Here is a 57,671-nt window from a genome sequence, read left to right as displayed (position 1 = left end):
ATCGCATACTTTTTGATGTAAGAGAGGATTTTTAATAATTCCTCCCTGCTCTACTTCATGCTTTTCGACCTCAAACTGCGGTTTTATTAAAGCAATAAGCATGCAATCTTCTTTAGCTAAATTTAGTGAAGTCGGTAATATAGTAGTTAAACTAATAAAGCTAGCATCACAAACAATTAAATCAGGCTTCGTTGTTATTTGCTTATCGGTTAAATATCGTGCATTAGTCTTCTCAAGCACTTTAATTTGTGGATTGTCACGTAATTTAGGATGAAGTTCACCATAACCGACATCTACGGCAAAAATTAATTTTGCTTTACGTTCAAGTAATACTTCGGTAAAACCGCCGGTGCTACTACCTATATCAATACAAACTAAATTTTCGGGATCAATTTTAAAATAATCCAAAGCAGCAATTAACTTTAATGCTCCTCTTGAAATATAATTATGCTGCGGTAGCTTTACCTTAATGTCGGTGTCATTTATATTAACCTGTATCCCAGTCTTAATTAACTGCTCATGCTTATTATGTACTTTACCTTGGATAATCAAGCTTCGTGCTATTGTAATATCCGTTACAAGACCTTTGTGCAGCAAATATTCATCAAGCCTTATTTTAGTCATTTTAATATCTGAGCGATTTGTCCTAATGGGGTTAAATTAGTATTTAAAAAACTACCATCTTGCTTTCCATTATAAACTAAATAATTTTCAATATTAGGATCAAATTTAGAAAAATAAGTTAGATTCTTAATAAAATCTTTCTGCAAAGTGGAGTTAAATTTAATCTCTATCGCTTTTATCTTACCGCCCCACTCACCGACACAATCTATTTCATGACCTGTTTTATCGTGCCAAAAATAAAAATTCGCCGGTAACCCTAAATTTAATCTACCTTTTAAAAGCTCTAAAATTACTAAATTTTCATATAATGCCCATTTAAGGTAATGAGTTTCTAATTGTTTATCTTGTTCAAGTCCTAACAAATTACAAGCAATACCAGTATCATAAAAATATAATTTTGGCATCTTTATAAGTCGCTTGTTAAAATTTTTATAAAACGGATGGAGAAAGAAAATAATATAGCTTGCTTCTAATATGTTAAGCCACTGCCTAGCCGTAGTATGTGAAATACCGCAATCTTGTGCCAAAGAAGAAAAATTCACAATCTGCCCTATTCTACCCGCACATAACCCCAAAAAACTACGAAACTGATTTAGGTCACCAATATTTTGTAATTGCCGTACATCTCGTTCAATATAAGTTTGAGTATAGTACGGATAAAAATCAAGCGAGGATATATTTAAATTATGCAAAGAAGGGTATCCCCCTTTAAATATAGAAGTTAAAGGGTTTTCCGTTTTTTGAATTTCAGATAAACTCAAAGGTAATAAAGTAACCATACCAACACGCCCTGCAAGAGATTGGGTTATATTATGATTAAGAGCAAAATTTTGAGAACCGGTAATTACATATCTTCCCTTTTGAGGCAAGGCATCTACTACACCTTGTAAATAAGATAATAGCTCCGGTACATGCTGCACTTCATCAAAAATAGCCCCATTATGATATTTAGATAAAAAGGTACGCATGTCTTCTTTTGCTTGCAATCGAATGTCTAAATCTTCTAACGATACATAAGGTAAATGAGGAAATAGCATTTTAGCTAAAGTAGTTTTTCCTGATTGCCTAGGACCGGTAATACCAATTACAGGAAAAAACTGAGAAAGCCGCTCTATAACTTCTTTAATACTACGCTGAAACATAGTCAGGCCTATCCACTTGAATTTTATAGTTTCAATTTAGCACGATTTAATTTTATATTCAAGAATTACCGCTTAAATCCTCACTAATATATGTCTTTTTTTACCGGCAGAGAGCTTTATAACATTTTTATCAAGTAGGAAAGTAGTATTAATTATCATATTCTCATCTGCAACCACCTCATCATTTATTTTAGCACCTTTCCCTCTTATAAGTTTGCGTGCTTCTGACTTAGAGCTAGCAAGACCTGCTTCATGAAATAACTCATACGCACTAATACCTGCTTGTAATACCTCCTGCTCTAAAACAACGGTAGGTAAATTCTCATCGATTTCTCCTTGTTCAAATATCTTTACCGCAGTTTTTAAAGCTGATTTTGCTGCCTGCTCCGAATGACAAAGCTTAGTTAGCTCATAAGCAAGCTGTTTTTTAGCTGCATTAATATCTTCAACCGCTAAGCTCTCAAATTTATTAAGCTCTTCCTCCGTCTCACTATATAATTTAGCAAATCTAACTATGTCAGCATCTTCGCAATTACGCCAATATTGGTAATAATCATATGGGCTTAGTAGGTCTTCATTAAGCCATACTGCCCCAGCAGCAGTTTTACCCATTTTAGCACCGGAAGCGGTCGTAAGTAGCGGCGTCGTCATACCGAATACTTCCTTGCCGCTTATTTTACGGATTAAATCCGCTCCCATTACAATGTTACCCCACTGATCGCTACCGCCAAGCTGCAGGCTGCAATTATAATGCTTGCTTAAATAGTAAAAATCATATGCTTGCAACAACATATAGTTAAACTCTAAAAAGCTTAAATGCTGCTCACGCTCAAGCCTTAGCCTTACTGAATCCATAGTTAGCATGCGGTTTACCGAGAAATAACTACCGAAATCCCGTAGGAAATCTAAATAATTAAGAGAATCAAGCCACTCTGCGTTATCCAGCATTATAGCATCACTTCCACTTTCGCCGAACTTGATAAATTTCGATAAAGATTTTTTAATCCCTTCAGCATTCTTAGCGATATCTTCTTTGCTTAAAATTTTACGAGCTTCGTCTTTCCAAGTAGGATCACCGATTTTACTCGTACCGCCGCCGATAATTACAATAGGCTTATGCCCATGCTGCTGAAGCAACCGTAATATCATTATCTGCATTAAACTACCTATATGTAGCGATGTAGCAGTACAGTCAAAGCCTATATAAGCCGCTATTTTTGTTTCTTTCGTTATAGTAGTTAATCGATCCAAATCGGTACATTGATGGAAATATCCTTTATTTATAAATTCTTCTATAAAACTCATATATTACTTCTTATTATTGTTTGCTGCTTTTCAAAATTATCTTTAGTATCTTGTTCATAAGGATCTAACTTATCACTCATATGCATCTTCTATTTCTACATTTGGTTTATTATAAAGTATGTAAAGACTTTGTCTACAATATAGAGTATCTCCAAAGTAACAGTTTAATATTTCTAACTAATATTTTAACTTAACTTAATTTTAATTAACTTGTTTGACTTGATAAATAATGGTTTAATAAAATAACAGCTATTAAATATAGGGGATTTATGTCAACAGAAAATACGGAAAAGTCAATAAAAGAAAGAACAAAATTTAATAAAGTTGGTAAACAAATAAGCGAAAGCGAACATCAGGCAACGCACAATGTTTTGAATACACCAAAAAGAAAACAAGCTGAAGTAAATAAACCATACCAAGATTTTACACCTTTTTCAGAATCTAACCCAAAACAAGAGCTAAAAAGGAGTCATCAAGGTTATGCAAGCTCTATCGAAACACCGGCTCCTAAAACAAAGCCTATTTCAACCAAACCTCCACAAGTCGTTGCAAAAAACTTAAATGTTGCTAGCAAGAATCCCGTTACGGCTATAGCACAAAAATTAATAAACAAATTTACGACCGGGAACAAGCCAATGCATAAAACTAAACAATCTCCTACTCCGTCGGCTAGCCCTACTAATAAATCAACCGGCAAAGGTCAGGGTAATAGTAGATAAAATTTTTTTATATCATTCCCGCAAGGCTGCTTTGTTGCGTAGACGGGAATCTACTGTGTCACCCCCGTGGCTTTATAGTACCGGACAATTTTTATTATATGTCATTCCCGCGAAAGCGGGAATCTAGTACTTTAAAGCTTTTTTAAAGTTTTATCCTAAAAAAACGATATAATAAAAAATCTTTAAAATTAAGATTTTTTAGCCTGGATCCCCGCTTTCGCGGGAATGACATCGAGGACTTTTTAAAAATTGTCCGGTACTATAGGCTTGTTGCATGGCTCGGTAAACCCCACTATGTCACCTAGTTCGCTTGACCACGTGGTCCATAAAAACAATAAAAAATATTAATAATTTAGTATTTTAAGCTGGATCCCGCAATCAAGTCGCGGGATGACAAGAGTGAAGTTGAGTCATGCAGCAAGCCCGGTCAAGCCACGGGACGACAGAGATAAAATTGATCCACACAACAACACTTTCCCGCTTTTAGCTAGGAATGACATAGATCCGTATAACACCAGGACCTTTTCACAGAAAAATCATCAATGTATTTTTAACTAAATAAGGAATTATTAATTTTTTTAGTAATTTATTAATAATTCCTCTTGACATGTGCCAGGCTATTAGTGTATAATGCACCTAAGACAAAAAAGAAACTATCAATAACGCATTATAATATTTAGTCGGAATATATTAATTAATTATTACTTTCTTAACTAAGTATTAGATTTAATCAAAATTTTTAAAGGAGATAAATTATGTTTAAATTTTTTTCAAAAAATACAGATTCTAATAATATACCATCAGAAGTAGTAAACAAAGTAGTAAATAATTCGACTACATATGCAGGAATAAAAGTTTCTGACGCAACATTTAACTACTTTGCAAGTGCTACAAAACATTTTGCAGACGCAACAACGGCTGCTGCAAGCTGTGGAGCTTATGCTACTTTAACTGCTACTTACGCTGCTAAAACAGCTATTCAAGGTGTTCTCGAACTTTGTGCTTACAAAGAATTTGCCGCTGAAGTAATGACCGGACATGCCTTTGGTATAGTTATGCCTGAAGTTGTAAAAACTGTAGTAGGTACAGCTGCAAGTGCTATTTATCACTATCCTACAGCTGTTATGGCAACCTTTGTCACAGCAGCAGTTGTAGCTTCACCGGAAAATGCAGCAGAAACTGTGAAGAATGCAGCTTGCACAGTGATGAAAGCAGCAGAGTGTGCATATCACGATGTAGCTGGTATAGTAAATGTAACAGCAGGTGTTGGACATTTTGTTTATGATAACTTACCAAGCTACGGCGAAATGGATCTAGTCGGTAGCGATAGCATGGAAACAGTAATTCCATGGATAGGAGCTGTCGCATAAATCTCTAAAATAGCTAATAACTAAAAAAGCTACTCTGTCATACCGTGGGCCCGCCACGGGATCCAGTAAAATAACTAAAAATACTAACAACATTAGTATTTTTAACTAGACCCCGTGGTCAAGCCCATAGTACCGGACAATTTCTATTCCATGTCATTCCCGCAAAAGCGGGCATCCAAAAAAAATATTTATACTTGTCATTGCAAAGAGGCATTATTGCGTGGATATCTAATCGTCATTGCAAGGAGTGTAGCGACGTGGCAATCTCTCTTGAGATTACTTCGTCGGCATAAATGCCTCCTCGCAATGACGGGGATAGGCAGTACTAGATCCCCGCTTTCGCGGGGATGACATGGAGGTCTTTTCAAAAACTGTCCGGTTACTATAGGTCAAGCGAACTAGGTAACACAGTGGATTTTACCGATCCACACAATAATATCTACTCCCTCCCAAACACCTCTCTCTAAAATATTCTCACGTGCTTTTTAAGTAGTAACTTAATAATATTTAACTTAGTTTAATTTAAATTAACTTGTTAACAGCGTTAAATAGTTGAATAATAATTTAATAGAATTAGTAAATAAGTTAGGGGCATTATTATGTCGAAAGACAACCAACCAACTAAATCACCTATTACTGAGAAGCAGATTAAAGAAATTATTAATGGTGCAAGAAACGATATACGTGATATAGAAGGTTATGTTCTAGGGCAATTAAAAAATCAAATAATAGCAGATAAAAAACCTATAGATATCAATAATGAAGATTTTAAAGGAACATTTGAAGCTGATCCTAATGAAACTTCTACCGTAGAAATAGACGGGAAAAAAGAAGTGGTAAAAAATAACGTTATAAATGTTCCGGCAACAATACTTGCAATAACCGAAAAAATCAATGACGCACAAGATAGAGGAGCTTCATCTAATAATTTTGCAGAACTTAAACAAGAAATGGAAAAGTTTTCTACTGAATTTCGAGAGGCTTTTACTTCTAATGAAAAAATAAATAATCTAATAAAAAATCGTTTTAAACAAGAAGTTATAAATGAAGCTGTACCTTTTAGTGAATTAATAAACGGTCAAGACGCTCAAATGAATATGGGCGAGAAAAAAAAACTTAGTTAACAATATATATAAAAATATAGAGATACCCGACAAGTTATATGAAGATATAGTTATAAATGGAAATAATAGCCTTAAAGATCAGCTAGTAGTAAAGATTATCGGACCGGAAATAAAAAAAGCATTTGGCCATCCCCCAATTACTCTTAAAACTAGCTCGGATATACCTTATGAAGTAACAACTTTAGACAAAAATAAACTAATACCCCAAAATATAGAAAACTTTACCAAAGCAGTAAATAATAAGCTTAAAGAGTTAAATGACAGACTAATACTTAATAAGAAAATATTTGAGGATTTAAAACAACTCAATACTTCCATTAGTGATACTCAAATTAAGCAATTTGAAAATTTTTTATCCAAATTAGATACCCCATCTTTAAAACACCATGAAAACAGAATGGCTATTGTCTTGCATGGTATACATAAGAAAGCTGAACTTTCACCTTTGGAAAAAATTTATACAACAATTACCGGACAAAGCCAGGAAGAATATCAAGCTAAAAAAGTAGAAAAGATCTTAACAATGGAATATCCTAACTATAAAGTTATAGATGATATCAAAAGCTATAAAAGCTCACTTCAAACACCTACTCCGGTACAAATAAAGCAAGAAAAAACAAAACTCGTAAAACAAGCTTTAAATACACCGGTTAAGGCAGCTAGGAGTAATCAAATTCAAGCACCTACTTCAGTACAAACGCAAGAGAAAGCAAAACACGTAAGACAAGCTTTAAATACACCGTCTAAGGCACCACCTAAACCTGCTAGGAATTTCAAAACTCCAAATCAAACACCCAATACCTCTAAAGATAGTTCAAAACAGCATGAAAGATAATTTTTTTCAACTGATAAGATATTGACTCAAACTTTGTAAGGCTCGCCTATGCTATCATATAACCGGACAGTTTTTGAAAAGCCCTAGATGTTATCCCTGCGAAGACACATGAGTGTCAACTTAAGAGAGGTGTCATCTCGTATCTTGACCGACATTGTTGCATGGCTCAAAAAACCGGCTCTATGTCATTCCCGCGTGGCCTTGTTGCGTGGACCTGCTTTTCCGTTATTGCAAGGAAATTACGTAGTAATTGACGAAGCAATCCAGTTAAAAATTCTGATTTACAGAATTTTTTTAATCTTTTTCTGGATTGCCACGTCGCTTCGCTCCTCGCAATGACGGTTTTGGTATCTACGCAACAATACCTTCCCGAGTAGGCGGGAATCCAAGGCTTTGGGATGTCATCCCGTGGCTTGACCACGGGATCCAGTTAAAATCCTAAAATTATTAGGATTTTTTATTGTTTTTTATGGACCTAGTTAGCAAGCCACGGGGTGACACAGTGGGTTTTACCGGTCCACGCAACAATGCCCGCTTGCAATGACGATTCGGTATCAATGCAACAACGCCCAAAAACGGGAATGATATAGAATAAAAACGATCCAGTTACCTTACTGATATCTGTTATATTTTATAATAATAAAATTTTATTTCGTTGTTTTTAAAGGCATCTTTTTTATTCCTAAAACCCTTTTTCAAAGAGCTACAGGAAAAATTAATATTACCGGCTTGAGCCGTGTCCGGTCCTTCATTTTTTATTTTCTCTATATCCTTACTACTTGGTACTACAACGGCAATATGCCCTGCTCTTTTTGGGTTAGCATTTTTATATACGGATACAACAAAATATCCTTGATTAGCAAATTTTTGTGCTTGAATAAAATTATCATCACGATTTCCTGCTTTAACAAAATTCCATCCGTTCTTTATTCCGTCTGTTTCAAGCCACTCAGCTTGCTTATTTGATAAAGTAGGTATAAATTCTTTATCGCTTTCAGGATGAGGAAGTAGAGACTTATTCGGAAGCCCCAAGGCTGCATTAGCAGCATAAGCAAAACAACTACAATGAGTCAAACGCCTTAACTTAGGAGAGTTATATTTTTCCGTTTCTTCTAATAAAGTTTCTCCCGACTTACAATTTATTACATTACTTTTCTGCCATTTTTCCTCAACATTTAAAGAATTAATTACCTCTAAATTTTTTTTAGCGGCTTCCGATATATTGTCTGCTTGTACAGTCATATTAATTTATGAACCTCTATATACAATATATAATATGATAATTCAACTATTAATTGTAATTTTTTATATTTTATTATTCAGAGAAACATCAGAACACTCTATGTTTCTTGACAAATGCTATGCTTTTATATATGCTTCTTCGTATATTAGCAACAAGAAATAAGGCTTAGAAATAAGTACTTCAAGCTTAGCACCCGTAGCTCAATTGGATAGAGTATATGACTACGGATCATAAGGTTAGGGGTTCGACTCCTCTCGGGTGCGCCATTCTTCATTTTTCGGTATTTCTACAAAAATATCAAACGGCGGACGCAGGATAAAGTCAAGCTTTTTGCCGTTTAATGAAAGGTTCGGTAAAACTAATTTTTATTAATTGTCTTTCACCAAATCTCTAAACTAAGCAACTTTTCTCTTTCTTCTAAATAGTAAATTAAAAAGAAATATTAATAATTTAATTAAGCAACAAGCCGCCTTAATTTCATTCATTTTTAACTGTGGAGCTGGTGCATTTCAAGCATCAACCTTGCGGCAAAAACTTAATAGAGGCGAATACCTAAACGCTGCCGGTGAAATGCTTAGATGGGTAAAAGCTAAAGGCGGTGTTAAGCTGCAAGGTTTAGTGAAACGTCGGCAAATAGAGCGGTCTTTGTTCTTAAGCAAAGCAGATACAGCCTCAATTGCTAATGAGGCTACCGTTACTTCAAATGTAGAAACTAATTATTTAAAATAATTAACTAATACATTAAATTACCAATTGTAGTTATTACTATTAATTAATATCTCTTATTATTTCCTTTAGTCTCCTACATATCAATAAAATACTTAAAACCAATCTCAATTTATTTATTCGTACTTTTAGTTAAATTTCTATTGCTTTCTTAAAGCTCTTTATTATGATTCTGTCTATAAGCTCATTTTTAACAAAAAATTAAAATTTATAGAATTTAATAAGGATAAAAATATGAAAGAATTAATAGAATTTCTAGAGAAAAGAAGATTAAATGAACAAGCCGAAAGTTTAAGAAATGGAGGAACTACGCTTGACCTTTCTTGGCACTACATAGAAGATGAAGGAGTGAATTTACTTGCTGAGGCTCTAAAATCTAATAACTCTTTGACGTACCTTAACCTTGGAAACAACGACATAGTAACTGAAGGAGTGAATTTACTTGCTGAGGCTCTAAAATCCAATAACTCTTTGACGCATCTTTACCTTGAAGGCAATAGCATAAGAGATGAAGGAGCGAAGTTATTTGCTGAGACTCTAAAATCTAATAAGTCTCTGACTAACCTTAACCTTTCTTGGAACTACATAGGAGCTGAAGAAGCAAAGTTACTTGCTGAGGCTCTAAAATCCAATAACTCTTTGACGTACCTTGACCTTAGAAGCAACAAAATAGGAGCTGAAGAAGAAAAGCTTATAGAGAGTTATTTACAAAGAAATAGAACTATAGCAGGAAAAAAAGCAGAAAGCTTAAATGTAGAAGGTAATGAGTTATACAATCAAGGAGAGTATAGTGAAGCTATAAAAAAATATAAAGCTGCAATAAAAATTACAAAAGAATCTTTACATAAGGAAAATAAATTATATGAAGAAAATAAAGCAATAGCAGAAAAGAAATATGAAGAACAACAAAGCGGAACAAATCGCGACACTGTAATAAATAAGGTAGAGGAAATAATATACGAGAAATCGCTTTTGAATCATCCGAAATTGCTACAAACTGCCTTAGATAATAAACTAAGCCCTGATTTAATTTATGATGCAATTACTAATAATGATGAGGAGCTTATTTTAGCCGGATTAATAAGTGTAGGGTATGATGTAACACAAATTAATTAAGTTACAATAGTTGAGATTTAATCTCACATTTAATAAAACTATGAAGCAAGAATTATTTGATATGGCTATGCGTAAAAAGATTTATACTGATCTTGATGATCTACAACTTGACCTTGATATTTGGTTAGAACATTATAATAATGAAAGACCTCATTCTGGGAAATATTGTTATGGTAAAAATCCTATGCAGACCTTCAGATATAATTTTTATAGTGCCTGTAAGATTAAATCTTGACCTCTACAACAACAAAAATAGTAATTTATTCTGACTTGATACTTTACTAGGAAGCTAAGCTAGATGAGTATTTATTTTAAAAAAAATAATAAGATATTTATATAAGTTAATACATAAATTAAATATTCTGAAATGTAATCTAAATAAAAAGTAATATAATTTAATAAACTGTAACTTTTTTAGTTACAGCTGGTGGTTCCATTTCCAATGATTAAATGCTTTTAATTGAGTAGCAGCATCACTATGTACAGTACTGGACAATTTTTAAAGTTAAAAAATTATTTTGTTATTGCAATTTTTCAATTTTTACTGTAATTGTAATCAACTATTATTAATAACAATAGACTTATTGCATAACGTAGTTAATAAAGAGGAATTTGAAGAAAACACGAAGCACAGGACCGCAGCATACATTGATAGTACGTGAGGATGAGGGGCTAGGATTGACGTACAAATTACCTTTAGAAACAAGTTATGCAATAAGTCTAATAAAAAGTAACTTTTTATGGAAGATATAAGCTCTTGGAAAGAAAAGTTTGAAGTTTGCGTTTATGCTAAGAAACTACTTGATAAACTTGAATATTTAAACACTAACGTAAAAAAAACTGTAGACCTTAAAGAAATTAAAAAAGGTATCTACTATGCACGTAAATATCACGGTTCGCAAATGCGTCAATCCGGCGATCCTTATTATTCGCATCCGATTGAGGTGGCAATTATGCTTACGGTATTTGTAGCTGAAGAAGCTCCTAAACTTTATACTTCTAACATGATAAATGCTGCTCTACTTCATGATACTATTGAAGATACAGAACTTACCGAAGAAGTCATAACTACAATTTTTGGGCTAGAAGTAGCAAACCACGTAGAGGGTTTAACTAGAATCAAACCTTACGGAAAAATTAGTGCAGAAGAAAGCCTCAATTTATTAATTCAGCAAAAAAGATATGATACAGCTCTCATAAAATTATTTGATAGAATCCATAATATACAAACATTAGGAGCTAAATCACCTGAGAAACAAATAAAAATTCTTGTGGACACTTTAAAAAACTTCATAATTTTAGCTACTTATTTAGAATTATTTGAAGTTGAAGCAAAATTGACACAATATTGTCTTCAAATAAGTTCTCTTAAGTCAAACCTACAGTCTTCTCAAATTCATCAAAGCTCTTATCAGAATTCAGACTTACAGACTTATTCCTCTCTAACTTTTCAAAATGATTCACCCCTAGTGCGAAGCCTATACTGGCTAAAACCATTACAATAATGAGTCCCCAATGCTCGATATCTAAATATATTAAGCCAAATGAAGTAATAACATAAACAAATGCACGTGATAATGCGTGAATCAGACTCACACTAATATAACGTTTGAATATAGGAAAATGCTTAAAAAAGATTGGAACTCCTATCATACGGCTAGTACCGAAAGAAATAATAGCCCTTTGAATCAATAATAAATCAAAAGGAGTAGCTGCTTTATAAATTAAATAGGAACAAACTAAAGCAAAAACAAAAAATATAGTATTTAGTGTTTTAAGTATCTTTAAAGGATGTATTCTATAACTTAAGTAACTTATTATAATTAAACTTCCTACTTCAGCAAAAGATAAATAAAAATTTTGATTGATTACTTCCTCGATACTATAATTGAAAGAATTCTTAAGAATATCACCGCAGTAAATATAAGCTACATAAAAACATAACGGCCACATACAATCTATGAATAGTAAAAATAATGATGTTAATTTATTCACGTTTTCATTATATATAGGGTTCTTTAAAAGAACATTTGGGTCTTCATCTACTTTATTAAATATATTTTCTAAGCGTCGTTTTGCATTTACAAATTCAGGGGTTTCACGCAAAGTAGTTCTTGCTGCCATTCCTATTAAAGCAATACCGGCTCCAATCCAAAAGGCTAATCTCCAATTAAATCCATAAGAAGTAACTAAAGATGCAAGTCCTAAAGCAGCAGTTCCTCCAAGTACTGAAAAGACTCCAATTAAGCCTACTACTTGATAACTTTTTGGAGGTTTTATAGTTTCGGTAAAATAAAGTTCTACTTCTATTACTTCACCGATTGAAGACATACCTTGGAGAATACGACATATTATTACAATTATTGAAGCAGTAATACCAATTTGAGCATAAGTTGGAAGATTAGCAATCATTAGACAAGAAATCGTCATTATTGAAGTAGTAATAATAACCGTTGATTTTCGCCCTATACGATCTCCTAACCAACCAAAAATAAATGCCCCGATTGGACGAACAATAAAGGGAGCAGAAAAAGAAAAAGCTCCTAAAAGAGCGGCAGAATAAGGACTATGAGTTGGAGCAAAAAATATTTCGTTCAAAAATACCCCCATATGAATATATAACATAAAATCTACATATTCTAGAAACGTACCTATTGAAAGAAGACCTACCGCTTGCTTTTGTTCTCTTGTTAAATTTCTTTGTTCTTTTACATGACCGAGCATAAATTCTTTGATAAAAAATTAAATTGTAAAGAAATTTATACTGTTTTATATAAAAGTCAATAGGAATTTTTGCTTTATACGATAAATAAAGAAATGAAGTGCAACTTAACCTACTTCATATACTAATGCGTTGATCTTATGTGAATATGGCATAATCTCAACGATAATGGAAAACTAAGACCTACTAAAAACCAAGTTAAATAAAATTTATAGCCCAAATATTGTTTGAATAAATAATTAATATATTCAATCAAAGCTACTGAAGCGACAATTATAGCTAAATTAATAAAACGATTTAATTTTGATTGAGGAAGATCAAAATATTTATAAAACAGCCACCAAGAAATAGTAAAACCGAGTAATCCCCAAAATACCGTCCATACCCAAGCAAGACAATTCACCTCAATAATTGTAAGATAAGCTACCATCGGTACGGTTAATAGCCATAAAAACGCTCCAAATATATAAGGGTATTTTTGAATAATCTCTTCTTTGGTTAAAATATATAACAGCAATAACCATTATTCCAATTGTTATAGAGGCAATAATATCAACCGGATAATGATAGCCCTTATAAATCAGCGAACCCATACCGGTTAAAATCACTACTACTATTATCCTTAATAAGGAGTGTCTAATATTTGCAAAAAACCAACCGTAAAATACTACGCTGCTGCTCATATGACCGCTAGGAAAAGCAAAACCTTTAATATTTAGAGCAGGATTTAAAGGTATTTCAAATGTATATTTTAATAATATATTTAAAATTGTAGTGAAAAGTAATACACAAATAGCTTGTGCAAATAGTTGCCTTCTAAATATAGTAAATCCGAGTATTATAATAATCTCATAACAATATTCTTGTCCAAATAACAAAAAAAATTTTGTTAAATATTGAAAAAAAATATCCTTATTCATTGCTTTACTTAATTTTATTTATATATAATCGAAGTTATCATAAATAATAAGCTATAGATATGAAAAATATTTTTCGCAAATTTGTATTTGCTATTTTCTTATGTTTAATAAATTTACAACTAATTGCTGCAAGCTTTAGCGAAAAAATACCTTTATATTTTAAGTTAACTAACGAAAATCTGTTAGTAGGGCAAAATTCGTTAAATATTGACCTTTGCGACTCTAGAATTAAAGAATGGTGTACAAAGCCGCAAAGAGAGCTAGGGCTTAACGGAAAAAGAATGAATGATTACATATCTATTTCGCCTGATATTAAAGGAGAATGGCGATTTGGCTGGTGGTATAACATAAATTTTACTCCAGAAAGCAATTTTGCAGCTCATCAAACTTATAAGATTACTATCGAAGATTATATATTTCCTCATTTTATCAGTCTAAAAAGTAATAATATAAGTTTTACAACTTTACCTCTATTTCCTGTTATTAAAGAAATGAATTATCTACAGGATAATATCGATATTTCCAAAAAATTCGTTCAAACTAAAATAGCCTTTAACTACCCTATAGAGCCTAAAACTTTAGAGGAAAGAATAGAGTTTATAAAATCTTCAACCAAAGAAAAATTACCGTTTTCTATCAAATTCAACACTGATAATACGGAAGCTACGATTATTACTAATATTCCGCCGCTTACAGATAAAGAAGATACTGTTTCCGTAATTATAAAAGACGGTGTTAAACCTCTATATGGCGGAGAAATTTTTACATATAAAAATGTAGAAGATCAAAATAATAAGACGCCGAATAATATAAGATATTCTTATAAAGAAAATGTATTAATTCCAAGTCTATCCTCATATTTAAAAATCACTAATAGTACTGCTACAATTGTTAAAGATGATAAGCTAAAACCGGAACAGATAATTATAATTACTACAAATACACCGGTTTCGGGTGAGGAAATAAAAAAACATTTAGAGTTATTTTTATTACCGCAGGATAAGCCGGCTTTCTTAGGAGTTGCAGGCAAAAAAAACTATAAATGGCAAAGCTCGAAAGAAATAACCGATGATATTCTTAAATCGAGTGAAAAAATAAATTTTGAGCTTTTACCTTCCGTCCCAAGCATTACTACTATGCATAGCCTTAAAGTAGATACCCTTGCCTCAAGAACTTTGCTTATTAAAGTCAATAAAGGTGTTAAAACATCAGATAATTTAACACTTGGCTCCGATTACTCTCAAATAGTACAAATACCCGATAATCCTAAAGAAGTTAAGCTAATGTCTGACGGTTCTATTCTTTTATTAGCCGGCGAAAGAAAGCTTCCCGTATATTCACTTGGCATAGATAAATTATATGTAGAAATCGATAAGATTAATCAGCAAGAAGTTAATCATTTAATCAGCCAAACAAATAGATATAATATTTTCCAAAATCCGACTTTCATAAATGAATATAATTTTAATGAGTATAATATTTCCGAGGTATTTCAAGAGGAAGTAATAGTTAATTCCCCCAATTTAAATTTACCTAATTATACCGATTTAGATTTCAGCAAATATTTTAATTTAGAAGAAGCAGGCAGCTATTCTAAGGGATTATTTCTAGCAAAAGTTTATGCTAAAAACAATAATAATAACATTATATCTCAAGATAAAAGATTAATTTTAGTTACCGATCTTGGTTTTATAGTAAAAACCGATAAAAGCGGAACACATCATATATTTGTTTCTTATATCAGTAACGGTAAACCGGCCGGTGGCGTTAAAGCAGATATTATAGGACTTAACGGTGAGGTGTTAGTAAGCAGTAAAACCGATAGTAAAGGACATGCCGTTTTATCAAATATAAATGATTTTACAAAAGAAAAAACTCCAGTGGCTTATATATTAACTACTAAGGATGATTTTTCGTTTATGCTGTATAGTAGAATTGATAGGCAAGTTAATTATTCTCGGTTTGATGTAGCAGGAGCCGTTAGTTCCGATCAAGGGTTAAAAGCTTATTTATTTTCCGATCGTGGCATCTATAGACCAAGCGAGCAAGGCCATATAGGTATTATGCTCAAACAAACCGATTGGCAAGGAAAATTTGACGGCTTACCTTTAGAAATACAAGTAACTAACCCTAGAGGAAAAGTAATAGATAAAAGTAAAATAGCTCTAGATGCAGAAAGATTCGGCGAATATTTATTCTCAACCCTTGATGATTCCTTAACCGGCTTATATAATATAAGCTTATATTTAGTAGGAGATAAAGGCACAAATAACTATCTTAATAGCGTATCTGTCAGGGTTGGTGATTTTCAGCCTGATCGCATGAAAATAAACATAAACTTCAATAACTCACAAGATGAGCTATGGACGAATCCAAAAGATCTTAAAGCAAATGTTAATCTTATAAATCTTTACGGCACTCCTGCAGCAAATAGAAAAGTCAGCGGCTTTATTGATATTAGACCCACCGAGTTTTTCGTACCTAGCTTTAAAGAATATAAATTTTATAGTAGCAAAGGAAATAAAGAGTTTTTTAACGAACGTTTAGGAGATATTACTACCGACTCTACAGGTACGGCAAATTTTGATCTTAACCTTGAAAAATATTATAACGCTACTTTTAATCTAACATTTTCAGCAGAAGGATTTGAGCCTGACTCAGGAAGAAGCGTAAACGCAAGCAAATCGCTTATAGTTTCACCTCTGCCTTATATTATAGGATTTAGAAGCGATAGCGATCTAAAATATATTAAGAAAAAAACTACTTCAGCAATAGAATTCATAGCCATATCAAATAAAGCAGAAAAAGTAGCTACACCTAATTTAACTCTTAACTTAAAAAAGATTAATTATGTAAATAACTTAGTAGCAGATAGTAACGGTAATTATTCTTACAGTTCAGTACCTATTGAAACTAATATATTTCCGCCAAGGTTAATATCACGGCAAATGAAAGTTATATTTATAACGTGCCTACTAAAGAAGCAGGCGATTACGTTATTTACTTAACTGATAAAGAATATACAATCTTTGCTCAAGCTGAATTTTCGGTAATAGGTGAAGGAAATGTTACAGCTAATTTAACAGACAAAGCAAATTTAAAAGTTAAACTTGATAAAGATGATTATAAAGCCGGCGATAACATTCTTTTAAATGTTATAACTCCTTATACAGGTTATGGATTAATTACTATCGAAACAGATAAAGTACATAATTTTGCATGGTTTAAAGCTGACGAAAATAATAGTATTCAAGAAATAAAAATCCCTGACGGTTTTGAGGGTAAAGGATATGTAAATGTACAATTTATAAGAGACATAGAAGCTACAGAAATCTTTATGTCACCGTTTAGCTATGCAGTAGTACCGTTTACTGCTGGCATTTATAAACATAAACAAGATATTGAATTAACGCTTCCTGAAAAAATTAAATCAGGCGAAAAATTAACAATTAATTATCACACTGCAACCCCAGGTAAAATCATAATATTTGCCGTTGATGAAGGGATATTATCATTTGCCGGTTATCAGACTCCCGACCCGCTTAATTACTTTATTAACTATAAAGCCTTGGAAGTCCGAACATCACAAATCATGGATTTAATATTACCTGAGCGTCCTTTATTAATGAAAGCTTATATGGCGGCTCCTGCCGGAGACGGTTTTATAAATGTCGCTCGAAACCTTAATCCATTTAAAAGAAAAAGCCAGCCTCCAGTAGCATTTTGGTCAGGAATTTTAGAAGCAGATCTTGATGAGAGAGAAGTCACATTTGACATACCGAGCTATTTTAACGGCACTTTAAGAGTTATAGGGGTAGCCTCAAGCCTTGACTCTATAGGAACTTCCAAAGCTGATTTATTAGTCCAATCCGATCTTATTATCAATCCAAATTTACCTTTATTTGTAGCTCCGAATGATGAATTTACAGTACCAGTAACAATATTTAATAACCTAAAAGATTCAGGAAATGCTCAGGTTTTTCTAAATATTGAAACAAGTGAAGGACTTAAAATATTAGATTATCCTAAAGAGATACCGATAGACGAAAATAAGGAAGCTACTATTAATGTTAAATTAAAAGCGACTGATAAACTCGGTTCAGCAGATTTAAAGGTTGTGGCTTCTATAAATCACCTAAAGCCGGGTATAATATCTATGGCAGTAGTGCATAGCTCAGAATTAACTAGTACTACGAGCGTTCGCCCTGCTAGTCCGAGCGTTACAACAGTCGATACAGGCTTTATTACAGACAACAAAGCTAATTTAAAAATCTTGCGAGATTTATATCCTGAATTTGCTAAGCTGCAAATTTCCGCTTCTAAATCACCGCTAGCTATTATTTCCGGCTTTAAAGATTTCCTAGATAATTATCCTTATGGTTGCACTGAGCAACTAATAAGCCAAAATTTTGCTAATGTTTTATTATATAATGAACAAGAGCTAGTTCAGATTCTTAAAACTGATCGTAAAAAAATGGATGAATCATTATCGAAAATATTCCAAACTTTATCGGAGCATCAAAATTATGACGGTGGATTTAGATATTGGAACAATTTTAATGACGATTCCGATCCATTTATTTCCGTTTATGCTATGCATTTCTTAAGCGAGGGAGCAACTAGATATTTAGCCGTTCCAAGTGATATTTTTAATCAAGGTATTTACTACTTAGAGAATATGGCGAATAGATCAATCAGCTCTTTAAATGAAGCAAGAGAAAAAGCATATGCGGTTTATATCCTGACAAAAAATAGCGTTATTACTACAAGCTATATTGCAAATATTTTAAAATATTTAGACGAGTACCATAAAAATACATGGCAGGATGATTTAACTAGCGTTTATTTAGCCTCTAGCTATAAAATGCTGCAAATGAATGAAGAAGCGGATAAATTATTAGATAGATTTACTCTAAATAAACCTATATCAAAAACAGACTATCAGTATTATAATCCTCTAATAAAATATAGTCAGTATTTATACTTAATTTCTATACATTTTCCGGAAAGGTTAAAAAACTTTGACCCAAAAATTGTACAGGATATCGCTCTTTTTGCTAAGGATAACTATAATAGTCTATCCGCAAGCTACGCCATTATGGCAAGCCTTGCATATGCTGATAAGATAAGTAATGTAGATGAGGCTAATATTAAGGTAACTTCTACAGGTAAAGAAGTTACTTTAAAAGGCGATAAAGTGATGATTGCTGAGCTGTCGGTAGAAAATAAGGATATAGACTTAACTTCCTAAAGCAACGGCTTTTTCTATCAGCTTCTAACTTCAGGCTATGACAAAGTTTTAAAAGAAAATAAAGAAATAGTTCAAGGTATAGAGATAACCAAAAAATATCTCGATGAAACTAATAAAGAAGTCAGCAAAGTAAAATTAGGTGATAATATTACGGTGGAAATCACCATGCGTTCAGGTAGCAATAAAACCTTAAGCAATATGGTGATACTTGATTTATTACCGTCAGGCTTCGAGCTTTTACCGAATAACAACAATGTAAATATATTAGAACGTAATCCTGAAACGATGATATGGAAACCGATATATATAAATAATCGTGATGATAGAGTGATGATTTTCGGTACTATTTCTGATCAAAAAATGACGTATCAGTATAAAATCAAAGCGGTTAATAAAGGCATATTCGCAACTCCTGCTATTTACAGCGAAGCTATGTATGACCCTCATACCTATTATCGCGGCACTATAGGCAATATTGTTGTGGAGTAGAATGTATGATAAAAATTACAAAAGTCAAAGATGCTTATGTTTTAGGGAGAATTATTATCGCCTATTCTACTACAAATGCTTATTATGGAAGAGAAGAAGCAAATATATTTGATGATAATGTAACTTTTGCTATAGTAAATCCTATAGCAGATATATGGATTTCATATGTAGGCAATAATAGTTGTGACGGTGAAATAGTATTAAAACTTGATATATTTAGAAAAGCAGCTTCCTATTATATATCTACGTTGTTGAGTAATGAAAATTTAAAAAATAGCGATGTCGATTATTTAGATGTAAGATATGCTACTGCCAAAGAAATAAGTACATTAAAAAATTTAGTCCAAACTAATAAGATAAAACTTGGAGATCACAAGCAAGAGCAAGCATTGAAAATTTTAACAACTTATTTAGCAGAGGAAATACCGCCTCATCCACATTTATGGCTTCCCGTTAAAGAGGGATTTGTTCAATATTGGCAAAAAATAGACCTGTATAAAATTCTTGAAGAAGATGCACTAACTACTTTAGGAAACACAGACGATCAAGTGAAATGTAAACTATGAATGCAACAGAACTATATAAAGAAAGTTTAGCATATGAAGGAAGCAGGCTATTATATCGATGCTATGTTAAAATATGTTAATGCCTTAGCTTTCGATAGGAAATTAACTATAGTTTATAATAAAATAGGCAATCTACTATATAATTATAATAGGTATTTTGAAGCCTTGCATTATTTTACAGAATTTATCGGAGCAGAACCATAATTAATTTGCTCTCAACTATATATGGTATTATTTATCAGCTATATAAAATTCATTATTCTTATGAGTTAGGTTACTTTTAGCAATCTCAAGCAGAATCTAAATTCGCCTTTAAAAATTCCGGAGCAAAATCTGCCCCGTTAGACCAACTAATAGTTTGCAATTCTTCATCTATCGTCACTTTATTAAATAAATTTTTATCTTGAAGCGGTTCAAAAATTGAGCCTTTAAGATGTGGATATAGGTTTATAATACCTTTTGTTCCATCATCAAAAACTAATTCTAAATAATAATCATCAATATAACTTACAGATATTACATGCAACATTTTTACTCCAACGGGGCTATAGAATTTAATGGTTCACCATTTTGCGTTTTATTCCAATTATCTATTAGTTCTTCTTTATGGATATTTAACCATTCTGTAACTAATTGCAAAGCTCTTTTAGGAAATTTACCTTCTAATATTTTACCGTTTAGTGAAATTATTACTTCATAATCACCATATTTAGCATGAAAATGAGGAGGATTATGGTCTCTATAGTACATCATAATTATTATCCCAAAAAAACGACTAATTACCGGCATAATAATTTTTTATTTATATTAATATTTCAAATTTTAATCCATTTTTTATATTATTTCAAGATCTCATAACCACAATAAAGAATTCAGAATATCTTAATAATCCTTCACTTCACAATCACTTTCAGCTTCTCGATCGTTTTTGGATCTTTTGCAAGTTCTAAAAATATTTTCCGCTCATAAGAAAGTAGCTCTTCTTCATTTGTTTCAGAATGTTTATCAATAATATTTTGGAATTTGCTAAGTACCTTATCTTGTAGATCGTTATATTTTGATGTATCTATTTCTATTACTAAATTTATTTTAGGCAAAGTAATTTTATGCGGAATCGGTACTATCTTTTTAGATAGGTTTTAATTTTAAAGCTTCATCTAAAATATAATACTTATTCATATTTACGTGCATATTCTCTACATCATAATCTGACTTAAAGTAATCGGCTGAACTTGTTTTGTTCTGCTCTATAATATTTCTGATATTTCTAATTAATTTAGCTTTATCTCCCTTGCTTCGTACAAACATTTCAGTAACACCGCCCCATCCCGGTATTAAACCGACTCCAAGTTCTACAAGTCCGGCGTTAAGTTCCTGATTTGCCACAATATAGCTTGAGTGCAATAGCAGCTCACACCCTACGCCAAGTGCTACTCCTTTAGCACAACTAATAATATGAACCCCAGAATATTTTAAGTGCAGCATAGTTTATTGTCCCAGCTTTAGTAAATTCTCTAGATCATGAAAATTACCGTCTTCAATATAAGAAAGAAGAAGCTTTAAATCCGCACCGGCAGAAAAATTATTTCCTAGCGGATAAATATAAAGATTTTTGCCGTCATTTTCGGCTTTACTTGCTGCTTCTTGCAGTAAATAAAACACATTATGATTTAAACAATTCATTTTTGTAGTAATAACAAAAATGAAATTCTCACGATAATTTATTAGCTTTGCAGAATCGTTTTCTAATACTATCTGACTTTCTTGTAAAATATCTTTGTGAGAATTAAATTTTTGTTTATCGATTTTTTGATATTCTTTATTGCCTAAATATTGCGGAAGTAGGATATGAATTAAATCGGCATTTTTAATTACCGAATTCCAGCCGTCTTTAGCTGCTATGGTCAATAATTCAAATGGACCGTATTTCCAGCTGTAACCAAGCTTCATAGCAGCATCGATATCATAGATATTATCGGTTACAGATGGTACTAAACTTGCTAAATAAACATAAAATTCCGTTATAATTTCAGTAAAAAATTTACCGTAAACCGAATCACTAGCTAGTAACTCATCAAGATTATTAAATGAAATATCTACTTTTTGAACAGGACTATATGATAAATCGTTTATATTGATAACTTCTTTAATCTTTTTGCCGTTTGATACCGATAAACGATAAAACCCACCTTCACCCTTACGTCCAATTAACTTCTTCTCTATCATCTTATCGAGAATAGGAGTATTTACATATATTTTATGATAAGCATCATTTGCAGGAAGGGCGACAAGTAATGAGCTTGATATTAACTTCATTACGTCATACCCGATTAGATCATATAAACCAAAAATTCCGGTACTCGGCAACCCCAAACATGTAGTAAATATTTTATCTAAAGCTACAAAATCAAGCTTTTGACTTATCGCTTTGCGAGCTACTAATTCAAGTAAAAAACACCCTACTCTATTAGCAATAAAGCCAGGCGTATCATTACATTTTACTATAGTCTTACCAAGCGTTTTCGTTAAGAATCCTGATACTCTTTCTATTACTTCAAACTTTACCGTATGGTCTATAATTAACTCAAGCAGTTCCATATATCTTGACGGATTGAAGAAATGCGTAATAACGAATCTAGATTTAATATTATCCGGTAAATTCTCTTTGAGTCTTTTAAGAGGTAATGTAGAGGGTATTAGAAGCAATAATTGCATCTTCTTTAAGATAAGGAATAATTTTATTATATAATTGGTGTTTGATTTCTAGCTTCTCAACAATAACTTCAATTACTAAATCACAATCCCTAATTAATTCTAAATCATGTTCTAAATTGCCGATGGTAATGAAATTTACTTTATCCGGAAAAGACAAAGAAGGAGGTTTTTGTTTATGCAAATTTTCTTTAGCGGTTTTAACTATTTTATTCGGATCATCGGAATCTTTAGCGATAATATCAAGCAGCACTACTTTATGAGAGGAATTAGCAATTAACGCTGCAATCCCTGAACCCATTACTCCCGAACCGATAACACAAACTTTTTTTATTTCATTTTGCATAAGTTACCTATCTAGTGTCACCCCGTGGCTTGACCACGGGGTCCATAAAACAATTAAAAAAGACTGGATACCGTGGTCAAGCCACGGTATGACAACAAAAATTAACATCTTATCGTCTCCCCATCGCATAGCTAGTAATCAAGTTTTTAATAGGCTTAAAATTATTTATCGCCTTAAACCCTATTTGTCTTAAACATCTTAAATTTTTAGAATAATTTGAAAAAATATTATTTAACTCATCAGTCAGCTTATACATAATAAAATTATCCTCTTGCCTTAGCTTTTGATATTCTTGTAATGTACCGTTATTACTAACAATCATACTCAAAACCTCTATATCCTTTATGCCTTGATTAAGCCCCTGTCCTGCTAAAGGATGTACTGTGTGAGCAGTGTCGGCAATAAGCACTATCTTATTATGAAAATATCTATTTGCTATACGAGCTTTTAGCGGAAAACTACTAATCTCACTATCAATAGTAATTTTACCTAAAGAATTACCGGCATTTCTTTGAGTTAAAAATCTAACTTCTTCTACGGGCAAATTAACAATTAAAGCAGCCTGATCAGAAGAAGTTGACCATATTACGGATGAAGCATATTGATTTTTTAAAGGCAGCAAAGCAAAAGGACCAAGCGGCAGGAAATGCTCCATAGCACAATTTTCATGCGGCTTTTCATGCTTAATATTAAATGTAAGAGCAGTTTGATAAGGTTTTTCAATTTCATTAGCAAAGTAATGAGACCTCACTTTTGAATTTGCTCCATCACATATAATTAATAAACTACACTTAATTTGTTTATCATCAAATTTTATAATCGAGTAGTTATTATGGCTTATAACCTCTTGATATTTATTATTATCAATTAATGTTATCAACGGATTATTAGTTATTTTTGACAATAGTATTTTTTTAAAATCACTATTCTTAACCACATATCCAAGTACAGCGTCATCGTCATTTCGTAAATCTAATATCTCTGAAGCCTTATTATCTACTACATATATTTCTTGCATTTTTGCCACAAACTTTTCAAGCTCTTCCCATATATCAATAGAGGATAAGAAATTTTTAGAATGCGGCGTTAAAGCAGTTGTTCTTATGTCTTTAAAAAACTCCGGGCTTTTTACCGATTTACTCTCGAATATAGTAGTTTTTATACCCTTTTGTGCAAAAGAAAGTGCAGTTAGCATACCGCTCAAGCCACATCCTAAAATAATAATATCAATCTGTTTTGTTTTTATCTGCTTCATGTATAAAATATTTTAAATATCCGTTTGTTGCTATAAAGCTTAAAAGAAAGTAAATAATTGCTATATCCAAATATGAACTATTGCCTGAGTATAAGCCTAAACAGCAAATAAATAAACTCACTAAAGTCGTGAAGCTATTTAAAATCAATAAATTTGTAAAAATATCTGTTTTTTTGATAAATAGGTAGGTTATTAAGCAAATAAATAATGAAATAATAATTAAAAAGATGTTAAGCATAATTTTTAAAATCGGTTTTACTGCTTGTTAGAGGCTTTGTTGTATAAGTCCGATGTCATACCGTGGCTTGACCACGGTATCCATAAAAATAACTTAATAATACTAATAATTTTATTATTAGTAACTGGACCCCGTGGTCAAGCCACGGGGTGACACAGAAAAGCACTAGATTCCTGCCTACGCAGGAATGATAGACAATATCACACAGTACCCTCATTATATATAATCCCTTACAATCTTACAAACTGCAAATAAAATTAATTAAAATTCCTTAAATAATTTTAATATTATGTAATCTTAGCCAACCTTTACATTATAAATAGCTATTGTGACAAAAATGTTATAAAAAAATGTTGCTTTCTTTTACATTCGGCATTAACGTATATATTTAGACTTTGATTAATATTTTTAAGGTAAATTGTAATGTCACAACTCGATGTTTTAATAGTAGACGATGAAGAGAGTATACGAAATCTCATTGCTGCAAATTTGAAAGATGAAGGTTTTAATCCTAAGGTTGCTGCTAATAGTACTCAAGCTCTTAAAATACTTTCCGAAAAACCGGTCTCTGCAGTTATACTTGATATTTGGCTTCAAGGAAGTGAAATTGACGGGCTTGGGATTTTAGAGATAATTAAAAAACGCTATCCTTTAATGCCGGTAATAATTATTAGCGGTCACGGTACTATAGAAACAGCAGTAAATGCTATAAAAATGGGTGCTTACGATTATATAGAAAAACCTTTTAATAATGATAAATTAGTTATTTTACTTAAAAGAGCTTGCGAAGTAACAAAGTTAAAACGTGAAAATATAGATTTAAAGTCAAAAGTTATAGATAAAACTGAATTAGTAGGCGGATGTTCGGTAACTTTAAAATATAAAATGAAAATAGAAAAGACAGCTAGCTCTAGCAGTCGTATAATGATTCATGGTAAAGTCGGTAGCGGTAAAGAACTTGCAGCAAGGTTAATTCATAAACAATCTAAAAGGGTTAATAATCCGTTCATTATTTTCAGCCCTACCTGTATGACTACAGAAAAAATTAATCAAGAATTATTCGGCGAATCAGAAAAGCAGGAAAATAATACCAAACGCCCTACTATCTTAGAATTTGCCAATAACGGTACTTTATATATAGATGAGGTCAGTAATATTCCTATTCCTATCCAAGTAAAATTATTAAAATTCCTTAAAGATCAAACTATTACAAAGCCTTGTGGAAAAAATATTAAAGTTGATATAAAAATTATCACCGGTACTTCTAAAAATATTCAAGATGAAGTTAATAACGGCAAATTCCTAGAAGATCTATATTATCGCCTTAATGTATCCTCTCTAAAAGTACCTTCATTATATGAGAGAAAAGAAGATATACCGCTACTCGTTAAATATTTTGTTAAGCAACTTTCAAAATTTTCAGGTTTAAAAGAACGTAACTTTGCTGATGAAACTATCGCTGCTCTTCAATCATATGAATGGCCGGGTAATATTAGACAATTACGTAATGTAGTTGAATGGACTTTAATTATGAATCCGCTAACTACAGGTAATAATGAAATTATCAAACCTTATATGATACCTTCCGAAATATTAGCAAATAGTGCTAATCCTACAAAACTTGAAGATAGTTTTGATATGTTATCTATGCCGCTTAGAGAAGCTAGAGAAGTTTTCGAGCGTCAATATCTATCGGCCCAAATGAGTCGTTTTAATAATAATATTTCAAAAACATCTTCATTTGTCGGTATGGAAAGATCGGCTTTGCATCGTAAATTAAAATTATTAAGCTTACATATACCTCCTACAAATAGAATAAATGAAGAAGAATATGAGGAAGCAAATGCTTAAAGTCATATCAATAATTACTATTTATTTGTTATTAAGCAGCTGCTCCGAATCTACTCGTGATGCGAATGGATTACTTACGGATAGCCAAAGCACGGTAATTCGGAATTATATAATATCACAAAATTCTAAAAACCTTAAAGTGAACCTTAAAGAGAAGTTTGGTTCAAATTTAAAAGGAGTCAAATTAATAGGAGTAAAGCTAATAAATGAAGATTTATCAGGAATAGATTTAACTTCCTGTGAAATATTACGTGCTGATTTTGCAGGTAGTAATTTAGAAAAAGCTATACTTACAAATGCTATAATTCAAGAAAGTAATTTTGCAGATTCGGTAATAAAAAATATTTCCGGGTATAATTCTGACTTTCAAGGTTCAATTTTTAACAATATAACATTACAAAATACAAATTTTGTTCAATCAAATTTTAGCGATACTGCTTTTAATAAAACTACTATAATAAATGTCAACTTTGAAAATTCTAAATTTAGTCATGTATTATGGAGTGATAATACTATTGACGGTGTTAATTTTCAAAAAACTAACCTAAAGAATAATAGCTTTAAAAATACTAATATAACAAATTCAATATTTTACGGTACGGATTTAGAAAAAAGTGTAATAAATAACACCAATTTTACTAATAATTATTTTGAATCTAGCGACCTAAGTCAAACTAAATTAACAGCAGTAATAATTAAGGATTCTAACTTCACACAAAGTATTTTTAATGAAGTAAACTTTAATAACGTACAAAGTAATAACTCTTTCTTTTCATACGCTTCCTTTCAAGATTCAACATTACAGAATATTAGCCTTACTAAATGTGATTTACAAAATAGTACAATTAGCAGTTCAGTTTTAAATCATTTTAAAATCGATAATGCTATATTAAATAATATGAGTCTAAACGATAACAAATTTAATAATTTATCAATAAAAAATAGTAATGCTAATTTTGTAAGTATTAATAAAACTAAAGGCTCAAATATTACTTTAGATAATATAAGCTATACTAATAATATTTTTAGCAATAATGATTTTAAACAATTTATAGTGATTAATAATGACTTAAACAGCAGTGAAATAATAAACTCAAATATAACTAACGGACAATTTAATAATGTAAATTTTTCTAAATCTTTAATACAAAACGTAAATTTTTCAGATGTTAAAATTACTTTAGGTAATTTAAACCAAGTAGCTCTAATAAATTCTAATCTAACAAATACTACGGTTATTAACTCCGTCCTTTCTAATTCACAAATAAATAATATTAACTACCAAGCATATTCCGGTTTTATTAATACTAATGTTTCTAATAATATTATTTTAAATAACGATAATTCGAGCAAAATTCCACCAAATAATATACTAATAAATTCGGTAAAAGATTTGCAAAAAATAACTAACTTAACAAATATAAATTTAACAAATCTTGACTTAAGTAGTTTAGTATTTAATGGAACAGATTTTTCAAATAGTATCTTTAAAAATGCTAATTTAACAAATACGGTAATAAAAAATTCTATTTTAAAAGAGGCTAATTTTTCTGCAGCAATACTTACTAAAACAGATTTTTCAAACTCAATATTAACAGATAGCATATTTAAATCAGCTAAAATTGATCAGGCGGGCTTTAGTAACTCTGACCTAACAAATGCCGATTTTACCGAAGCAACAATTAAAGATACTTCATTTGATAAGGCTAAGACAAACGGAATGAAAGGAGTGGATAATCCTAATTAAAGTTAGAATTATTAATTATGAGAATAATTAATAAAAACTTTAGGATATTTGGAGGCTATTTTTAATAAAGATATAGCGGAGCCGGTAGGTTTGCGTCTTCCTTGTTCCCATTCTTGTAATGTTCTTACATTAACTCCCATAAGTACGGCAAAAGCTGATTGAGAGAGATGTAAGTGCTTTCTGATATCCACTATATCTTCTTTTGTCTCTATTTTTTTTATGTGTCCTTTTCCTAATTTTATATCTTGAATCGATTGCAAAATTTCAGCTCCAATATCTCTTTTTACGTTCATAAACCTAATTCCTCTTTTATTTTTTTTAAAACAGAAGCCGGAATATTTTCAGCTTCATTTTTTGTATATATGGTTAATAACCATATCTGTTCTTCTTTACTTTTATAATAATAAATTATACGAACACCGCTACGTTTTCCCTGCCCTTTGGACATCCAACGTATTTTTCTAAGTCCACCACTACCTATTATAACATCCCCTGATTTAGGATGTAGTGACAAGTGCCATTAAAAATTTGCATACTCATCATCTGTAAAATATGAATTCAATAATTTATTAAATAAAGGGGATTCTATATATTCCATATAAACATTATACGTCAGTGACGTATAATGTCAATAACATCTCTACAGAAAAATATTGGTATATTTACCTTTGGTGGCTCTTCAAAGATTTTCCTTTATTAGTAGGAGTATTAGACGGTGTAAATGAATTATTATTCATGAAAGCGGTAGGACTTTGTTTCTTCATTCTATTAATAATTCGTTGTTGTTTAAGATTATTTATCTTTTGTCTTCCGGCTATCCTTATAGATTTAGTAATTTTGGCAGTTTCTACAAATATTTCCTGAGGAGTTTGTAGCTGATCAATTTGCTCATAATGTTTTTTAAGAAACTCTTCTTTTATTTTTGGCTTTACTCCTTTCAAATCAATATATGTTTTATATAACTTCTTTAATTTTATTTTAGATTCTTTTATTTGTTGTTTGGAAGATTTTTGAGGAAGTGATTTAATCGAATTAACAAGACTACTGCCTATTTCTTTTATAATATTAACTGCAGGCGAAGCTATTTTCTTTATTCCTTCATAAATTTTACCGAGTCCTCTAGCAATAACATCTAATATTTTAGGCTCATATTCTTTAGATATAGGAGGGGTATCCCTAATAATATCTCTAGCTTCAGTTAGATTATTAGCTAAATTAAATAATGCTTTTTTTTCCTCTAAATCAGTAGATCGATTAGCATATGAACTAGCTATATCTGCATGAGCATCTATAGTATCGGTAATTATTGATTTAGTATCATTAAAAGAAAGATCTGTAGATGTCTTTTTTCGTGTTACAGGACTATCTTCTCTTAATTTATCTAGCCTATCACGTATTTCTTGGTCTTTTTGAGCATTGAGAGCTTTACTTTTTTGTTCTAATTTAACCTCGGATTGTATCTTCTCAACTAGCTTATCTACCTCATCATCGGATTCATAACCAGAGTCATAACCGGATTTTTTTGTGGGGGTATAAGGTCTATCTTGGAGCTTTGCAAATCTTTCTTCTAATTCTTCAAGTGTTGGAGGAGTACCTTTAAGTTTTGCTAGTCTTTCTTCTAATTCTTTTATTATTTGATCGTCCTGCTTTTTCTTAGACATATATACCTCTGTAATAATTCTCAATTATTAATAACATAAATTACTAACTAAAATAAAGTATTTTTTGATATGAGCTAAGGTATAATTGCATAAAAACACATAGTAGGTATACGAAGCTCAATTTGAAAAAGAGGAATCGGTTTTGAAGCTTTTAACCGCAGCGTACATACAATTTTCAAATTCAGCGAGTATACTTATCCAACACGTCTGACATGATTTTACGAGCTATGGGGGCGGCGGCTTTACTACCGCCTCCACCTGATGATTAACAAGAAAGTAGAGTAGTTTGAGGTTAATATATATTAGCCCTATGACCGATTTTGATAACAGTTACTGTTGATTTCTCAATAGATACACTATAAATTATACGATAATTTCCAAACCTGTATCTATATAAATTTTTGTACTCACCTTTTAAAGGTTTCCCTAGTACTATAGGATTTTGAGCAAGGTATGATTCTACTTTATCAAGTATTTTTAAAGGGTAAGGCAATTCAGCTAATTCTGCACGTGCCTTATTTTCCCATATAACTTTAAACATTCTTCTTTTTTAACCACTCCCTAACTTCATCAGTAGTGTAAATTTTAAAATCAGGAGCATTAATTCTTTGTAAGGCAATTTTAGCGTCTTCCGAATCTTCTTGTATTTCCTTTAGATAATATTCAATTGCTTTACGTGCTATATACCCTTTTGACCTGTCTAAGCTTTTTGCTGAACATGTTAAACTATCATTTAGTTCATCCGGAATAGTTAAGTTAAGTCTTGCCATCTTTTGACCTATATTTAAATTAATAACACATCATGACACATAATAACACGTTATGACACAAACTACAAACTGATATTTAATAAATTATAAATATATGAAGAGTTGGTATACGAAGCCAATTTTTTAAATTCAGCGAGTATACTTATCCAGCACATCCGACATGATTTTACGAGCTACGGGGGCGGCGGCTTTACTACCGCCTCCTCCATGGTCAACAAAAACAGTAACGGAATAACGAGGATCGTGATAAGGAGCGAAGCCTAAGAACAAGGCATGATTACGCCTCTCCCAAGCAATAGAGTCACGGCTTAAATCGTCTTTAGCATTTAGTTTGCCTTGTACTTGGGAAGTACCGGTTTTACCGGCAAGCTGCCTATTTTCACCTAAAATTCTATTATAATACGCCGTACCTCCCGCAACATTAACGGTATTATACAAACTTTCTTGTATAATTTTGATATTTTCAGGCTTAATATTGACATTATAAAATTCCGGATCGTTTTTTAATATTCTAGGCGTATATAGTTTACCGTTACTTGCAATAGCCGTAATAAATCTTGCAAGCTGCATCGGCGTTACTCCTAAAAATCCTTGCCCGATTGCTAAATTAAAACTATCCCCTATTGACCAAGGAAGCTTTAATTTTTTCTTTTTCCACTCTTTTGACGGTACAAACCCGCTACTTTCAGGAGCTAAATCAATACCGGTCTTTGAGCCGAGACCAAATTCTCTTGCGACTTCAAGAATTTTATCCGGACCTACTATTCTGGCTAACTCATACATATAAATATTGCAGGAATGCTTTAAAGCAGACATCATATCTACCGTCCCGTGTCCGCTATGATTCCAACATCTAAAGCTATTAGTACCAAGAGCAGAGCTACCGTCACAAAAAACGGTTTTATTAGGATTAATACCTACTTCAAGGGCTGCAAGTACGGTAATTATTTTAAAAACCGAACCTGGGGGATACGAGCTTTGTATTACCTTATTAATTAAAGGCTTATAAGGATCGCTCATTAAACTTTGCCAATAATTTTCTGATAATTTACTGAAATTATTTGATTCAAAACCCGGTGTGGAAGCACAAATTAGTATGTTTCCGGTTCTAGTATCCATAACTATTGCCGAAGAACCTTTAGGATTTAAATATTGCTGGATATTTTGCTGAAGAGAAGCATCGATATTTAAATACATATCTTCACCCGATTTAGTAGGGGTTCCTGCTATTTCTCTTACTTGCTTACCGTAAGCATTTACTTCAACTTTTTTATAACCGAATTCTCCTCGTAATTTATTATCGTAGTATTTTTCGATACCGGATTTACCGATATTAAAATCGCTTAAGCTATGTATATTTAACTCTTGCTTCTCTTGTTCATTTATTTGACCTAGATAACCGATTAAATGAGAAGTAGTGCTTGAAAAAGGATAAAACCTTAAATATCCTATATAGATAAATATTGAAGCCAGTTTATGCTTTTGTTCTTCAATCATTGATACTTGCTGCCAATCAAGCTGATCAAGTATTATTAAAGGAGTGTGGCGACTAGATTTTTTAATTTTTTGCTTAATATAATTATATTTTTCCGGAGATAAATTTAGAATATTACTAATTATTTCTAATTCATCCCGATAATTATTATTAACGCTCCTATCTATTACTAGCTGATAACATGGTTTATTAGTAGCTAAAATATTGCCGTCTAAATCGTAAATTCTTCCTCTAGTCGGCGGAAGTACAACGAAATTAATACGATTCTTATCCGATAAAGTCTTATATTCTTCACTTTTAATAAGCTGTAAATAAAACATTCTTATTCCAAGCAGTGATAAAAATCCGAGTTTACCGAGTCCAATTACAAAGGCCCTTCGTGAAATTAACTCACCATGTAGTATTTTTTTATTTAGCATACTTTTTAAAGTAATTCATAGGAGAGTCAATTATAAGACGAACTATATTATAAGAAAATATAGTTGTTAAAAATTGAAAGAAAATTATTAAATATCCGTCTGCTTCTAGTTTCTTGATTGTTATTAGTAAATATTTAAAATTCAATATAAATAAGCAATAAACACAAAAAACAACAAAATTTATCAAATAGTTTTTAGCTATAAAAAATTTTGAAGAGAGTTTATATATTATATATGCCGACAAAAAAACTAACGAATTTGTACCGATAGGCATACCGCTTACTTGATCTATAAATAAACCGAGAAAAAATATACTAAAAATATTTAAGGAATATAACGACATAAAATAATAAATAAATATAATTTCCATCGCCGGAAAAATTCTGCTTTGAATATTTATTTTATAACTCACTAACGGAAATAATATTATAAAAACACATAGCAAAGCAAACAGCAATTTTAATATTATTTGTAAGCTATTTTTATATATTTCCTGTTTTATCTTTAACATGAATAATTTTTTATTATGTGTTTTGTACTGTGTTATACTACAATTAGTGGTCATTCCACGACTTAATCTCGGAATCCATATAAACAACATTTTATATGGTCATTTTAACTGGATCCCGTGGTCAAGCGAACTAGACTGACACCTGTATACAAAATATAAATTAATTTTCCATTTTGTACAGTTTTAAAAAATGAATATGGACTCTATAATAACTCACAACAACTAGGATTACATCTTTTATCATCACCGCTAAGCTCTAATTCTTCTTGTTCATCAGAAATTGTGGTGGAGAAAAATTGCTGTTTTGATATAATATTATTTCTTGTTATCGTAGGATCAAAAGACTTAAGCCGTGGGATAGGTATACTAGGTTTATCTGTTATATTTTTACTTTTTGACATAAAAACCTCCTTTTTAGCTTATATACTCCTCATTGCGAGGAAATTGCATAGCAATTGTACGTCCGCAATCTCAGGATATTTGACGAGATTGCCACGCAGCCTATGGCTGCTCGCAATGACGATATCTATAGTTATTAAGTAATATTTTTAACTCTCCTCTTCACTTTGTTCTATCGGCTCTAAACCATATAAAGATATCATACGCTCAAAAACTCTACCGGCAGTAGGGGCAGCCGTCCAGCTTGCCGTCGCAAAGCCAAAGCTTTCTTTAGTCGGTTTCGGCTCATCAAATCTAATAAAAATAACGTATTGCGGGTTAGATGCAGGTAGCACTCCTAAAAACGATGAAGCTCTACTATTTTTTAGATATTTCTTTTTTCCCCCTGTACCTTGTGAAAGCTTTTCTGCCGTACCGGTCTTACCGCCTATAAGATAGCCTTTGACCTCTGCTCTTTTACCGTTACCTTCTTTTACTACCGATCTAAATAATTTCTTCATTTGGGTAGAGGTATTTTCACTAAAAACTTTTGTACCTATTACTTTTTCATCCTTTCTTTTTAATAAAGTAAGGTCATATAAAGTACCGCCGTTAACGACCGGTAACATTGCTCTAACAAAATGCAAAGGGCTAATCGAAATGCCGTAGCCGTACGACATAGTAACACTAGTTAACTCATTCCATCTTTTCTTGGAAGGAAATAACGGAGTACCTCGTTCAGGTAATTCTATTTGTAACTGATCTAATAGACCTAATTTCTTTAGGTATTTTTTAAAATTGCTTTTACCGATTTCAAGCATAATTTGACTTGTGCCAATATTTGAAGAATATAGAAAAATCTCAGGCACACTATGCCACCCTTGCCTTGGTGTATAATCCTTAAGCTGGAATCCTCCTACTTTCATATAGCTTATATCATAAGCATCATTCATATTTATTGCACCGGTATCAAAACCGACTGCCATAGTTAATGCCTTAAACACCGAACCCATTTCATAAATGCCGAGACTTGCTATATTAAACAGCTCTTCCGGTTTGGCTAAACTCGGATGATGAGGATCGAAATCAGGCTTATTTACTAATGCTAAAATCTCGCCATTATTTGGATCGGCAATAATGCCTACTGCTCCTATGGCCTTAAATTGCTTTAAAGTTTTATCAATCTCTTCACTTAAAATACTTTGTAATCTGATATCAATAGATAATTGAAGTGGTTCTTTTCGATTCTTTGGTTCGTTTAATTCATAATCGGAATTAGTTAAATATTTATCGTAAGCGAGTTCTAAACCACTAAGCCCTACCGAATCTCTACCTACATAACCGACAACATGCGACAATAAATTAGAAAAGGTATAAATTCGTTTCTGCTCGTCTTCAAATTCAAAACCAAGTAAACCAAGGCTAGTTATTTTTTCCTGCTGACTAGGTAATAAATCCCTTTTTACCCATATAAAGCTTTTATTTGACTTAAGTTCCGCAAGTAATTTAGCTTTATTAATATCAGGTAGAATTTCTGCTAGTTTTTTTACGGAAGTTTCAGGATCGAGAACTATTTGTGGATTAGCGAATAATGAGGCAGAAGGTAGGTTAACTGCTAATAAATTACCGTTTCGGTCAACTATTTCTTTTCTAAATTGATGATTTTTTTTAAAGGAATTAATATTTTTATCGTAAACATTCGTAGCAACGATTATCAATCTGTAAGATAAAGTGCAAAAAAGAAAAGAAAAACCACAAATAACCATTAATAATCGGATTTTTGTATTTTTACTACAAACATTCCAAATTATCAAACTTTTAATTGCTGGTTTCCATTTTTCCAAAATTTGTTTCATATATTATTTATAATGACGTTTATAAAAGCCATGCAACAATCCTACTAAGATACGAAGATCAACTTCAAAAAGAGCAAGGAGTCCTTAAGACGAGGAGCGGAGCGTATAATAATACGTGAGCACCGGAGTACTTATAGGACGACGTAGTCAATTTTTGAAGTTCATCGAGTATCCTTCACTCTACTCGAAACAGTTTGTATATACTTATTATTCGTAATTCTTTTGTAACGCCATTTACTACTCTTTGAAATACTAATATTATGATTAAATTTAATATTTTGATCGATATTTGGCCCTAACGGATCTTTTATCATTTGATAAGATTTAACTGTTTCTAATTTTAAATAAGCTGCCGCAAGTTTTTCCAATCTTGCCGGCAAAAGTAGATAAGCTTGTTCTGCTTTTAAAATATGAATATTATTATTCTCACTATTTATCTGTTTTACAACGCTACTTAATTGATAATCAAGGGTTGAAACTCGCTCTTTTATGCTAAACAAACTACATATTGCTATAATTGTTATCAATAATGTTAAATAGTGAGACTTTCTTATAGTCATAACTAAATTACTCTTGTATTTCCTATAATACTTAGACAATTTTTTAAAAGCATTCGATATCATTCCTGGGTAAAAGCAGCATTGCCTGAGTAGTTCAAAAAACCTACTCGATGTCATTCCAGCAACGGCGGGAATCCAGTGTAAAGCGAGATAACCTAAGCTTTTAAAAAGCTTTAAAGTACTGGATTCCTGCTTTCGCAGGAATGACATAGGCTATAGTATCTTTTTTGCGGCTCGAAGTTTTGCCGACCTTGCTCTAATATTTATCCTTACTTCTTTATCTGACGGTGCTAGAGCTTTATTAGTAATAATCTTAAGCCATTTATCCGGATCAATTGCTATATCGTCTTTAGCATATTTTGACCTTGCTACCGGCTTTTCCGAATTTTCTTTAAAGAAATTCTTAACTATCCTGTCTTCTAAAGAGTGAAAAGACACCACAACTAAACGTCCGTCTTTCTTTAATATATTTTTTACATTCACTAAAAATCGCTCTAACTCTCCAAGCTCATTATTGATATAAATCCTAATAGCTTGAAAGGTTTTAGTAGCAGGATCGATTTTGCCTTTTCTAAATCCTATACTGCTCCTTACAATCTCAGCTAATTTGCCTGTGCTATCAATTTTTGCCGTTTTTCTATATTCCACGATTCTCTTAGCTATTCTTCGTGAGAAACTCTCATCGCCGTATTTGTAAATTACGTCAGCTAGCTCTTTTTCCTCTGCAATATTTACAAATTCCTCAGTACTAAGCCCTTGCCCGCTCATTCGCATATCAAGCGGTCCGTCATGCAAAAACGAAAATCCTCTATCTGCTATATCTAACTGCATTGATGAAACGCCTAAATCCAGCACTACTCCATCAAATTTTTTTTCCTTAAGCTTTGCAAAACTATCCGCAAAATTCGTTTCTATAAAATCAAATCTCTCAACGTAATTTTGCTTAATTTCTTCAGCTCTTTTAATCACATTCGGATCACGATCCAAAGCTGTGACATAACAGTTACAACTTTCCAATATTGCTTTGCTATATCCTCCTGCTCCAAACGTACAATCTAGATAAGACTCACCGTCTTTTGGAGCTAAATTTGCTAGCATTTCATTTAGCATTACCGGTATATGAGATTGTGGCATCAATTCGCATTCCTTAGAGTTAAACGCTTTTCATGAGCAATTTTTTGAGCAGAATTTAAATATTTCTCAAAATTCTGCGGCTGCCAAATCTCAAAAATCACTCCTTTACCTACAAAACATGCTTGCTCTTCGATGCCTGCATGCTTCATTAAAGATTGCGGCAATATAACTCTTCCCTCCCCATCAAACGAAAGCTGCACGGCTTCCCCGAATATCATAGTCTCAAAGGCATCACGCTCCTCGGAATATGGGTCAAGACTCTCAATCATCTGTCTTAATTTCTCGATATGCGAAATACCGCACGCCTCTATACAATTATTCCTAATTGACGGATAAGCAATTACACCGTTAAATAATTCTTTCCCTAGTACCGCACGGTAATTCGCCGGCACTGACACCCTACTCTTTTTATCAACGCCATTTATATACTTAGATAAAAATACATTCATTGGTATAATTTGGGTTAATTTGGGATTTTATGGTAATTTATAGGATATTATAGGAATATAACGTAGTCAAGCGTTTTTAACAGATAGGAGTTAAATTATTAACTTGTGTCTTTATTGTCATTGCGAACCGGCATTAGCCTTGTTGCATGGTTCGGTAAACCCCACTATGTCACCCCGTGGCTTGACCACGTGGTCCATAAAAACAATAAAAAATATTAATAATTTTAGTATTTTTAACTGGATCCCGTGGTCAAGCCACGGGATGACAGAGATGAAATTGATTCACGTGGGCAATGCTGAGCTAGGAATGAAATCGAGCCACACAACAAAGCTTAACCCGATGATTTTATGGATTTTTTTTAAGTAATTGAGGCTAATGAATTTCAAAAATTACCGATTTCTATAGCACATAGCACTTATATTGCAAATTTACCTTTATATCATAAAGATCCATTTTATAGACTATTGATAGCCCAAGCAATAGTAGAGCTTAACCTTATTAACTTGTAATATTTATATATCTAAATATTCTGTACGTATAATCAAAACTTATTAGCAACATGTTTGCTTCTTCAAAAATCGATTTTCTTACATAATCTTAATTACAATAATTAAAAATTAAAAAACATAAAATTTTAAAAAAATATTGAATTATTAACCTTTACCTTATTTGTTTAATATTGGCAACAAGCTATTTACTTCCGTACCCTATCATGCATTTATGAAAGATAATACTACTAATACCCTTATAGATTTTGAAGAATGTGAAGACAACACAAATTATAGAATTTATAACTGGGCAAGAATTTTAATGAGAAAATGTCCGGAAGAAGCTAAACATACTATTAACTCTATAATATAATAAAAGATGACCACAAAATAAGCTTTATATTTAATGATAGTTTTGAAATATTCTCAAATAATACAATTTCTATTTTCGGCGAGCTATACGATGTTATCGGAAATATAATAAAAGATTCAAATATATCGGCTTTTATAGGTTTTAATACTACTGAAGATTGTATTATTAATGCTAACTTTGAAGCTAATTTAAGAAACTTTACTTCATATGCTTTAGGACCAACAATACATACCGCCGGATTTATGATGTTCGATAAAGAAGAGTCAAACATGCCGTCCGGTAATTCTTCAATTACTTCAACATTTTTATCATTTACTAAAGACGGAGTATTAACAATTTGTTGTGTAATTTTTGCTATATTAGCTATTTTAAAAATCCAAGAATATTGTAAAAATAGTAAAAAAACTTTAGACCAAGATAATGATAACACTTATATGCCAATGGAGCTATTAAGTAAAAAAGAAAATAAGTTTATAGAGCATCAAGATAATATATACCAATATAATCCTGATAAAGATATTTATGAAAAATAAAATATAGTACTACCATTTTAGGTTCTGCATCTGAAGTTTAAATTAATTATTGTATATTAAAAAATAATAACCTATAGTGAATGTCATTTAAAAACTAAACCTAATTTATGCTTAAAATACCTATAGACAATGTTATTGTATTCATATATCTAATATCTATTCTACTCATTGGTATATATTACCGAGCTAAACATAGTAGTTTTAAGAACTATGCAAATATCAAAAGTAAAGCGAAAAATAGTAAGCTGTTATTAATAGCTACAATATTTGCAAGCTCTGTCGGAGGTGCTACCACTTTCGGCATTATGGAAAAGGTTTTTTTAGGACACGAATATTATGCTTATGCTTTGATGCTTACAATACCTATAGATATATTAATTGCAATCTATATAGTGCCTTTAATTGCCAAACATTACGGAGCTGAAAGTATCGGCGATATCCTGAGTACATATTACGGTAATATCGGTCGTTTTATCGGAGGGGTTAGTTCGGTTATCGTTTCAGTAGGATTTTTGGCTGCTCAAATAAGCGTAAGCGGCTATATTTTTCAATATATCTTAGAAATAAATTATGTAAATGGGGTAATTTTAAGTTATAGTATAGTACTTATATATACTACAATCGGCGGCTTACAATCTATTGTTTTTACTAATTTACTACAATTTTTGGCAATGATAATCGCTATACCGACCATAACTTTTATCAGTTTAAATAAAATCGGTTTTGTAGATTTTATTAATAACCTACCTACGGAAAATGCAAATTTTGATCAGAGCAACCTACTTTCTTATACGATTGCAGCAGCTTTAAGCTTTAGCGTCATGAATCTATATCCTACATTTATTCAAAGAGCTTTAATTAATAAAAATCCTACGCAAACAACTAAAGCAATATATGCAAAATCCGCTATATATTTTTTCTTCTTGATTTGCATTACTTTAAACGGTTTAATTGCTTATAAGCTTTATCCAAACCAACCGTCAAATTTAGTATTACCTTATTTAATCAACCAAATTATTCCGCCTTTAATTCAAGGGGTAGTAATGAGCGGACTCTTAGCTGCCGTTATGTCTACTGCCGATTCTGATTTAAACGTTACTTCTATAGCTCTCGTTAAGGACATAATTAACCCTATACTTAAAGTAAAAAATCAGCAAAAATTATTATTAATTGCCCGAATTATTAACGTTATAATAGGGAGTTTTGCGATAATTGTAGCTTTAAAATTTAGTAACGTAATTGACTTAGTAGTGTTCTTTACCGGCTTTTGGGGACCGGTAATATTAGTACCGTTAATAACAACGCTTTTCGGTATCAGAACATCTAAAACCGTAATGGTCTTATCATCACTAGGCGGAGCAGCTACTTTTTTAACGTGGGAATATTATTCTTTATCGTTACAATATTTCAACCTTAGAGGGGTGTTTATAGGAACGATAACGAGTCTTGTGATATTTATTTTAGGACGAATCGTCATTGTGAGGAGCGAAGCGACGCGGCAATCTCATGAAATAATACTCCTGAGATTGCTTCGTCGAATTACGTTGTAATTCTTCTCGCAATGACGAAAAAATCGTTCCACGCAATAATACCTATCATTGTGAAAAATTTTCTAAATTAATACTATACCTCGTTCCCTTAAGTTCTCCGGTTTTAATAAATGCTTGCATTTTCTACTAATTCTTGGAGATCTCTTGTAGCGGTAGTTTTAGTAATAGTTATGTAGTTTTTAGCACTTAAACCGCCTTTAAAACCTTCTACTCCTTCCTCAAAAATTCTTTTAACTACTTTTTCTTGCCGTGCGTTTAATATATTTTTGAATTTATCGTAAAACTTTGTTTTTTTTATTAAAAACTCTATATTACGTAAAGTATAATCTTGAGCTTTAATTATTGTTTCAACAAAATATAATATCCAGTCCGTAATTTCTTGTAGAGGTCAAGATTTAATCTTACAGGCACTATAAAAATTATATCTGAATGTCTGATAAGTTATGACTGTCAGATGAGTATTCAAGATATAAGATTTCATTATTCTTTTCAACAGCTAACTTCTTACTATCCTTGAAGGTCTGCATAGGATTTTTACCATAACAATATTTCCCAGAATGAGGTCTTTAATTATTATAATGTTCTAACCAAATATCAAGGTCAAGTTGTAGATCATCAAGATCAGTATAAATCTTTTTACGCATAGCCATATCAAATAATTCTTGCTTCATAGTTTTATTAAAACGTTCACACATACCATTTGTTTGAGGAGAATATGCTTTAGTAGTGTTATGTTCAATGCCCTCAATGCTTAAGAACAATTCAAAAGCATGATGTTCTATATTTCCTTTATATTCACCCCCTCTATCAGTTAGAATACGAAGCACTGGTATTTGCTGACTCTCATACCACGGCAGTACTCTATCATTAAGCATGTCAGCAGCGGTAAGAGCTGTTTTATCAGTATATAATTTAGCATCTGCGACCCTAGTATAGCTATCAATAAATACCTGAGAATATACCTTGCCTATACCTTTAAAATTACCTACATAATATGTATCTTGGCATCCTAGATAACCTGGATGCTGTGTATCAATCTCACCATGGGCTTCTTTTTCGCTACGCCGTTTCTCTAATACTTGTAACTGAGCTTCGGTAAGAACAATACCATCTTGAGCCATCTTTGCTTCTAATGCTTTAAGTCTTTTATTGATATTATTTAAATCATTACGTAGCCAAATCGATCTAACTCCTCCAGGTGATACAAGAATACCAGTCTTTTTAAGCTTATTTGATACTCTCATCTGACCATAAGCTGGGTATTCTATTGCCATATCTAATACTGCTCTCTCTACTGCTGGTTCAACTCTATTTGCTATAATTGGCTTCTTCCTGCTAATCTCATATAACGCCTCTTCTCCACCAGTTTCATATAGCTCTTTGAACCTATAATAACTGTCCCTGCTGTATCCCATTGCTTTACAGGCGGACGATATACTACCAAGACTCTTAGCTAATTCTAGTAATCCTATTTTTGGCTTTATTATTTTTTGATTTAGATTCATCTCTAATCTTCCATTTAATATTTATCTTATTTTACTAAATGTAAGATTAAATCTCAATTATTGCAGTTTATGAAATATTAGAGGATAAAAAAATTATAAAAATACTTAGCATGTGGGGACATTATGAGTAATTATTCATAAGCTCTTATGCAACGTTCTAAAAATCATCTCGGCAAGTGACTTGTTAATACCGTTTACTTTAGTAAGCTCATCTATTGTTGCATCACATACTGCTTTATAAGAACCGAAATAGTGCAGCAATGCTTTTTTACGAGTTTCACCTATACCCTCTATATCATCAAGGCTTGATAATTTTATGGCACGCGATCTACCGAGTCTATGATTCTTTATGGCGAAATTATGTGTCTCATCCCGCAAGATTTGTAAATATTTCATAATCGGCAAATTTTTATCCAAAGTAAATACTTCTTTACCTGTCATATGGAACTGCTCAAGACCGGCATTTCTATCTACTCCTTTTGACATACAAACAAAAGGAATATTCATTTCAAATTTATCCATTACCTCTTTAACGACACTTAAATGGCCCCTGCCACCGTCTATAATCATCAAGCTTGGCAATTTATGCGGCTCATTCTTAAGTCTAGTTAATCTTCGTGTTAAAACTTGCCTGAGCATTTCATAATCGTCACCTACAATGTCATCCCGTGGCTTGACCACGGGATCCAAAAAATAACTACTGGATCCCGCGATCAAGTCGCGGGATGACAATGGGGAGGCGTGAGATGACAATGAAGAGTTGCGGGACGACAATGAGAAAACCCGATATTCCTTTTTATCAAAACCGGCTTTACTGGCAACTACCATAACACCGACTGCAAACTTACCTTGAATATGACTATTATCATAAATCTCAATTCTTTCAGGAATTTCAGAAAGACCAAATAGCTCTTTGATTTCAAGCATAATCTCTTGATTTTTTGCAAATTTCTTCAAATATTGCTCAAGCGAAAATAAAGCATTTATTGCGGCATTCTGAACTAGCTTGGCTTTACCTCCACTAATAGGCATTATAATATTGAGTTTAGTAATATTATTGATTTTTTTAATCGCCTCTATCACATTCTCTTTATCATTAATTTCATGATTAATTATAATTTCCGCAGGCACTTGTTGTTTTTGATAAAATTGTAATAAAAAATATTCCAATACTTCTTCTTTAGTACTATTTTCGGTAGAAGTAGGAAAGTAAGGAATATTACCGCATGCTCGCCCTGCCCTATATAAAAACACTTCTACGCAATAATGTCCGTTCTTTTCTACAATAGCGATTATATCTGCGTCTTTAACAATATCTGAAACACCTGCCTTAAGCTGCACATAACTAAGTGCCTTAATACGGTCTCTAATTTCTGCCGCCTCTTCAAAACACATCTGACTACTTAGCTCTTCCATCTTTTTAGATAAGTTCTCTTGAAGTTCTTTAGTACGACCTTGTAAGAAATCTTTAACCTGAGCTACTAAGTCCCTATAGTCCTCTTTATTTATTTTACCGACGCAAGGAGCATAACAACGTTTTATTTCATATTGCAGACAAGGACGAGTACGTGAATTAAAGTAATTATCCGTACAGGAACGTAATTTAAAGATTTTTTGCAATTCCGTTAAAGTAGTATTAACTTCCGTGGCGGAAGCAAAAGGACCGAAAAACTTCCCGTCACTTAGAGTTTTACCTCGATATTTTAGCAATTGCGGGAAATCATGATCTAAACGTAACTTGATGAAAGGAAAAGACTTATCATCCTTAAGAAGAATATTAAATTTCGGCTGAAATTTTTTGATTAGCTGGGCTTCTAAAAGTAGTGCCTCAACTTCGGAATTAGTAATGCTGTACTCTAAAAAACAAGTATTTGCAATCATCCGAAGCGTCTTATTATCTAAATCGCTTTTAATGTAATTAGTAAGACGTTTCTTTAAATTTTTAGCTTTACCGACATAGATAACCTGTTTGTTAACGTCAAACATTCGATAAACCCCGCAGCGTTCAGGAGTATCTATAAGTTTAGATTTAATTAACTCACTTCCGGTAATTTCTAGGGTCATATTGTTTAGCCTATCGTCATTGCGAGGAAAAACTGTAAGTTTTGACGAAGCAATCTCAGGAGTTTGTTATTATTTCATGAGATTGCCACGCAGCTTATAGCTGCTCGCAATGACGTTTTCTTAATTCCCTGTTTTATTATACGGATTATCATTTGCTACTTTAACATTAACCGTTTTTGTCGTGTTATCATCGAAGAAAAAGGTTATTTTAAACTCATCTCCTGCGTTTAAATCTACTTTTGGGTCATAAAGCATAATATGCATGCCACCGGGCTTAAAATCAACGTTAATATTACCGGCAATTGAAAATGGATAATCGACTTTTACCATTTTACTAACTCCTTGATCATTAATTGTTTGATGAATTTCTATTCCGCTTATCTTATCTGAAGATATATTCACTAAATTATAACTCTTACTTCTACTATTTATTAATGTAAAATACATAGCAGAATTGCTAACTTTACCTTGTACATTTGTTGTAGGTCTTGCCCAAGGCTGTGCAAAGTTAACGGCTGCCTCTGCAGGTAATATATCATTGGGCTGATCAGAAGAAGAATTTGTAGAATTAGGATCTTGAGCTGTTTGGTCATCAGCATAGCTTACTGCACAAATTAAAGTTATAAAACCGACTAATAAAGTTTTTAACATAATAATACCTTTGCTAAATTAAAATTGAATATACATCTAATAAATTAAGAGTTGGTTAAACGAGTATACTAGCATAAGTTATTTTTTTTGCAAAATATTCTTACGTATCTCTTCAGGAAATTTCTCTATTGCATAACGAACTGCGGTTCTTGGCATTTGTGATATATAACGATCCAAAAAATCTATTAACTGTTTTTCATCTTTTTTTCCTGCTTCACGTAGCATCCAACCTACTGCTTTATGCATTAAATCATGTTTATCGTTTAAGAGTAATTTTGCTATTTCAAAAGTTGTATCTAATTGATTATTTTTGATAAAATACCAAGTAGCAACCATAGCTATTCGTCTCTCCCAAAGAATTTCTGATTTTGTTAATGTAAAAAGATAATCCTTTTCTTTATCCCATAAATAAGCTCCTACAACGTGATGAGCTGATGCGTCCACTAAATTCCAATTATTTACGTGTTTTATATTGTTTAAATAAAAATTATAAAAAAACTCTTTATCTTGTGCTTTCTGATATTGCATAATCAAAATAGCTAACGCTAAAAATCTTTCTTCATTAAATTCTGAAGTAATAAGTCTGCTTAAATCCCCCACATCTAAATTATAATAACTTTTAGCTATTTTACGTAAAGTCGGCACAGTAACACCAATAAATTTATCATGCTCGCCATACTCTCCTTCATTAGTTTTAAAGAACATCGTCCTACGTTCTAAAGGAATAGTAGAATTCTCAAGTAAAATATTTCTAATTTGTTGTAAATTTTCTTTCATGTTCAATAAGCCATTTTTTACGATGTAATCCTCCGCCATATCCTCCAAGTTCGCCATTGCTATTAATAATACGATGGCAAGGAACAATTATTGCTAACTGATTCATGCCGTTAGCATTTGCAACAGCTCTATAAGAAGTAGGTTTGCCCAAAGCTTTAGCCTGATTTAAATAACTTCGTGTTTTGCCGTAAGGTATATTAATTAATTCTTGCCAAACCATTTTTTGAAATGGGCTTCCTAAAAGATATATAGGTGTATTAAATTTTTGTAAAGTACCGTTAAAGTACAATTTAAGCTCCTCTTCAATCATTAAAATCGGTTTAGTACTTCCAGGAATAATAGCAGATTTCGTCTTAATTCTTAGCCTTTCAATTTCCAACTCTAAACCTCTTCTATCAACAAATTCTAATAAGTAAAGTAGCTTTCATCACTAATTGCAATCATAGCCCCAGTGTTGATTAGAACACGTATAATGTTGATATTTTGATTTTCTTCCTCTTCTTCTCTCCAAATACTCCAATGCTTCTTTGAGCTTCCTATGGTAGCGTATTTTGCTTCATTCTTTTACGGCCATTAATATTTGAGCATAGTAAAAAAGTTGCGGGATTTCGTCTGATTTTTGATTACGTATATGTTGAGATATAGCCTGATCCAATGACTCGGTAGGTGACTTATTCTCAATTACTACAAAAGCTATACCGTTAACGAATAATACAATATCGCATATACGTATACTGCCTCTAAGTGACTCTACCGGTACTTCAAAAGCAACGTGATAAACATTATTTTTAGGCTCTTTCCAATCAATATATTTTAAGTCATAGCCTTTAAAGTTTGTAGAGGTCAAGATTTAATCTTACAGGCACTATAAAAATTATATCTGAATGTCTGATAAGTTATGACTGTCAGATGAGTATTCAAGATATAAGATTTCATTATTCTTTTCAACAGCTAACTTCTTACTATCCTTGAAGGTCTGCATAGGATTTTTACCATAACAATATTTCCCAGAATGAGGTCTTTCATTATTATAATGTTCTAACCAAATATCAAGGTCAAGTTGTAGATCATCAAGATCAGTATAAATCTTTTTACGCATAGCCATATCAAATAATTCTTGCTTCATAGTTTTATTAAAACGTTCACACATACCATTTGTTTGAGGAGAATATGCTTTAGTAGTGTTATGTTCAATGCCCTCAATGCTTAAGAACAATTCAAAAGCATGATGTTCTATATTTCCTTTATATTCACCACCTCTATCAGTTAGAATACGAAGCACTGGTATTTGCTGACTCTCATACCACGGCAGTACTCTATCATTAAGCATGTCAGCAGCGGTAAGAGCTGTTTTATCAGTATATAATTTAGCATCTGCGACCCTAGTATAGCTATCAATAAATACCTGAGAATATACCTTGCCTATACCTTTAAAATTACCTACATAATATGTATCTTGGCATCCTAGATAACCTGGATGCTGTGTATCAATCTCACCATGGGCTTCTTTTTCGCTACGCCGTTTCTCTAATACTTGTAACTGAGCTTCGGTAAGAACAATACCATCTTGAGCCATCTTTGCTTCTAATGCTTTAAGTCTTTTATTGATATTATTTAAATCATTACGTAGCCAAATCGATCTAACTCCTCCAGGTGATACAAGAATACCAGTCTTTTTAAGCTTATTTGATACTCTCATCTGACCATAAGCTGGGTATTCTATTGCCATATCTAATACTGCTCTCTCTACTGCTGGTTCAACTCTATTTGCTATAATTGGCTTCTTCCTGCTAATCTCATATAACGCCTCTTCTCCACCAGTTTCATATAGCTCTTTGAACCTATAATAACTGTCCCTGCTGTATCCCATTGCTTTACAGGCGGACGATATACTACCAAGACTCTTAGCTAATTCTAGTAATCCTATTTTTGGCTTTATTATTTTTTGATTTAGATTCATCTCTAATCCTCCATTTAATATTTATCTTATTTTACTAAATGTAAGATTAAATCTCAATTATTGCAGCTTCCCAAAATATTTCTATTAATTCTTGATTATCAGCATTATTTACTATTTCGGCTAAAAACTTCAGAGTCATTAGATATTTCGGGTCGTTTCTATGCTCCCCGATAAAACTTGCTGTTTTTGCTTTTAGTATGATTATCTAATAATTGATTTTTTAAACGGAGTGCGGCTAAAAATTCTTGAAATGTTAAATGAATAAATTGATAATTTATTTCTTCTCTTTTTAATAATCCTTGTTCTATAACTTCATCTATATCTAATGTATCTTTCTTATCTTCAACTAGTTTTCTTTCTACTAACTTCCCTGTTACAACAAGTGATTCATAGGCTATCTGTTCTAAAAAACTCATTTTGTTTTTTAAGTGATTATTAGCTTCTGTTTTGTTTTTATATTTATTTTGTGTTTTTTCTAAATGCCTATTGTTAAGCCAACTTACTACTTCATGATATAGTTGACTTATATTAAAATCTTCATTACTATTTTTTTGAAATTTATCTCTTATATCTTTATCGCTCCAAACCAAACATATTAATGCAGTATTGATAGGAACTACGCATATTTCTTTTATTTGGCTATGAGTATCCAAAAAGCTTCTTAATTGCACTCCTAGCTCTTTATCATACTCAAAATTTTTATTTACATATTGCTCTATTCCCTCACTATCCCAGCCTGTATTTTCTACTTTCCGCTCAAACCTGTTACTCATTTCTTCTATAAACGCATTAGGTCTAGAAGTCATTATTACGTTTTTATATTCTAATATTTTATCTATTAACTTTTTAAATTCATCTAGAATATTTAAATGTGCTACTTCGTCATATCCGTCAAGTAATAACAACATCTTATCTTTATTTTGGATATCTATTATTTCCTTAACGCTTAAGTTACTTTCGCTACCGCCTAAACAATAATGGATAAAACAATTAAGCTTACTTTGAGATAAATTATTAATATCAAAATACCCACTATAACCGTCTTTCCAACTTTCATTTAATAGCTCTTTTAACTTAACTCTAAAAACATAATCAAACTTATCGTTCCATAAATTTCCTTTTCCCCATTTATAAGATAGATAATGCATTAACGTAGTTTTACCTATTCCTGCACTACCAAGTAACAATACTTTACTTATATCTGCTTGGATTCTATTTATTGATTCAGCTATATTTTTTATTTCTGATTCACTTTTATTAGTTAGATTCCTGCGAAGTATCGCAAACTTATTTTCCTCATTTGTTTCTTCCTCTAGTGACTTAACTATATTATCAATCTCATCATCCTTATTATGTAGCTCTTTCTTATTAAGCAACTCCTTTATTTTCTTTTTCGTATCCACAGCTTTAAAGATATTCTCTATTTCTACTGATTTCTTTTCTCCGACATCTTTACCGCGTAATGCTGCTTTACCTGCTTCATCATCTTCACTCAGTAATATCTGTAATTTTACATAATATTCCTCTAAAGACTGAGCTTTGATTTTCTCATCTTCTATTAGCTTTGGTAAAGTATCGTGAGAGCTATATAAAGTTCTTAACTTGTCAGTTAATGATTTTGAAGTAGAAGGCTTCATATTTTTACTTAATGGTAGAAAATATATTTTTATTAGAAAACCTAATTAGATTAAAACAATTATAGGTGTGAGTTTAAGAATTTAAATTTGTTTAAGCAATTTAAAATTGATTAACCAAATTAATTTATTTTTTTATTTATTGCAACTAATAATTATCAAGTTGCAATAATTATTATGGGATTAGAGCTAAGTAAAATTTTACGAAGAAAATAATTTTAATTAGAGGTAGTATTAAAGTTCAATATTATATATAAGTTTGTTGATAAAAAATGATTTATTTACTAATATCTATATTTCTATAAATAATATTAGTTTTATATGCTACTGCTACTTCCTGAAATAACTTTGACTTTAATAGCACTTTTAGGGCAGTTTTTTGCCGTAATTATACCAAATAAAAATAGAATTATTTCTAATATCGTTATTTTATTATGTATATTATCAATTTTTCTTACCTTTAAGTACTCAAGCTATGAAGGAGTATGGTACTCATTTGCTACCGGAATAAATATCGGTATTAGTAAAAGCATAGTACTGCTATTCACTATTATATCCATGATTATATACCGTGATTACTCTATTCTTGTTGCTGAGGAATTAAAGTTTGAATTTATCACTTTAATATTATTATCGGTCGTAGGTATTGTTGTTGCAATTTCATCACGGAATTTTCTATTATTATTCTGCGGTATGGAGCTTACTGCTTTAACTTCATATGCACTTGCAGGATTCAAATTAAATGATATTAAATCATCGGAGGGTGCTTTAAAATATTTTATCTTAGGTAGTTTAGTTAGTTGTTTATCATTATTCGGGATTTCTTTTATATACGGATTCGGCGGAAGCCTACAATTTGAGGATATCTTATATAAGCTAAATGATAATTCTGGGATGAATCTTGGTTTAATAATCGGTATTGTATTATTTTTAAGTAGTATTTTCTTCAAACTTTCAAGCGTTCCTCTTCATTTTTGGGCTCCTGACGTATATGAAGGATCACCGATTACTTCAGTTACTTATTTTACCGCTGCCTCAAAAATAGGTATGGTTATTGTTTTATTAAATATTAGTAAATTAATTATAGGTAATTACTATCCTATTAATTATAATTTAATAAAGATAATTGCTATATTATCTATGCTGTTTGGAGCTTTTGGAGCCATTCGTCAAACTTCTCTAAAAAGATTAATGGCTTATAGTACTATTTTAAATATCGGTTATGTATTAATCGGCGTTCTTCTGCATAATCAAGAAGGGTATAAAGCAGCTTTACTATATATTCTAATATATGCGGTAGGAAGTATAGGATTTTTTAATTGCTTAATTATGCTACTCGGTAAAGACGCCGATAAAGCTAGTTTTAAAACTATACAAGGAATTGCAGAGAACCATAAAACTATAGCTGCCATAATTAGCATAGTTATGTTCTCGATGATCGGAATTCCTCCTCTCACAGGATTTTTCGGTAAATATTACCTTTTTTACCAAGCAATTAATCAAGAAGAATTCGTATTAGCTTATTGTGGTATTTTTACCAGCGTAGTTGCGGCTTTTTATTATCTTAAAGTAGTAAAAGCCATGTATTTTTCTAAAAAGATTGAGGTAATTAAGCTTCCTATGCAATATGGGCTTTTACTGATTAATTACTTAGTTGTAGGCTTCTTGTTGCTCGGTTCATTTATTATCTCGTTTTAGCCGGTGTAGACTTTTTATTAACAACACTAGCCGAAGTAATTTTTGTAGGCTTCATAACCTTTTCTTTTAGATTCTTTATATGTTTTAGATCTTCTTCATCTAATTTTAATAAATCTTGGTCTTTCTGTTTAGCTTTTCTACCTAAACCTAATTGACTTGGAGTAACACTAACAATATCATCCGTTCCGACTTCTTTCTTGAATTTTTCTAGAGCGTCTACATATTCTCTATTTGTGTCTATATTTGTCTTTACAGATTTTTGTTTTGGTTCTTTCTTTATTTTATCAGAAGAATCAGCTAAATTTCTTTCATCTTTAATATCTTCATTTAAACTTTTTATTGTCTTTATTAAATGTTTTTTCGCACTATCCCTAATACCGAGTATTTCTAAAATTCTTGCAAAACTAGTAGTAATTTTATTTCTTAATTTAAGCTTTTGTCCTCCTTTTTTTCTTTCTTCATAATTAAGAATTTTCTCAAAATAATCAGGATATTCTTTCATTAATGTTTTTAATCCTTGCTCTTTCACTTCGTAATAAGGAAAACTATATTTTTTAGAAATTAAGCTATTTACTTTAATTTCTAAGCCGTATTCCTTTAAGGATTCTTGTCTTTTTTTCATTGTATCTATTAAACTAGCCTTAATTTCTTCAGGCGTTATTTCTTTAGATTTTTTATTATTAAATTTCTTTGGCATTGCTTGTTTTGCAAATTCTGCAATTGCTTCATTACTATAATATTTAGTTAATTCATCAAAACTTTTATCAATGGTTTTGCTTAAATCAATTTTAGAAACTGCAAGTAAGCTATCGGCAAAATTAGGATTTTTTGTTCTTAAATTAGAAGGAAATTCTCTAAAATGGTTAGTGGGACCGAATCCAGGCAAATGTTTGGCTCTTGAATGCGGATATATATTATTTGTTAAATTATCAAAACTACCGGCAAAATCAATTCTTACTAATTTAGGTAAAGTTTTTGGATTTTTTTGATCTCTGATAACACCTATATTTCCAACATGTATATCAAAATCGCCGATCAATAAACTTGCCGGCATAATGTTTTCAAAGTTCTGATACTTAATTTCCTTAAAAGCATTTTCTAAGGTTCTAAATAATTTATTTCTAGCCCCCATAAAAAGCGGTCTACCGCCGTCCTTTCTAAACCAAGAACTCGGTTTAGTTTTAGCAGACATATGTTTATCCATGTCCACATACATATCACTACTATAATTCTCAAAAAATTCAGATTTGACATATATTTGTGAATCAACGGCTTTAGATTTATTAAAATCATCAGGAGCAATTAAATTAACCTTTGCTCCATTCCCGAGACTTATAGCTTCAAAAATTTGAGATCCTAAAAACTCGGCTATATTTTTTGAGCTTGAAGCCTCTTTTTTTATCATCGCTGTAATTTTACCGTCTGAGCTTTGATATACTCCGCCATGCTCTCCTTCTTTATTAGCTCCGCCTTCTTTAGGCTTTAAAAAATTCCAACCTTTAAATACTGATTTCTTATCTTTGATCATTTTTTTTGCTCCATAATACAAAATTTGGATTTAAGTATATTTAATTCCAATTAAATAAAATATATATTATATATACGAAGATCAACTTCAAAAAGAGCAAGGAGTCCACAAGACGAGGAGCGGAGCGTATACTTAATACGTGAACACCGCAGTACTTGTAGGACGACGTAGCCAATTTTTGAAGTTCATCGAGTATTATTTAATATTTCAGCTACTTCAAGAGCAGCATAGGTAAATATACCGGTTGCACCGGCACGTTTAAAACTAATTAATGACTCCATCAAAGCTTTTTCCCAATCAATTGCCCCTGCTTCTGCTGCAAATTTTAACATTGCATATTCTCCGCTAACCTGATATGCTAAAATTTTAGTATTAAAATTATTCGCCGCTTCACGAATAACATCCAAAAACAGCATACCGGGCTTCACCATAACCATATCGGCTCCCTCTGCTATATCATGCTCAATCTCAAGCATTGCTTCCTTAATATTACGTACATCCATTTGATAGCTTGATTTATCTAAATAATTCTTTTTATTACTCTTAACAGCATCACGAAAGGGACCGTAAAAGCTTGAAGCATATTTAGCGGCATAAGCAAGAATTCCAACATTTATAAATCCCTCTTTGTTAAGATATGCCCTTATAGCCCCGATTCTTCCATCCATCATATCGGAAGGTGCAACAATATCTACTCCGGCTTTTGCTAGCACTAATGCTTGATTACATAAAGCTCTGACCGATCTATCATTATCAACTTCCCCATGATTCACAATACCGTCATGACCGCTTGTAGTGTAAGGATCAAGGGCTACATCACATATTATACCAATATCGATATTAGCGTTTTTGATGCTTCTAATAGTTCTACATATTAAATTATCTAAATTATAAGCCTCATCGGCATTTTCACTTTTTAGATTTTGATCAATACTAGGAAATAATGCAATAGCATTAATACCAAGTCCTGCTGCTTTTTTTGCCGTTTCCACTATCTGATCGATCGATAAGCTATATATACCGGGCATAGTTTTAATTTCTTGTCTTTCATTATGTCCTTCAACAACAAATAAAGGCAACACTAAATCATTAACCGATAAGCTACTTTCGGCTATTAATTCTCTAAGCCAAAAAGCTTTTCTATTTCTTCTAAGTCTAATAAGGGGGTACATAAAATTCATATCTCATTTTAGTTAATAACTTGGATTCTAATATATAAAATATATAACCTAATTATCTTATAGTAAAAATATTGCATTACAAAAAGAAATTTTACTTGCAATTTATAAAAAATTTAAGCAAACTAACGAAAATAAAAATATGGTTTAATTATGTAAATAAATATAGGAGCTTAATATGGTACAAGATAATATTCCAAAATCAGTAAAAGATAGAATAAAAGAGTGGGAAAACAAAACAAATATGTCAGATACCCCACCAAAAAATACAAAACTGGCTGTTCCTCCAAAACCTACTCCTGAGAAAATAAAGGCATGGAACGAGGAACATAAAAAACAGACTGACTTAACTACACATTCCCAAGCACTTGATATATTTGTCGATACCACATCTCCACAAGTAGAAACCCAAAAGCCTATTATTTTTTCAAAACCCGCTCCGGAACAAACAAAAGTACCGGAAGAAACACCTAAAAAACAATCTAATTTAACCGTACAAGAAAAAATAGAGAAATTTTTTAAAAATCATAATATTGATACCAAAGATGCTTTTATTCCGGAATTTAGCCGCTATATAGAATTAAGCAATTCTATGGCAGGAAAGCGTCTTGATGTTACTGTTAAAGCTTATGAACAATCATTAGGGCGACTAATAAATCAAGTAGGAGTACCTCAAAAAGAGTTTGTTTCTTTTATAGAAGATGAGCTAATAAAGAATCATCCACATAAAGATAAATTTGAGAAAATCAATCAACATTATAAATTACCTGAGCCACCTAAATTACCTGATATAATTGATAATCTTAGAGAATTAGTAAACAGTGATGATATAATAGCCAATTTAAAACAAAGTAGAAAACACATTGAATTTAAAGAAAAAGTAAACAACCTTATTCAAATTTATGATGATAATAAACATAATCCAGCTGCTATAACTAAAGTTGAAGCAAAACTGAAAGAGGTAGGTAAATGGTGTGAAGAAACTACAAAAATGGATAATAATCCTATTTGGAAAAATATTGGTAATTTTATAAAATATTCTTTTACCGGAGATAAAGCTAAAGCTGCTTTTTATAAAGACGCTATAAAAAATTCTACTCAAAATACTAAAAAAGCTATAGCAGAAATACAAAAATCTCTTACTAATCCTTCCCCTCATTCATCTAATGTTTCACCGTCGAAGAATAAAGGAGAAAGATATAGAAGCTAATATGTAGAGGTCAAGATTTAATCTTACAGGCACTATAAAAATTATATCTGAATGTCTGATAAGTTATGACTGTCAGATGAGTATTCAAGATATAAGATTTCATTATTCTTTTCAACAGCTAACTTCTTACTATCCTTGAAGGTCTGCATAGGATTTTTACCATAACAATATTTCCCAGAATGAGGTCTTTCATTATTATAATGTTCTAACCAAATATCAAGGTCAAGTTGTAGATCATCAAGATCAGTATAAATCTTTTTACGCATAGCCGTATCAAATAATTCTTGCTTCATAGTTTTATTAAAACGTTCACACATACCATTTGTTTGAGGAGAATATGCTTTAGTAGTGTTATGTTCAATGCCCTCAATGCTTAAGAACAATTCAAAAGCATGATGTTCTATATTTCCTTTATATTCACCACCTCTATCAGTTAGAATACGAAGCACTGGTATTTGCTGACTCTCATACCACGGCAGTACTCTATCATTAAGCATGTCAGCAGCGGTAAGAGCTGTTTTATCAGTATATAATTTAGCATCTGCGACCCTAGTATAGCTATCAATAAATACCTGAGAATATACCTTGCCTATACCTTAAAATTACCTACATAATATGTATCTTGGCATCCTAGATAACCTGGATGCTGTGTATCAATCTCACCATGGGCTTCTTTTTCGCTACGCCGTTTCTCTAATACTTGTAACTGAGTTTCGGTAAGAACAATACCATCTTGAGCCATCTTTGCTTCTAATGCTTTAAGTCTTTTATTGATATTATTTAAATCATTACGTAGCCAAATCGATCTAACTCCTCCAGGTGATACAAGAATACCAGTCTTTTTAAGCTTATTTGATACTCTCATCTGACCATAAGGCTGGGTATTCTATTGCCATATCTAATACTGCTCTCTCTACTGCTGGTTCAACTCTATTCGCTATAATTGGCTTCTTCCTGCTAATCTCATATAACGCCTCTTCTCCACCAGTTTCATATAGCTCTTTGAACCTATAATAACTGTCCCTGCTGTATCCCATTGCTTTACAGGCGGACGATATACTACCAAGACTCTTAGCTAATTCTAGTAATCCTATTTTTGGCTTTATTATTTTTTGATTTAGATTCATCTCTAATCCTCCATTTAATATTTATCTTATTTTACTAAATGTAAGATTAAATCTCAATTATTGCAGCTAATAAAAACTTTTAGGATCGATATCTATTTTTAGATGACAAAAAGAAGGAATTTTTATAAGGCTTAGCCAAAATTTTAAATATTTCTGCAAATTAAATTTCTTATCGGCTATAATGAGTATCCGGTAACGATATTTACCGGCAAGCTTTGACATTAATGAGCTTGCCGGTCCTAAAATTTTCACGTTTGCTTTTGGTGCAATTCGGACCATAGCTCTAGCAATCTCTAAAATTTTAGACTCATTGGAACCTGATAAAATTATCGATGCTGTTTTAGAAAAGGGCGGCATATCTGCTGATTTTCTTATTTCAAGTTCATTCGCAAAAAAACTATCTTCATCACCGGCTTTAACATAACTAAAAATTATATTATCAGGATAATAGCTTTGTAAATATACTACACCTTTACCATCTCCCCTACCCGCTCTACCGCCTACTTGATGTAGTAGCTGAAAAGTTCTCTCAGATGCTCTAAGATCGGCATTATTACTACCAAGGTCAGCATCTATTACTCCAACTAAAGTAAGATTCGGAAAATGATAGCCTTTCGTTATCATTTGCGTTCCTATTAATATATCAATTTCTAAATTTTCCATTTGATGTAGAAGCTGTGCTATTTTTTCAGGGTTTTTAGCATGATCTTTACTTATCACCGCAATTTTATTCTCAGGAAAGAGTGCTTTCGCTTCTTCCTCTATTCTTTCTATACCTGGACCACAGATAGTTAATGTTTCATCCTCTAGACATTCAGGACAAGAACTAAAAATTTTACTTTGATAACCGCAATGATGACATTCAAGTTTTTTAGTCGCTTTATGTACTACCATCCAAGAAGAGCAGAATTTACAGGTAAATCTATGACCACAAGCTTTACATAGCATGAGCGGAGCATAACCACGCCTATTCAGAAACAATAATACTTGCTTTTTATTATCTAAATTATCTTTGATAGCTTCTATAAGAATCTTGGATAAATAGGAATTCTTAGATAGCTTTTCTTTAGTCATATCGATTATTTCTATATTCGGCAAATCGACATTTTTGTATCTATTAACCAATGTAACCAATTGATATTTACCTATTTCTATATTATACATCGTTTCAATAGACGGTGTTGCCGAACACAAAACGATTTGTGCTTTATCAAATTTACCTCTTACGATGGCCGTATCCCGAGCATTATATAATATACCGTCATCTTGTTTATAGGAATCGTCATGCTCTTCATCTATAACCACCAAACCGAGATTTTTAAAAGGTAAAAACAAACTACTTCTAGCCCCAATTACTACTTTAACTTTATCGCTTAATATACTTCTTAAAATCATTTTCTTTTGAGCTTTGGTAACGCTTGAGTTCCATATGATAGGCTCAAAACCGAATCGCTCTATAAAACGATTAATAATTTGTGTACTTAAAGCAATTTCAGGCAGCATAATAAGCACTTGTTTACCTTTTACTAAGTAATCTGCTATTAGATGAAAATATATTTCTGTTTTACCTGATCCCGTAACACCTTTAATAAGTGTTGGCTTATTACTTTCATTTAAAATTGTTACTGCTTGTTTCTGCTCTTCCGACAAATCAGGTAGTACAAAGCTATTATTTACTTTCTGCTCTTTAACTTTAATCGGTTTTTCAGCAATATCTATAGGTAATACTAACTTGGCTATACTCCCAAGTTCTGACATATAGTAGCTACTCATCCATTTAATTAATTCTAAAACTTCTGAAGTAATACTTAAATCTAGCGGTACTTTTTCTTTTACGGTTTTTAGTCTCGATGCTTCAGG

46 protein-coding genes, 1 tRNA gene and 9 pseudogenes (2 of these 56 cut by a window edge) are annotated in these 57,671 nt (G+C 31.8%); 20 read left to right on the top strand and 36 right to left on the bottom strand.

The annotated features are described in order from the left end of the window. The 3 genes from ACE38Q_RS03080 to tyrS all read right to left on the bottom strand — a co-directional run. On the bottom strand, nucleotides 1-624 hold the 5' portion of the coding sequence (locus tag ACE38Q_RS03080; protein WP_500190059.1) for a TlyA family RNA methyltransferase. The gene continues 141 nt to the left of window position 1, outside the view; 624 of the gene's 765 nt are visible here — the first part of the coding sequence; its start codon is at nucleotides 622-624; the stop codon falls past the left edge of the window. Continuing rightward, complete coding sequence (locus tag ACE38Q_RS03075) at nucleotides 621-1,766, bottom strand: ATP-binding protein (protein ID WP_500190058.1); 1,146 nt, start codon at nucleotides 1,764-1,766, stop codon at nucleotides 621-623. Before ACE38Q_RS03075 ends, ACE38Q_RS03080 begins: the two co-directional genes overlap by 4 nt. Nucleotides 1,767-1,838: 72 nt before the next feature. After that, complete coding sequence (tyrS, locus tag ACE38Q_RS03070) at nucleotides 1,839-3,071, bottom strand: tyrosine--tRNA ligase (protein ID WP_500190057.1); 1,233 nt, start codon at nucleotides 3,069-3,071, stop codon at nucleotides 1,839-1,841. Nucleotides 3,072-3,340: 269 nt separating this feature from the next. Here tyrS and ACE38Q_RS03065 point away from each other — a divergent pair, with 269 nt between their 5' ends. The 4 genes from ACE38Q_RS03065 (at nucleotide 3,341) to ACE38Q_RS03050 (ending at nucleotide 7,119) form a co-directional block, all read left to right on the top strand. Then, nucleotides 3,341-3,790, top strand: a complete 450-nt coding sequence (locus ACE38Q_RS03065; RefSeq protein WP_500190056.1) for a hypothetical protein — start codon at nucleotides 3,341-3,343, stop codon at nucleotides 3,788-3,790. 755 nt (nucleotides 3,791-4,545) lie between these two features. Beyond that, a complete protein-coding gene (locus ACE38Q_RS03060) occupies nucleotides 4,546-5,160 on the top strand; it encodes a hypothetical protein (protein ID WP_500190055.1) in 615 nt (204 codons plus the stop codon). Nucleotides 5,161-5,759: 599 nt separating this feature from the next. After that, the gene (locus tag ACE38Q_RS03055) at nucleotides 5,760-6,284 is read left to right on the top strand and encodes a hypothetical protein (protein WP_500190054.1); all 525 of its coding nucleotides are present in this window, start codon (nucleotides 5,760-5,762) and stop codon (nucleotides 6,282-6,284) included. Nucleotides 6,285-6,681: 397 nt separating this feature from the next. Further along, complete coding sequence (locus ACE38Q_RS03050) at nucleotides 6,682-7,119, top strand: hypothetical protein (RefSeq protein ID WP_500190053.1); 438 nt, start codon at nucleotides 6,682-6,684, stop codon at nucleotides 7,117-7,119. A gap of 624 nt (nucleotides 7,120-7,743) precedes the next feature. Here ACE38Q_RS03050 and ACE38Q_RS03045 read toward each other — a convergent pair. Further along, nucleotides 7,744-8,361 (bottom strand): hypothetical protein, encoded by a 618-nt coding sequence (locus ACE38Q_RS03045; RefSeq protein WP_500190052.1) that lies wholly within the window; start codon nucleotides 8,359-8,361, stop codon nucleotides 7,744-7,746. Nucleotides 8,362-8,551: 190 nt separating this feature from the next. Here ACE38Q_RS03045 and ACE38Q_RS03040 point away from each other — a divergent pair. From ACE38Q_RS03040 to ACE38Q_RS03015, 6 genes and pseudogenes are all read left to right on the top strand, one after another. Then, nucleotides 8,552-8,628, top strand: a tRNA-Arg gene (locus tag ACE38Q_RS03040). A 175-nt stretch (nucleotides 8,629-8,803) separates the two neighbouring features. Further along, nucleotides 8,804-9,004: pseudogene (locus ACE38Q_RS03035) on the top strand (lysozyme); the annotation flags it as partial. A 318-nt stretch (nucleotides 9,005-9,322) separates the two neighbouring features. Beyond that, nucleotides 9,323-10,204, top strand: a complete 882-nt coding sequence (locus tag ACE38Q_RS03030; RefSeq protein WP_500190051.1) for a tetratricopeptide repeat protein — start codon at nucleotides 9,323-9,325, stop codon at nucleotides 10,202-10,204. A gap of 28 nt (nucleotides 10,205-10,232) precedes the next feature. Continuing rightward, nucleotides 10,233-10,403, top strand: a pseudogene (locus tag ACE38Q_RS03025) (integrase core domain-containing protein); the annotation flags it as partial. Nucleotides 10,404-10,773: 370 nt separating this feature from the next. Further along, nucleotides 10,774-10,924 (top strand): annotated as a pseudogene (locus tag ACE38Q_RS03020) (palindromic element RPE1 domain-containing protein); the annotation flags it as partial. Nucleotides 10,925-10,944: 20 nt separating this feature from the next. Then, nucleotides 10,945-11,709 carry an HD domain-containing protein gene (locus ACE38Q_RS03015; RefSeq protein WP_500190050.1) on the top strand — a complete coding sequence of 255 codons (765 nt, stop codon included), beginning with the start codon at nucleotides 10,945-10,947 and terminating at the stop codon, nucleotides 11,707-11,709. 142 nt (nucleotides 11,710-11,851) lie between these two features. Here the strand turns inward: ACE38Q_RS03015 and ACE38Q_RS03010 are convergent. The 3 genes and pseudogenes from ACE38Q_RS03010 to ACE38Q_RS03000 all read right to left on the bottom strand — a co-directional run. After that, a pseudogene (locus ACE38Q_RS03010) lies at nucleotides 11,852-12,928 on the bottom strand (MFS transporter); the annotation flags it as partial. A gap of 122 nt (nucleotides 12,929-13,050) precedes the next feature. Continuing rightward, on the bottom strand, nucleotides 13,051-13,329 hold the full coding sequence (locus tag ACE38Q_RS03005; protein ID WP_500190049.1) for a hypothetical protein: 279 nt from the start codon (nucleotides 13,327-13,329) through the stop codon (nucleotides 13,051-13,053). Nucleotide 13,330: 1 nt separating this feature from the next. After that, entirely contained in the window at nucleotides 13,331-13,846 is a 516-nt protein-coding gene (locus ACE38Q_RS03000) for a phosphatase PAP2 family protein (RefSeq protein ID WP_500190048.1), read from the bottom strand. A gap of 59 nt (nucleotides 13,847-13,905) precedes the next feature. Between ACE38Q_RS03000 and ACE38Q_RS02995 the strand changes: the two are divergent. From ACE38Q_RS02995 to ACE38Q_RS02985, 3 genes and pseudogenes are all read left to right on the top strand, one after another. Continuing rightward, a pseudogene (locus ACE38Q_RS02995) lies at nucleotides 13,906-19,586 on the top strand (alpha-2-macroglobulin family protein). Between the two features lie 5 nt (nucleotides 19,587-19,591). Continuing rightward, nucleotides 19,592-20,152, top strand: coding sequence for a hypothetical protein (locus ACE38Q_RS02990; RefSeq protein WP_500190047.1), 561 nt, complete (start codon nucleotides 19,592-19,594; stop codon nucleotides 20,150-20,152). A 33-nt stretch (nucleotides 20,153-20,185) separates the two neighbouring features. Continuing rightward, a complete protein-coding gene (locus ACE38Q_RS02985; protein WP_500190046.1) occupies nucleotides 20,186-20,356 on the top strand; it encodes a hypothetical protein in 171 nt (56 codons plus the stop codon). Nucleotides 20,357-20,441: 85 nt separating this feature from the next. Here ACE38Q_RS02985 and ACE38Q_RS02980 read toward each other — a convergent pair whose 3' ends face one another. From ACE38Q_RS02980 to ACE38Q_RS02960, 5 genes and pseudogenes are all read right to left on the bottom strand, one after another. Further along, nucleotides 20,442-20,681, bottom strand: coding sequence for a DUF2442 domain-containing protein (locus ACE38Q_RS02980; protein ID WP_040255893.1), 240 nt, complete (start codon nucleotides 20,679-20,681; stop codon nucleotides 20,442-20,444). A gap of 2 nt (nucleotides 20,682-20,683) precedes the next feature. Further along, nucleotides 20,684-20,905: a DUF4160 domain-containing protein gene (locus tag ACE38Q_RS02975; RefSeq protein ID WP_500190045.1), complete on the bottom strand. Its 222-nt coding sequence runs from the start codon at nucleotides 20,903-20,905 to the stop codon at nucleotides 20,684-20,686. Between the two features lie 140 nt (nucleotides 20,906-21,045). After that, nucleotides 21,046-23,210: pseudogene (locus tag ACE38Q_RS02970) on the bottom strand (3-hydroxyacyl-CoA dehydrogenase/enoyl-CoA hydratase family protein). A 109-nt stretch (nucleotides 23,211-23,319) separates the two neighbouring features. Then, nucleotides 23,320-24,465 (bottom strand): 2-octaprenyl-6-methoxyphenyl hydroxylase, encoded by a 1,146-nt coding sequence (gene ubiH, locus ACE38Q_RS02965; protein WP_500190044.1) that lies wholly within the window; start codon nucleotides 24,463-24,465, stop codon nucleotides 23,320-23,322. Beyond that, nucleotides 24,437-24,703 carry a monovalent cation/H+ antiporter complex subunit F gene (locus ACE38Q_RS02960; protein ID WP_039595101.1) on the bottom strand — a complete coding sequence of 89 codons (267 nt, stop codon included), beginning with the start codon at nucleotides 24,701-24,703 and terminating at the stop codon, nucleotides 24,437-24,439. The genes ubiH and ACE38Q_RS02960 overlap by 29 nt, the downstream gene beginning before the upstream one ends. 423 nt (nucleotides 24,704-25,126) lie before the next feature. Here ACE38Q_RS02960 and ACE38Q_RS02955 point away from each other — a divergent pair, with 423 nt between their 5' ends. Both ACE38Q_RS02955 and ACE38Q_RS02950 read left to right on the top strand, forming a co-directional pair. Then, complete coding sequence (locus ACE38Q_RS02955; RefSeq protein WP_500190043.1) at nucleotides 25,127-26,554, top strand: sigma-54-dependent transcriptional regulator; 1,428 nt, start codon at nucleotides 25,127-25,129, stop codon at nucleotides 26,552-26,554. Next, nucleotides 26,547-28,301 carry a pentapeptide repeat-containing protein gene (locus tag ACE38Q_RS02950; RefSeq protein ID WP_500190042.1) on the top strand — a complete coding sequence of 585 codons (1,755 nt, stop codon included), beginning with the start codon at nucleotides 26,547-26,549 and terminating at the stop codon, nucleotides 28,299-28,301. Before ACE38Q_RS02955 ends, ACE38Q_RS02950 begins: the two co-directional genes overlap by 8 nt. A gap of 11 nt (nucleotides 28,302-28,312) precedes the next feature. Here ACE38Q_RS02950 and ACE38Q_RS02945 read toward each other — a convergent pair whose 3' ends face one another. From ACE38Q_RS02945 to mraZ, 12 genes are all read right to left on the bottom strand, one after another. After that, entirely contained in the window at nucleotides 28,313-28,594 is a 282-nt protein-coding gene (locus ACE38Q_RS02945) for a helix-turn-helix domain-containing protein (RefSeq protein WP_500190041.1), read from the bottom strand. Beyond that, entirely contained in the window at nucleotides 28,591-28,815 is a 225-nt protein-coding gene (locus ACE38Q_RS02940; protein WP_500190040.1) for a transcriptional regulator, read from the bottom strand. The genes ACE38Q_RS02945 and ACE38Q_RS02940 overlap by 4 nt, the downstream gene beginning before the upstream one ends. 148 nt (nucleotides 28,816-28,963) lie before the next feature. Continuing rightward, nucleotides 28,964-29,962 (bottom strand): hypothetical protein, encoded by a 999-nt coding sequence (locus tag ACE38Q_RS02935; RefSeq protein WP_500190039.1) that lies wholly within the window; start codon nucleotides 29,960-29,962, stop codon nucleotides 28,964-28,966. A 292-nt stretch (nucleotides 29,963-30,254) separates the two neighbouring features. Then, nucleotides 30,255-30,503: a type II toxin-antitoxin system RelE family toxin gene (locus tag ACE38Q_RS02930; RefSeq protein WP_011271224.1), complete on the bottom strand. Its 249-nt coding sequence runs from the start codon at nucleotides 30,501-30,503 to the stop codon at nucleotides 30,255-30,257. Next, nucleotides 30,496-30,732, bottom strand: coding sequence for a hypothetical protein (locus ACE38Q_RS02925; RefSeq protein WP_500190038.1), 237 nt, complete (start codon nucleotides 30,730-30,732; stop codon nucleotides 30,496-30,498). Before ACE38Q_RS02925 ends, ACE38Q_RS02930 begins: the two co-directional genes overlap by 8 nt. A 129-nt stretch (nucleotides 30,733-30,861) precedes the next feature. Beyond that, the gene (gene mrdA, locus ACE38Q_RS02920) at nucleotides 30,862-32,646 is read right to left on the bottom strand and encodes a penicillin-binding protein 2 (RefSeq protein WP_500190037.1); all 1,785 of its coding nucleotides are present in this window, start codon (nucleotides 32,644-32,646) and stop codon (nucleotides 30,862-30,864) included. Further along, complete coding sequence (locus ACE38Q_RS02915) at nucleotides 32,636-33,157, bottom strand: hypothetical protein (RefSeq protein ID WP_500191230.1); 522 nt, start codon at nucleotides 33,155-33,157, stop codon at nucleotides 32,636-32,638. The genes mrdA and ACE38Q_RS02915 overlap by 11 nt, the downstream gene beginning before the upstream one ends. A gap of 203 nt (nucleotides 33,158-33,360) precedes the next feature. Further along, the gene (locus ACE38Q_RS02910) at nucleotides 33,361-33,558 is read right to left on the bottom strand and encodes a hypothetical protein (protein ID WP_500190036.1); all 198 of its coding nucleotides are present in this window, start codon (nucleotides 33,556-33,558) and stop codon (nucleotides 33,361-33,363) included. A gap of 147 nt (nucleotides 33,559-33,705) precedes the next feature. Continuing rightward, the gene (locus tag ACE38Q_RS02905; protein ID WP_500190035.1) at nucleotides 33,706-35,391 is read right to left on the bottom strand and encodes a peptidoglycan D,D-transpeptidase FtsI family protein; all 1,686 of its coding nucleotides are present in this window, start codon (nucleotides 35,389-35,391) and stop codon (nucleotides 33,706-33,708) included. 161 nt (nucleotides 35,392-35,552) lie between these two features. Next, complete coding sequence (ftsL, locus tag ACE38Q_RS02900; protein WP_500190034.1) at nucleotides 35,553-35,951, bottom strand: cell division protein FtsL; 399 nt, start codon at nucleotides 35,949-35,951, stop codon at nucleotides 35,553-35,555. A gap of 213 nt (nucleotides 35,952-36,164) precedes the next feature. After that, nucleotides 36,165-37,085 (bottom strand): 16S rRNA (cytosine(1402)-N(4))-methyltransferase RsmH, encoded by a 921-nt coding sequence (gene rsmH, locus ACE38Q_RS02895; RefSeq protein WP_500190033.1) that lies wholly within the window; start codon nucleotides 37,083-37,085, stop codon nucleotides 36,165-36,167. Next, entirely contained in the window at nucleotides 37,085-37,534 is a 450-nt protein-coding gene (gene mraZ, locus ACE38Q_RS02890; RefSeq protein WP_500190032.1) for a division/cell wall cluster transcriptional repressor MraZ, read from the bottom strand. The genes rsmH and mraZ overlap by 1 nt, the downstream gene beginning before the upstream one ends. A gap of 721 nt (nucleotides 37,535-38,255) precedes the next feature. On the opposite strand from mraZ, the gene ACE38Q_RS02885 reads away from it, so the two are divergent. The 3 genes from ACE38Q_RS02885 (at nucleotide 38,256) to ACE38Q_RS02875 (ending at nucleotide 40,479) form a co-directional block, all read left to right on the top strand. Further along, on the top strand, nucleotides 38,256-38,396 hold the full coding sequence (locus ACE38Q_RS02885; protein ID WP_500190031.1) for a hypothetical protein: 141 nt from the start codon (nucleotides 38,256-38,258) through the stop codon (nucleotides 38,394-38,396). Between the two features lie 242 nt (nucleotides 38,397-38,638). After that, nucleotides 38,639-38,929, top strand: a complete 291-nt coding sequence (locus ACE38Q_RS02880; protein ID WP_500190030.1) for a hypothetical protein — start codon at nucleotides 38,639-38,641, stop codon at nucleotides 38,927-38,929. A gap of 107 nt (nucleotides 38,930-39,036) precedes the next feature. Further along, nucleotides 39,037-40,479 carry a sodium:solute symporter family protein gene (locus ACE38Q_RS02875; RefSeq protein ID WP_500190029.1) on the top strand — a complete coding sequence of 481 codons (1,443 nt, stop codon included), beginning with the start codon at nucleotides 39,037-39,039 and terminating at the stop codon, nucleotides 40,477-40,479. A gap of 419 nt (nucleotides 40,480-40,898) precedes the next feature. Here ACE38Q_RS02875 and ACE38Q_RS02870 read toward each other — a convergent pair. The 8 genes and pseudogenes from ACE38Q_RS02870 to ACE38Q_RS02835 form a co-directional block, all read right to left on the bottom strand. Then, a pseudogene (locus tag ACE38Q_RS02870) lies at nucleotides 40,899-41,984 on the bottom strand (IS481 family transposase). A 135-nt stretch (nucleotides 41,985-42,119) separates the two neighbouring features. After that, a complete protein-coding gene (uvrC, locus tag ACE38Q_RS02865; protein ID WP_500190028.1) occupies nucleotides 42,120-44,048 on the bottom strand; it encodes an excinuclease ABC subunit UvrC in 1,929 nt (642 codons plus the stop codon). A 120-nt stretch (nucleotides 44,049-44,168) separates the two neighbouring features. Beyond that, the gene (locus tag ACE38Q_RS02860) at nucleotides 44,169-44,699 is read right to left on the bottom strand and encodes a copper chaperone PCu(A)C (protein WP_500190027.1); all 531 of its coding nucleotides are present in this window, start codon (nucleotides 44,697-44,699) and stop codon (nucleotides 44,169-44,171) included. Between the two features lie 78 nt (nucleotides 44,700-44,777). After that, entirely contained in the window at nucleotides 44,778-45,476 is a 699-nt protein-coding gene (locus ACE38Q_RS02855) for a DNA alkylation repair protein (protein WP_500190026.1), read from the bottom strand. Next, nucleotides 45,451-45,920, bottom strand: a pseudogene (locus ACE38Q_RS02850) (methylated-DNA--[protein]-cysteine S-methyltransferase). Before ACE38Q_RS02850 ends, ACE38Q_RS02855 begins: the two are co-directional and overlap by 26 nt. A 112-nt stretch (nucleotides 45,921-46,032) precedes the next feature. Next, the gene (locus ACE38Q_RS02845) at nucleotides 46,033-46,323 is read right to left on the bottom strand and encodes a type I restriction endonuclease (protein WP_500190025.1); all 291 of its coding nucleotides are present in this window, start codon (nucleotides 46,321-46,323) and stop codon (nucleotides 46,033-46,035) included. A gap of 27 nt (nucleotides 46,324-46,350) precedes the next feature. Next, a complete protein-coding gene (locus ACE38Q_RS02840; protein ID WP_500190024.1) occupies nucleotides 46,351-47,436 on the bottom strand; it encodes an IS481 family transposase in 1,086 nt (361 codons plus the stop codon). 158 nt (nucleotides 47,437-47,594) lie between these two features. Continuing rightward, nucleotides 47,595-49,073, bottom strand: coding sequence for an NACHT domain-containing protein (locus tag ACE38Q_RS02835; protein ID WP_500190023.1), 1,479 nt, complete (start codon nucleotides 49,071-49,073; stop codon nucleotides 47,595-47,597). A 318-nt stretch (nucleotides 49,074-49,391) separates the two neighbouring features. On the opposite strand from ACE38Q_RS02835, the gene nuoN reads away from it, so the two are divergent. Further along, nucleotides 49,392-50,768, top strand: a complete 1,377-nt coding sequence (gene nuoN, locus ACE38Q_RS02830; RefSeq protein WP_500190022.1) for an NADH-quinone oxidoreductase subunit NuoN — start codon at nucleotides 49,392-49,394, stop codon at nucleotides 50,766-50,768. Here the strand turns inward: nuoN and ACE38Q_RS02825 are convergent. Beyond that, nucleotides 50,755-52,296, bottom strand: a complete 1,542-nt coding sequence (locus tag ACE38Q_RS02825; protein WP_500190021.1) for a hypothetical protein — start codon at nucleotides 52,294-52,296, stop codon at nucleotides 50,755-50,757. The genes nuoN and ACE38Q_RS02825 overlap by 14 nt on opposite strands. A gap of 185 nt (nucleotides 52,297-52,481) precedes the next feature. After that, a complete protein-coding gene (gene hemB / locus ACE38Q_RS02820; protein ID WP_500190020.1) occupies nucleotides 52,482-53,468 on the bottom strand; it encodes a porphobilinogen synthase in 987 nt (328 codons plus the stop codon). A 184-nt stretch (nucleotides 53,469-53,652) separates the two neighbouring features. Between hemB and ACE38Q_RS02815 the strand changes: the two genes are divergently transcribed. Beyond that, nucleotides 53,653-54,684 (top strand): hypothetical protein, encoded by a 1,032-nt coding sequence (locus ACE38Q_RS02815; RefSeq protein WP_500190019.1) that lies wholly within the window; start codon nucleotides 53,653-53,655, stop codon nucleotides 54,682-54,684. Nucleotides 54,685-54,725: 41 nt separating this feature from the next. Here ACE38Q_RS02815 and ACE38Q_RS02810 read toward each other — a convergent pair. Further along, nucleotides 54,726-55,811 (bottom strand): annotated as a pseudogene (locus ACE38Q_RS02810) (IS481 family transposase). 66 nt (nucleotides 55,812-55,877) lie between these two features. Then, on the bottom strand, nucleotides 55,878-57,671 hold the 3' portion of the coding sequence (locus ACE38Q_RS02805) for a primosomal protein N' (protein WP_500190018.1). Its footprint extends 153 nt past the window's final position; 1,794 of the gene's 1,947 nt are visible here — the last part of the coding sequence; the start codon falls outside the window, past its right edge; its stop codon occupies nucleotides 55,878-55,880.

Origin of the sequence: Rickettsia endosymbiont of Thecocarcelia acutangulata, assembly GCF_964263195.1 — a bacterium.
In the GTDB taxonomy this organism is placed as follows: domain Bacteria; phylum Pseudomonadota; class Alphaproteobacteria; order Rickettsiales; family Rickettsiaceae; genus Rickettsia; species Rickettsia felis.
The sequence above is the reverse complement of the archived record's forward strand: the minus strand, read 5'-3'. Positions and strand labels throughout refer to the sequence as shown.

Excerpts from the sequence above, each read along its gene's own strand:
- rsmH (WP_500190033.1), bottom strand. The coding sequence starts at position 37,085 with ATGCCACAATCTCATATACCGGTAATGCTAAATGAAATGCTAGCAAAT.
- hemB (WP_500190020.1), bottom strand. The coding sequence starts at position 53,468 with ATGTACCCCCTTATTAGACTTAGAAGAAATAGAAAAGCTTTTTGGCTT.
- mrdA (WP_500190037.1), bottom strand. The coding sequence starts at position 32,646 with ATGCTAAATAAAAAAATACTACATGGTGAGTTAATTTCACGAAGGGCC.
- ACE38Q_RS02990 (WP_500190047.1), top strand. The coding sequence starts at position 19,592 with ATGATAAAAATTACAAAAGTCAAAGATGCTTATGTTTTAGGGAGAATT.
- mraZ (WP_500190032.1), bottom strand. The coding sequence starts at position 37,534 with ATGAATGTATTTTTATCTAAGTATATAAATGGCGTTGATAAAAAGAGT.
- ACE38Q_RS02915 (WP_500191230.1), bottom strand. The coding sequence starts at position 33,157 with ATGTTAAAGATAAAACAGGAAATATATAAAAATAGCTTACAAATAATA.
- ACE38Q_RS03065 (WP_500190056.1), top strand. The coding sequence starts at position 3,341 with ATGTCAACAGAAAATACGGAAAAGTCAATAAAAGAAAGAACAAAATTT.
- ACE38Q_RS02945 (WP_500190041.1), bottom strand. The coding sequence starts at position 28,594 with ATGAACGTAAAAAGAGATATTGGAGCTGAAATTTTGCAATCGATTCAA.
- ACE38Q_RS02840 (WP_500190024.1), bottom strand. The coding sequence starts at position 47,436 with ATGAATCTAAATCAAAAAATAATAAAGCCAAAAATAGGATTACTAGAA.
- ACE38Q_RS02910 (WP_500190036.1), bottom strand. The coding sequence starts at position 33,558 with ATGTCAAAAAGTAAAAATATAACAGATAAACCTAGTATACCTATCCCA.
- ACE38Q_RS02905 (WP_500190035.1), bottom strand. The coding sequence starts at position 35,391 with ATGAAACAAATTTTGGAAAAATGGAAACCAGCAATTAAAAGTTTGATA.
- ACE38Q_RS02980 (WP_040255893.1), bottom strand. The coding sequence starts at position 20,681 with ATGTTGCATGTAATATCTGTAAGTTATATTGATGATTATTATTTAGAA.
- ACE38Q_RS02815 (WP_500190019.1), top strand. The coding sequence starts at position 53,653 with ATGGTACAAGATAATATTCCAAAATCAGTAAAAGATAGAATAAAAGAG.
- ACE38Q_RS03050 (WP_500190053.1), top strand. The coding sequence starts at position 6,682 with ATGGCTATTGTCTTGCATGGTATACATAAGAAAGCTGAACTTTCACCT.
- ACE38Q_RS02855 (WP_500190026.1), bottom strand. The coding sequence starts at position 45,476 with ATGAAAGAAAATTTACAACAAATTAGAAATATTTTACTTGAGAATTCT.
- tyrS (WP_500190057.1), bottom strand. The coding sequence starts at position 3,071 with ATGAGTTTTATAGAAGAATTTATAAATAAAGGATATTTCCATCAATGT.
- ACE38Q_RS02885 (WP_500190031.1), top strand. The coding sequence starts at position 38,256 with ATGAAAGATAATACTACTAATACCCTTATAGATTTTGAAGAATGTGAA.
- ACE38Q_RS03015 (WP_500190050.1), top strand. The coding sequence starts at position 10,945 with ATGGAAGATATAAGCTCTTGGAAAGAAAAGTTTGAAGTTTGCGTTTAT.
- ubiH (WP_500190044.1), bottom strand. The coding sequence starts at position 24,465 with ATGAAGCAGATAAAAACAAAACAGATTGATATTATTATTTTAGGATGT.
- ACE38Q_RS02825 (WP_500190021.1), bottom strand. The coding sequence starts at position 52,296 with ATGATCAAAGATAAGAAATCAGTATTTAAAGGTTGGAATTTTTTAAAG.
- ACE38Q_RS02860 (WP_500190027.1), bottom strand. The coding sequence starts at position 44,699 with ATGTTAAAAACTTTATTAGTCGGTTTTATAACTTTAATTTGTGCAGTA.
- nuoN (WP_500190022.1), top strand. The coding sequence starts at position 49,392 with ATGCTACTGCTACTTCCTGAAATAACTTTGACTTTAATAGCACTTTTA.
- ACE38Q_RS02935 (WP_500190039.1), bottom strand. The coding sequence starts at position 29,962 with ATGTCTAAGAAAAAGCAGGACGATCAAATAATAAAAGAATTAGAAGAA.
- ACE38Q_RS02960 (WP_039595101.1), bottom strand. The coding sequence starts at position 24,703 with ATGCTTAACATCTTTTTAATTATTATTTCATTATTTATTTGCTTAATA.
- ACE38Q_RS02925 (WP_500190038.1), bottom strand. The coding sequence starts at position 30,732 with ATGGCAAGACTTAACTTAACTATTCCGGATGAACTAAATGATAGTTTA.
- ACE38Q_RS03000 (WP_500190048.1), bottom strand. The coding sequence starts at position 13,846 with ATGAATAAGGATATTTTTTTTCAATATTTAACAAAATTTTTTTTGTTA.
- ACE38Q_RS03060 (WP_500190055.1), top strand. The coding sequence starts at position 4,546 with ATGTTTAAATTTTTTTCAAAAAATACAGATTCTAATAATATACCATCA.
- ACE38Q_RS03045 (WP_500190052.1), bottom strand. The coding sequence starts at position 8,361 with ATGACTGTACAAGCAGACAATATATCGGAAGCCGCTAAAAAAAATTTA.
- ACE38Q_RS02835 (WP_500190023.1), bottom strand. The coding sequence starts at position 49,073 with ATGAAGCCTTCTACTTCAAAATCATTAACTGACAAGTTAAGAACTTTA.
- ACE38Q_RS03055 (WP_500190054.1), top strand. The coding sequence starts at position 5,760 with ATGTCGAAAGACAACCAACCAACTAAATCACCTATTACTGAGAAGCAG.
- ACE38Q_RS02880 (WP_500190030.1), top strand. The coding sequence starts at position 38,639 with ATGATGTTCGATAAAGAAGAGTCAAACATGCCGTCCGGTAATTCTTCA.
- ACE38Q_RS02955 (WP_500190043.1), top strand. The coding sequence starts at position 25,127 with ATGTCACAACTCGATGTTTTAATAGTAGACGATGAAGAGAGTATACGA.
- uvrC (WP_500190028.1), bottom strand. The coding sequence starts at position 44,048 with ATGACCCTAGAAATTACCGGAAGTGAGTTAATTAAATCTAAACTTATA.
- ACE38Q_RS02875 (WP_500190029.1), top strand. The coding sequence starts at position 39,037 with ATGCTTAAAATACCTATAGACAATGTTATTGTATTCATATATCTAATA.
- ACE38Q_RS02985 (WP_500190046.1), top strand. The coding sequence starts at position 20,186 with ATGAAGGAAGCAGGCTATTATATCGATGCTATGTTAAAATATGTTAAT.
- ACE38Q_RS02950 (WP_500190042.1), top strand. The coding sequence starts at position 26,547 with ATGCTTAAAGTCATATCAATAATTACTATTTATTTGTTATTAAGCAGC.
- ACE38Q_RS02930 (WP_011271224.1), bottom strand. The coding sequence starts at position 30,503 with ATGTTTAAAGTTATATGGGAAAATAAGGCACGTGCAGAATTAGCTGAA.
- ACE38Q_RS03030 (WP_500190051.1), top strand. The coding sequence starts at position 9,323 with ATGAAAGAATTAATAGAATTTCTAGAGAAAAGAAGATTAAATGAACAA.
- ACE38Q_RS03075 (WP_500190058.1), bottom strand. The coding sequence starts at position 1,766 with ATGTTTCAGCGTAGTATTAAAGAAGTTATAGAGCGGCTTTCTCAGTTT.
- ftsL (WP_500190034.1), bottom strand. The coding sequence starts at position 35,951 with ATGACTATAAGAAAGTCTCACTATTTAACATTATTGATAACAATTATA.
- ACE38Q_RS02975 (WP_500190045.1), bottom strand. The coding sequence starts at position 20,905 with ATGATGTACTATAGAGACCATAATCCTCCTCATTTTCATGCTAAATAT.